This window comes from Diaminobutyricimonas aerilata (assembly GCF_002797715.1).
Lineage (GTDB): Bacteria > Actinomycetota > Actinomycetes > Actinomycetales > Microbacteriaceae > Diaminobutyricimonas > Diaminobutyricimonas aerilata.
The window spans coordinates 2,202,166-2,257,015 of record NZ_PGFF01000001.1; the positions used below are offsets into that span (position 1 = coordinate 2,202,166).

The 54,850-nt window shown below is 71.2% G+C and carries 58 protein-coding genes (2 of these 58 running past the window's edge); 31 read left to right on the forward strand and 27 right to left on the reverse strand.

Features of this window, described 5'->3' with window-relative positions; translation table 11 throughout:
* Positions 1 to 316, reverse strand: partial view of an FAD-binding oxidoreductase gene (locus tag CLV46_RS10635; protein WP_100364743.1) — the beginning only. 1,043 nt of this gene lie to the left of the window's left edge; 316 of the gene's 1,359 nt are visible here — the first part of the coding sequence; it begins with the start codon at positions 314 to 316; the stop codon falls past the left edge of the window.
* A gap of 92 nt (positions 317 to 408) precedes the next feature.
* On the opposite strand from CLV46_RS10635, the gene CLV46_RS10640 reads away from it, so the two are divergent.
* Positions 409 to 1,884, forward strand: coding sequence for an AlkA N-terminal domain-containing protein (locus tag CLV46_RS10640; protein ID WP_100364744.1), 1,476 nt, complete (start codon positions 409 to 411; stop codon positions 1,882 to 1,884).
* Positions 1,885 to 1,894: 10 nt separating this feature from the next.
* Here the strand turns inward: CLV46_RS10640 and CLV46_RS10645 are convergent, their stop codons facing one another.
* On the reverse strand, positions 1,895 to 2,368 hold the full coding sequence (locus CLV46_RS10645) for an SRPBCC family protein (protein WP_100364745.1): 474 nt from the start codon (positions 2,366 to 2,368) through the stop codon (positions 1,895 to 1,897).
* Between the two features lie 160 nt (positions 2,369 to 2,528).
* On the opposite strand from CLV46_RS10645, the gene CLV46_RS10650 reads away from it, so the two are divergent.
* From CLV46_RS10650 to CLV46_RS10665, 4 genes are all read left to right on the forward strand, one after another.
* Complete coding sequence (locus CLV46_RS10650) at positions 2,529 to 3,047, forward strand: DUF6328 family protein (RefSeq protein ID WP_100366015.1); 519 nt, start codon at positions 2,529 to 2,531, stop codon at positions 3,045 to 3,047.
* The gene (locus tag CLV46_RS10655; protein ID WP_100364746.1) at positions 3,044 to 4,042 is read left to right on the forward strand and encodes a YihY/virulence factor BrkB family protein; all 999 of its coding nucleotides are present in this window, start codon (positions 3,044 to 3,046) and stop codon (positions 4,040 to 4,042) included. The genes CLV46_RS10650 and CLV46_RS10655 overlap by 4 nt, the downstream gene beginning before the upstream one ends.
* 76 nt (positions 4,043 to 4,118) lie before the next feature.
* A complete protein-coding gene (locus CLV46_RS10660) occupies positions 4,119 to 5,003 on the forward strand; it encodes an SDR family oxidoreductase (protein ID WP_100364747.1) in 885 nt (294 codons plus the stop codon).
* On the forward strand, positions 5,000 to 5,851 hold the full coding sequence (locus CLV46_RS10665) for an SDR family oxidoreductase (RefSeq protein WP_100364748.1): 852 nt from the start codon (positions 5,000 to 5,002) through the stop codon (positions 5,849 to 5,851). The genes CLV46_RS10660 and CLV46_RS10665 overlap by 4 nt, the downstream gene beginning before the upstream one ends.
* Positions 5,852 to 5,908: 57 nt before the next feature.
* Here the strand turns inward: CLV46_RS10665 and ku are convergent, their stop codons facing one another.
* Complete coding sequence (ku, locus tag CLV46_RS10670) at positions 5,909 to 6,757, reverse strand: non-homologous end joining protein Ku (RefSeq protein ID WP_100364749.1); 849 nt, start codon at positions 6,755 to 6,757, stop codon at positions 5,909 to 5,911.
* Positions 6,758 to 6,876: 119 nt separating this feature from the next.
* Here ku and CLV46_RS10675 point away from each other — a divergent pair, with 119 nt between their 5' ends.
* Genes CLV46_RS10675 through CLV46_RS10685 form a run of 3 tightly spaced genes read left to right on the forward strand, consistent with a single transcriptional unit; the run spans position 6,877 to position 10,375 of the window.
* On the forward strand, positions 6,877 to 9,390 hold the full coding sequence (locus CLV46_RS10675) for an ATP-dependent DNA ligase (protein WP_100364750.1): 2,514 nt from the start codon (positions 6,877 to 6,879) through the stop codon (positions 9,388 to 9,390).
* Positions 9,387 to 10,190, forward strand: coding sequence for a glycosyltransferase family 2 protein (locus tag CLV46_RS10680; RefSeq protein WP_100364751.1), 804 nt, complete (start codon positions 9,387 to 9,389; stop codon positions 10,188 to 10,190). Before CLV46_RS10675 ends, CLV46_RS10680 begins: the two co-directional genes overlap by 4 nt.
* A complete protein-coding gene (locus CLV46_RS10685; RefSeq protein ID WP_100364752.1) occupies positions 10,187 to 10,375 on the forward strand; it encodes a hypothetical protein in 189 nt (62 codons plus the stop codon). The genes CLV46_RS10680 and CLV46_RS10685 overlap by 4 nt, the downstream gene beginning before the upstream one ends.
* Before the next feature lie 6 nt (positions 10,376 to 10,381).
* Here the strand turns inward: CLV46_RS10685 and CLV46_RS10690 are convergent, their stop codons facing one another.
* Entirely contained in the window at positions 10,382 to 12,424 is a 2,043-nt protein-coding gene (locus CLV46_RS10690) for an MMPL family transporter (protein WP_245866740.1), read from the reverse strand.
* Positions 12,425 to 12,481: 57 nt separating this feature from the next.
* Here CLV46_RS10690 and CLV46_RS10695 point away from each other — a divergent pair, with 57 nt between their 5' ends.
* Complete coding sequence (locus CLV46_RS10695; protein ID WP_100364754.1) at positions 12,482 to 12,922, forward strand: MarR family winged helix-turn-helix transcriptional regulator; 441 nt, start codon at positions 12,482 to 12,484, stop codon at positions 12,920 to 12,922.
* 1 nt (position 12,923) lies between these two features.
* Here the strand turns inward: CLV46_RS10695 and CLV46_RS10700 are convergent, their stop codons facing one another.
* A complete protein-coding gene (locus CLV46_RS10700; protein WP_100364755.1) occupies positions 12,924 to 14,507 on the reverse strand; it encodes an aspartate ammonia-lyase in 1,584 nt (527 codons plus the stop codon).
* A gap of 59 nt (positions 14,508 to 14,566) precedes the next feature.
* Here CLV46_RS10700 and CLV46_RS10705 point away from each other — a divergent pair, with 59 nt between their 5' ends.
* Positions 14,567 to 15,031, forward strand: a complete 465-nt coding sequence (locus tag CLV46_RS10705) for a nucleoside deaminase (protein ID WP_100364756.1) — start codon at positions 14,567 to 14,569, stop codon at positions 15,029 to 15,031.
* A 9-nt stretch (positions 15,032 to 15,040) separates the two neighbouring features.
* On the opposite strand, the gene CLV46_RS10710 is transcribed toward CLV46_RS10705, so the two are convergent.
* Positions 15,041 to 15,232 carry a hypothetical protein gene (locus CLV46_RS10710; protein WP_100364757.1) on the reverse strand — a complete coding sequence of 64 codons (192 nt, stop codon included), beginning with the start codon at positions 15,230 to 15,232 and terminating at the stop codon, positions 15,041 to 15,043.
* Positions 15,229 to 16,374: an inorganic phosphate transporter gene (locus tag CLV46_RS10715; RefSeq protein ID WP_100364758.1), complete on the reverse strand. Its 1,146-nt coding sequence runs from the start codon at positions 16,372 to 16,374 to the stop codon at positions 15,229 to 15,231. The genes CLV46_RS10710 and CLV46_RS10715 overlap by 4 nt, the downstream gene beginning before the upstream one ends.
* 92 nt (positions 16,375 to 16,466) lie before the next feature.
* Here CLV46_RS10715 and CLV46_RS10720 point away from each other — a divergent pair, with 92 nt between their 5' ends.
* The 3 genes from CLV46_RS10720 to CLV46_RS10730 all read left to right on the forward strand — a co-directional run bounded on the left by CLV46_RS10720 (position 16,467) and on the right by CLV46_RS10730 (position 17,818).
* Positions 16,467 to 17,126, forward strand: a complete 660-nt coding sequence (locus tag CLV46_RS10720) for a DedA family protein (RefSeq protein ID WP_100364759.1) — start codon at positions 16,467 to 16,469, stop codon at positions 17,124 to 17,126.
* 33 nt (positions 17,127 to 17,159) lie between these two features.
* Positions 17,160 to 17,561, forward strand: coding sequence for a Rho termination factor N-terminal domain-containing protein (locus CLV46_RS16985; protein WP_100364760.1), 402 nt, complete (start codon positions 17,160 to 17,162; stop codon positions 17,559 to 17,561).
* A 77-nt stretch (positions 17,562 to 17,638) separates the two neighbouring features.
* The gene (locus CLV46_RS10730) at positions 17,639 to 17,818 is read left to right on the forward strand and encodes a hypothetical protein (protein ID WP_157802300.1); all 180 of its coding nucleotides are present in this window, start codon (positions 17,639 to 17,641) and stop codon (positions 17,816 to 17,818) included.
* 4 nt (positions 17,819 to 17,822) lie between these two features.
* Here CLV46_RS10730 and CLV46_RS10735 read toward each other — a convergent pair whose 3' ends face one another.
* From CLV46_RS10735 to CLV46_RS10745, 3 genes are all read right to left on the reverse strand, one after another.
* On the reverse strand, positions 17,823 to 21,326 hold the full coding sequence (locus CLV46_RS10735; protein WP_100364762.1) for a TM0106 family RecB-like putative nuclease: 3,504 nt from the start codon (positions 21,324 to 21,326) through the stop codon (positions 17,823 to 17,825).
* Between the two features lie 105 nt (positions 21,327 to 21,431).
* Positions 21,432 to 21,635, reverse strand: a complete 204-nt coding sequence (locus CLV46_RS10740; protein WP_100364763.1) for a YozE family protein — start codon at positions 21,633 to 21,635, stop codon at positions 21,432 to 21,434.
* Positions 21,636 to 21,720: 85 nt separating this feature from the next.
* Entirely contained in the window at positions 21,721 to 22,113 is a 393-nt protein-coding gene (locus tag CLV46_RS10745; protein WP_100364764.1) for a PPOX class F420-dependent oxidoreductase, read from the reverse strand.
* Between the two features lie 168 nt (positions 22,114 to 22,281).
* On the opposite strand from CLV46_RS10745, the gene CLV46_RS10750 reads away from it, so the two are divergent.
* From CLV46_RS10750 to CLV46_RS10760, 3 genes are all read left to right on the forward strand, one after another.
* Entirely contained in the window at positions 22,282 to 22,527 is a 246-nt protein-coding gene (locus CLV46_RS10750; protein ID WP_157802301.1) for a DUF2510 domain-containing protein, read from the forward strand.
* 67 nt (positions 22,528 to 22,594) lie between these two features.
* Positions 22,595 to 22,777: a hypothetical protein gene (locus CLV46_RS10755; protein WP_100364766.1), complete on the forward strand. Its 183-nt coding sequence runs from the start codon at positions 22,595 to 22,597 to the stop codon at positions 22,775 to 22,777.
* Complete coding sequence (locus CLV46_RS10760) at positions 22,774 to 22,983, forward strand: hypothetical protein (protein WP_100364767.1); 210 nt, start codon at positions 22,774 to 22,776, stop codon at positions 22,981 to 22,983. The genes CLV46_RS10755 and CLV46_RS10760 overlap by 4 nt, the downstream gene beginning before the upstream one ends.
* A gap of 74 nt (positions 22,984 to 23,057) precedes the next feature.
* Here the strand turns inward: CLV46_RS10760 and CLV46_RS10765 are convergent, their stop codons facing one another.
* From CLV46_RS10765 to CLV46_RS10780, 4 genes are read right to left on the reverse strand one after another with little or no spacing between them, the layout of a single operon-like run.
* A complete protein-coding gene (locus tag CLV46_RS10765) occupies positions 23,058 to 23,801 on the reverse strand; it encodes a ThuA domain-containing protein (protein ID WP_100364768.1) in 744 nt (247 codons plus the stop codon).
* 4 nt (positions 23,802 to 23,805) lie between these two features.
* Entirely contained in the window at positions 23,806 to 25,074 is a 1,269-nt protein-coding gene (locus tag CLV46_RS10770; RefSeq protein ID WP_100364769.1) for an MGH1-like glycoside hydrolase domain-containing protein, read from the reverse strand.
* The gene (locus CLV46_RS10775; protein ID WP_211282181.1) at positions 25,071 to 25,871 is read right to left on the reverse strand and encodes a sugar phosphate isomerase/epimerase family protein; all 801 of its coding nucleotides are present in this window, start codon (positions 25,869 to 25,871) and stop codon (positions 25,071 to 25,073) included. The genes CLV46_RS10770 and CLV46_RS10775 overlap by 4 nt, the downstream gene beginning before the upstream one ends.
* On the reverse strand, positions 25,868 to 26,917 hold the full coding sequence (locus tag CLV46_RS10780) for a zinc-dependent alcohol dehydrogenase (protein ID WP_100364770.1): 1,050 nt from the start codon (positions 26,915 to 26,917) through the stop codon (positions 25,868 to 25,870). Before CLV46_RS10780 ends, CLV46_RS10775 begins: the two co-directional genes overlap by 4 nt.
* 260 nt (positions 26,918 to 27,177) lie before the next feature.
* On the opposite strand from CLV46_RS10780, the gene CLV46_RS10785 reads away from it, so the two are divergent.
* The 6 genes from CLV46_RS10785 to CLV46_RS10810 are packed head-to-tail and all read left to right on the forward strand — an operon-like array spanning position 27,178 to position 32,930.
* On the forward strand, positions 27,178 to 28,572 hold the full coding sequence (locus tag CLV46_RS10785; protein ID WP_100364771.1) for an ABC transporter substrate-binding protein: 1,395 nt from the start codon (positions 27,178 to 27,180) through the stop codon (positions 28,570 to 28,572).
* A 52-nt stretch (positions 28,573 to 28,624) separates the two neighbouring features.
* Positions 28,625 to 29,587, forward strand: coding sequence for a carbohydrate ABC transporter permease (locus CLV46_RS10790; protein ID WP_211282182.1), 963 nt, complete (start codon positions 28,625 to 28,627; stop codon positions 29,585 to 29,587).
* Positions 29,584 to 30,498: a carbohydrate ABC transporter permease gene (locus CLV46_RS10795; RefSeq protein WP_211282183.1), complete on the forward strand. Its 915-nt coding sequence runs from the start codon at positions 29,584 to 29,586 to the stop codon at positions 30,496 to 30,498. Before CLV46_RS10790 ends, CLV46_RS10795 begins: the two co-directional genes overlap by 4 nt.
* Before the next feature lie 4 nt (positions 30,499 to 30,502).
* Positions 30,503 to 31,681 (forward strand): ROK family transcriptional regulator, encoded by a 1,179-nt coding sequence (locus CLV46_RS10800; RefSeq protein WP_100364773.1) that lies wholly within the window; start codon positions 30,503 to 30,505, stop codon positions 31,679 to 31,681.
* 22 nt (positions 31,682 to 31,703) lie between these two features.
* Entirely contained in the window at positions 31,704 to 32,483 is a 780-nt protein-coding gene (locus tag CLV46_RS10805; protein ID WP_100364774.1) for an AraC family transcriptional regulator, read from the forward strand.
* A gap of 60 nt (positions 32,484 to 32,543) precedes the next feature.
* On the forward strand, positions 32,544 to 32,930 hold the full coding sequence (locus CLV46_RS10810) for a DUF3224 domain-containing protein (RefSeq protein ID WP_100364775.1): 387 nt from the start codon (positions 32,544 to 32,546) through the stop codon (positions 32,928 to 32,930).
* Between the two features lie 5 nt (positions 32,931 to 32,935).
* Here CLV46_RS10810 and CLV46_RS10815 read toward each other — a convergent pair whose 3' ends face one another.
* Positions 32,936 to 33,853: a J domain-containing protein gene (locus CLV46_RS10815; RefSeq protein ID WP_100364776.1), complete on the reverse strand. Its 918-nt coding sequence runs from the start codon at positions 33,851 to 33,853 to the stop codon at positions 32,936 to 32,938.
* Positions 33,854 to 34,013: 160 nt separating this feature from the next.
* On the opposite strand from CLV46_RS10815, the gene CLV46_RS10820 reads away from it, so the two are divergent.
* Entirely contained in the window at positions 34,014 to 34,667 is a 654-nt protein-coding gene (locus CLV46_RS10820) for a histidine phosphatase family protein (RefSeq protein ID WP_100364777.1), read from the forward strand.
* Between the two features lie 152 nt (positions 34,668 to 34,819).
* Here the strand turns inward: CLV46_RS10820 and CLV46_RS10825 are convergent, their stop codons facing one another.
* The 4 genes from CLV46_RS10825 to CLV46_RS10840 all read right to left on the reverse strand — a co-directional run bounded on the left by CLV46_RS10825 (position 34,820) and on the right by CLV46_RS10840 (position 38,925).
* Positions 34,820 to 36,355 carry a glycosyltransferase family 2 protein gene (locus CLV46_RS10825; protein ID WP_100364778.1) on the reverse strand — a complete coding sequence of 512 codons (1,536 nt, stop codon included), beginning with the start codon at positions 36,353 to 36,355 and terminating at the stop codon, positions 34,820 to 34,822.
* A 107-nt stretch (positions 36,356 to 36,462) separates the two neighbouring features.
* On the reverse strand, positions 36,463 to 37,215 hold the full coding sequence (locus CLV46_RS10830; RefSeq protein WP_100364779.1) for an MBL fold metallo-hydrolase: 753 nt from the start codon (positions 37,213 to 37,215) through the stop codon (positions 36,463 to 36,465).
* A gap of 213 nt (positions 37,216 to 37,428) precedes the next feature.
* Positions 37,429 to 38,124 carry an endonuclease/exonuclease/phosphatase family protein gene (locus tag CLV46_RS10835; RefSeq protein WP_100364780.1) on the reverse strand — a complete coding sequence of 232 codons (696 nt, stop codon included), beginning with the start codon at positions 38,122 to 38,124 and terminating at the stop codon, positions 37,429 to 37,431.
* Positions 38,125 to 38,184: 60 nt separating this feature from the next.
* Complete coding sequence (locus tag CLV46_RS10840; protein ID WP_100364781.1) at positions 38,185 to 38,925, reverse strand: ZIP family metal transporter; 741 nt, start codon at positions 38,923 to 38,925, stop codon at positions 38,185 to 38,187.
* Here CLV46_RS10840 and CLV46_RS10845 point away from each other — a divergent pair.
* Positions 38,924 to 39,796: an EI24 domain-containing protein gene (locus CLV46_RS10845; RefSeq protein WP_100364782.1), complete on the forward strand. Its 873-nt coding sequence runs from the start codon at positions 38,924 to 38,926 to the stop codon at positions 39,794 to 39,796. The two genes, CLV46_RS10840 and CLV46_RS10845, sit on opposite strands and share 2 nt — an antisense overlap.
* On the opposite strand, the gene CLV46_RS10850 is transcribed toward CLV46_RS10845, so the two are convergent.
* Positions 39,786 to 40,394: a LysE/ArgO family amino acid transporter gene (locus tag CLV46_RS10850; RefSeq protein ID WP_100364783.1), complete on the reverse strand. Its 609-nt coding sequence runs from the start codon at positions 40,392 to 40,394 to the stop codon at positions 39,786 to 39,788. The two genes, CLV46_RS10845 and CLV46_RS10850, sit on opposite strands and share 11 nt — an antisense overlap.
* A gap of 68 nt (positions 40,395 to 40,462) precedes the next feature.
* Here CLV46_RS10850 and CLV46_RS10855 point away from each other — a divergent pair, with 68 nt between their 5' ends.
* Positions 40,463 to 41,341, forward strand: coding sequence for an ArgP/LysG family DNA-binding transcriptional regulator (locus CLV46_RS10855; protein ID WP_100364784.1), 879 nt, complete (start codon positions 40,463 to 40,465; stop codon positions 41,339 to 41,341).
* Between the two features lie 111 nt (positions 41,342 to 41,452).
* Entirely contained in the window at positions 41,453 to 42,592 is a 1,140-nt protein-coding gene (locus tag CLV46_RS10860) for an L-dopachrome tautomerase-related protein (RefSeq protein ID WP_100364785.1), read from the forward strand.
* On the opposite strand, the gene CLV46_RS10865 is transcribed toward CLV46_RS10860, so the two are convergent.
* Positions 42,541 to 43,269, reverse strand: a complete 729-nt coding sequence (locus tag CLV46_RS10865) for a protein-L-isoaspartate(D-aspartate) O-methyltransferase (RefSeq protein ID WP_245866743.1) — start codon at positions 43,267 to 43,269, stop codon at positions 42,541 to 42,543. The two genes, CLV46_RS10860 and CLV46_RS10865, sit on opposite strands and share 52 nt — an antisense overlap.
* Before the next feature lie 94 nt (positions 43,270 to 43,363).
* Between CLV46_RS10865 and CLV46_RS10870 the strand changes: the two genes are divergently transcribed.
* Positions 43,364 to 45,496, forward strand: a complete 2,133-nt coding sequence (locus tag CLV46_RS10870) for a S9 family peptidase (RefSeq protein ID WP_100364786.1) — start codon at positions 43,364 to 43,366, stop codon at positions 45,494 to 45,496.
* 139 nt (positions 45,497 to 45,635) lie between these two features.
* The gene (locus CLV46_RS10875) at positions 45,636 to 46,157 is read left to right on the forward strand and encodes a GNAT family N-acetyltransferase (RefSeq protein WP_245866745.1); all 522 of its coding nucleotides are present in this window, start codon (positions 45,636 to 45,638) and stop codon (positions 46,155 to 46,157) included.
* Between the two features lie 9 nt (positions 46,158 to 46,166).
* Here the strand turns inward: CLV46_RS10875 and CLV46_RS10880 are convergent, their stop codons facing one another.
* From CLV46_RS10880 to CLV46_RS10895, 4 genes are all read right to left on the reverse strand, one after another.
* The gene (locus CLV46_RS10880) at positions 46,167 to 46,472 is read right to left on the reverse strand and encodes an AzlD domain-containing protein (protein ID WP_100364787.1); all 306 of its coding nucleotides are present in this window, start codon (positions 46,470 to 46,472) and stop codon (positions 46,167 to 46,169) included.
* Positions 46,469 to 47,161 carry an AzlC family ABC transporter permease gene (locus tag CLV46_RS10885; RefSeq protein ID WP_100366020.1) on the reverse strand — a complete coding sequence of 231 codons (693 nt, stop codon included), beginning with the start codon at positions 47,159 to 47,161 and terminating at the stop codon, positions 46,469 to 46,471. Before CLV46_RS10885 ends, CLV46_RS10880 begins: the two co-directional genes overlap by 4 nt.
* 58 nt (positions 47,162 to 47,219) lie before the next feature.
* Positions 47,220 to 47,780: a histidine phosphatase family protein gene (locus CLV46_RS10890; protein WP_100364788.1), complete on the reverse strand. Its 561-nt coding sequence runs from the start codon at positions 47,778 to 47,780 to the stop codon at positions 47,220 to 47,222.
* Between the two features lie 132 nt (positions 47,781 to 47,912).
* Entirely contained in the window at positions 47,913 to 50,363 is a 2,451-nt protein-coding gene (locus tag CLV46_RS10895) for a DEAD/DEAH box helicase (protein WP_100366021.1), read from the reverse strand.
* Positions 50,364 to 50,465: 102 nt separating this feature from the next.
* Between CLV46_RS10895 and CLV46_RS10900 the strand changes: the two genes are divergently transcribed.
* From CLV46_RS10900 to CLV46_RS10910, 3 genes are all read left to right on the forward strand, one after another.
* Complete coding sequence (locus CLV46_RS10900; RefSeq protein ID WP_100364789.1) at positions 50,466 to 51,062, forward strand: class I SAM-dependent methyltransferase; 597 nt, start codon at positions 50,466 to 50,468, stop codon at positions 51,060 to 51,062.
* Between the two features lie 112 nt (positions 51,063 to 51,174).
* Positions 51,175 to 52,455, forward strand: a complete 1,281-nt coding sequence (locus tag CLV46_RS10905) for a uracil-xanthine permease family protein (RefSeq protein ID WP_100364790.1) — start codon at positions 51,175 to 51,177, stop codon at positions 52,453 to 52,455.
* A 26-nt stretch (positions 52,456 to 52,481) separates the two neighbouring features.
* Positions 52,482 to 53,954 carry an NCS2 family permease gene (locus CLV46_RS10910; protein WP_100364791.1) on the forward strand — a complete coding sequence of 491 codons (1,473 nt, stop codon included), beginning with the start codon at positions 52,482 to 52,484 and terminating at the stop codon, positions 53,952 to 53,954.
* Between the two features lie 30 nt (positions 53,955 to 53,984).
* On the opposite strand, the gene CLV46_RS10915 is transcribed toward CLV46_RS10910, so the two are convergent.
* Together CLV46_RS10915 and CLV46_RS10920 are read right to left on the reverse strand one after the other, a co-directional pair.
* On the reverse strand, positions 53,985 to 54,824 hold the full coding sequence (locus CLV46_RS10915; protein WP_100364792.1) for an EamA family transporter: 840 nt from the start codon (positions 54,822 to 54,824) through the stop codon (positions 53,985 to 53,987).
* A 3-nt stretch (positions 54,825 to 54,827) separates the two neighbouring features.
* Positions 54,828 to 54,850, reverse strand: partial view of a DUF5997 family protein gene (locus tag CLV46_RS10920; RefSeq protein WP_100364793.1) — the 3' portion only. The gene runs 352 nt beyond the window's last position; the window shows 23 of its 375 coding nt (coding positions 353–375); the start codon falls outside the window, past its right edge; it ends in the stop codon at positions 54,828 to 54,830.

Consider the following 54,850-nt stretch of genomic DNA (forward strand, 5'->3'; position numbering starts at 1 on the left):
CGAGTTCATCGTCGACGTTGATCTCGAGCACGCGGTTCATCGCGAGGGTCGACAGCACGATCTCGCCCGGCCCGGCGATGGCTCCCCCGGCGAGCCCCGTGCCGGCACCGCGCGTGACGACGGGCACCCGGTGGGCGTTCGCGATCCTCAGGGTGTGCTGCACGTCGGCCACGGATGCGGCGCTGACGTACGCGAGGGGCCGGCCGGCGGAGCGATGACCCGACTTGTCTGCCCGGGCGGGTTCGAGCAGTCGCGGATCGGTCGACACGGCGCTGCCGAGGGCGGCACTGAGCTCCTCGAGCACGGCGTCGGTCATCCCCTCAGCCTACGGCGGGCAACCCGCGGCCCACCGTCCGTAATGTCCGATTTCCGCTGGTGGGTGTCGGCGGGCGGTGCGAGGCTGGACCCATGCCCACCGCGCCGGTCACCTCCGATCCGCTGTTCGACCAGCGCTATCGCGCGATGTCCGCCCGGGACGCCCGGTTCGACGGCCAGTTCATCACCGGGGTCCACTCCACGGGCATCTACTGTCGTCCGAGTTGCCCAGCGGTGACCCCGCAGCAGCGGAACGTCGTGTTCTACCGCACCGCGGCGGCCGCGCACGAAGCGGGTCTGCGCGCGTGCAAGCGGTGCCAGCCCGACGCCGTGCCCGGTTCCCCCGAATGGAATCTGCGCGACGACCTCGCGTCGCGGGCGATGCGCCTCATCACCGACGGCGTCGTCGAGCGCGAAGGCGTGTCCGGGCTCGCCCGGCGGCTGGGATACACGACCCGACACCTCTCGCGCGTGCTCCAGACCGAACTCGGAGCCGGTCCCCTCGCCCTCGCGCGGGCGCATCGGGCGCAGAGCGCCCGCGAACTGCTCGTCTCGACCGACCTGCCGGTCGCCGACGTCGCCTTCGCGGCCGGATTCGCGAGCATCCGCCAGTTCAACGAGACGATCGCGGCCGTGTACCAGTTGACCCCGAGCGACATCCGACGTCGATGGGGCCGTGGGGCGGGCTCCTCGACCGCGCCCGACGGCGGCACGACCCTCACGCTGCGCCTGCCCGCCCGCGCTCCGTTCGACGGTCCGGGGCTCATGCGATTCTTCGCCGACCACGCCGTGCCGGGGCTCGAGACGGGAGACGACGCCGCCTTCTCGAGGCGGCTGCGCCTCCCCCACGGCGACGCGGAGGTCACCCTAACCCTCGACGGCGACGCGGCGGTGCGGTGTCGCGCGCGACTGGACTCCGTGGCCGACGTCGCGACGCTCGTCGCCCGGGTGAGACGGCTGTTCGACCTCGACGCCGACTCCGTCGCGATCGATGCGGCGCTCGCCGCCGACGCCCGGCTCGCCCCCCTCGTCGACGCCGTCCCCGGCATGCGTATCCCCGGCTCCGTGGACGTCGAGGAGACCCTCTTCCGCACCCTCGTCGGGCAGCAGATCTCCGTCGCGGCGGCGCGTACGGTGCTCGGCCGCATCGTGCGCGATCTCGGCGACGGCGTGCGGTTCCCCGATGCGGCCCGGATCGCGGAACACGGCACGGAGGTGCTGCGCGGCCCGGCGACCCGCGTCGCCTCGATCGTCGGGGTCGCCCGCGCGATCGCCGAGGGTGAACTCGTGCTCGATGTCGGTCTGCCGCTGCCCGAACTGACGGCGCGGCTGCTGGCCCAACCGGGGATCGGCCCCTGGACGGCGGGCTACGTCGCCCTGCGGGCCCTCGGCAACCCCGACGTGCTGCTCTCGAGCGACCTCGTCATGGTGCAGTCGGCCCGGGCGCTCGGCATCGCCGACACCGCGCGGGGTCTCGAGGCGGCGGGCCGTGCCTGGTCACCGTGGCGCAGCTACGCCGGAATGCACTTGTGGCGCGCCCGCCCGAAGGCGGACGCGCCACAGCGCTGAGATCGAGCGGTCAGCGACCGGTCGCGTCGGTCTCGCGATCCACGTCGCCGCGCCAGGCGCCGGTCTCGAAGCCCTGCGACTCGATGAGCTTCTTGAACTTCTTGAGGTCGTTGCCGATCTGCACGTCGTCGACCTGCAGGAGCGCGCCGGCCTGCTCGAGCACGCCCTGCGGCTTCCAGTCGAGCTGAACGGTCACGCGGGTCTGCGTGTCGCCGAGGCGGTGGAAGGTGACGACTCCGGCGTGGGTCTCGCCGTCCGTGCTCTTCCAGGCGACGCGCTCGTCGGGGTGCTGCTCGGTGATCTCGGCGTCGAACTCGCGCTCCACACCGGCGATCGAGACCTTCCAGTGGGTGCTCGTGTCCGTCACCTGGACGATCTCCTCGACGCCACCCATGAACTGCGGGAACGACTCGAACTGCGTCCACTGGTTGTAGGCGGTGGTGATGGGCACGTCGACATCGATGGACTTCTCAACGGTGGGCATGGGTTCCGATCTCCTTCGGTTGTCCTGTTCTTCGACGGTACGCCCGGCCTTTTCCTCCGCCCGACCGTTCGCAGTCGACGTCCAGCAACCACCCTGCGAAACCACATCCCCGCACCAGCGGGCGCTCCGGCGGGCGCTCCGGATCGATACCATGACCCGCATGAGTTCGAGGACGCCCGTCGATGACGCCGAGGCACGCGAAGACGACGGCCGCGACGAGACCGAGACGGAGCGCCTCGACCGCAACTGGAACGAGATGCTGCAGGAACTGCGCGTCACCCAAACCGGCACGCAGATCCTCACCGGCTTCCTCCTGACCCTCGCGTTCCAGCCGCGATTCGCCGATCTCGACCCGTTCCAGGTCGACGTGTACCTGTGCCTCGTCGTGCTCGCCTCGATCGCGACGGTGCTCGGGCTCGCGCCGGTGAGCCTGCATCGCGCCCTCTTCCGCAAGCGGGCGAAGCAGCAGATCGTCCGGGTCGCCGACGTGCTGCTCAAGTCCACGCTCGTGTGCGTCGCCCTGCTCGTCTCCGGCGTGGCCCTGCTCATCTTCGACGTCGTGATCGGCGGTGCCGCCGGTGTGATCGCCGGCTCGCTCGCCGCTCTGCTCATCATCGTGATCTGGCTCGTCGTGCCGTTCGGCGCGCATCCGCGGCGCGGCGCATCGGACCGGGAGTGAGCTCGCAGCTGCTGCGCGGCGCGGATCGCGGCGAGTGGGCCGTGCTCGTCCGCCGGGCATGGCACGGATTCCTGCGACACCGGGGCATCGACTCCGCGGCGGCGCTGACCTTCTTCGCCGCCCTGACGATGTTCCCCGGCGCGCTCACGCTCGTGTCCGCGACGGCACTGTTCGACGCCCGCGGCGACGCCGTGCGCGATCTGCTCGCCGTCGTGCAGGATGTCGCCCAGGATTCGACCGTCGCGACGCTCGCCGATCCCCTGCAAGAGCTGTTGAGCATCGACAACCCCGCCGTCGCCCTGGTCGCCGGGCTCGTGCTCACGGTGTGGTCCGCCTCCGCCTACGCGACCGCCTTCGGCCGCGCGATGAACACGGTGTACGAGGTGCAGGAGGGCCGCCGGCTGCTCAAGTTCCGCGGCCTCATGATCGCCCTGTCGGTGCTGCTGATGATCGTCTTCGCCGCCCTCGCGCTCATCCTGCTCATCACCCCGCGCGTCGCGGCGGCGATCGGACGCGGAGCAGGGATCGGCGAACCGTGGTTGAGCCTGTGGAACTTCGGCAAGTGGCCCGTGCTCGCCGTGCTGCTGCTGCTCGTGGTCGCCGTGCTCTTCTACGTCACCCCGAACGTCAAGCACGAACGGATGCGCTGGCTCGGGCTGGGCGCCGGCGTCGCCCTCGTCGTCGGCGGCTCCGCGACCGCCGGCTTCGCGCTGTACGTGTCGAGCATCGGTCAGTACGGCCGGGTGTACGGATGGCTCGGCGGCGGGGTGGTCGTGCTGCTGTGGCTCTACCTGGTGAACCTGAGTCTCGTCGCCGGCGCGGAAGCCGACGCCGAGGTGACCCGACTGGGGCTGCTGCGCAGCGGGATCGACGCGACGGAGACCATCCCGCTGCCCGCTCGCGACACCGCCCGCACCCTCATGCTGGCCCGGCAGCGGACGGCCGACGAAACCGATTCCCGGGCGATCCTTCAGCGTTCCCCGAAGGGTTCCTGAACGTCCGACTCCTGCGGTTGGGGCCTCCGGACGCCCGGCGTAGCGTCGCTGACGACCAACCCAGGAGGTAGATGACATGAGCGATCCCGCTCCCGATCCCCGCACCGAACACCACGACGAGGGTTTCGGAAAGCAGAAGCAGGACAGTCAGCCCGGTCACACGCAGGAGATGGATCCGGCTCCCGATCACGGCGAGGAGAGCTACGTCGGACACGGCCGCCTCGAGGGCCGCCGCGCGCTCATCACCGGAGGCGACTCCGGCATCGGCCGCGCCGTCGCGATCGCCTACGCCCGCGAGGGTGCCGACGTCGCGATCGTCTATCTGCCCGAAGAGCAGGAGGACGCCGAACAGGTCGGTCAGTGGATCGAGAAGGCCGGCCGCAAGGCGGTGCTCATCCCCGGCGACGTGCGCGACGAGCAGTTCTGCGCCGACTCGGTGCAGCGCACCGTCGACGAGCTCGGCGGACTCGACATCCTCGTGCTCAACGCCGGGTACCAGCAGGCGCGCGACGGGATCGACTCGATCGAGACCGAGGAGTTCGACCGCGTCTTCAAGACGAACCTGTACGGGCTCATCTGGACCGCGCGCGCCGCGGTGCCGCACCTGAGCGAGGGCTCCTCCATCATCACGACGTCGTCGATCCAGGCGACGAGCCCGTCGCCCGATCTGTTCGACTACGCGATGACGAAGGCCGCGCAGGTGTCGTTCACCCAGTCGATGGCGCAGGCCCTCGGCGAGAAGGGCATCCGGGTCAACGCCGTCGCCCCCGGACCGATCTGGACGCCGCTCATCCCGGCGACCGACTGGCCCGAGAAGACCGAGTCCTTCGGGCAGGACACCCCGCTCGGCCGGGCCGGGCAGCCCGCCGAACTGGCGTCCGCGTACGTGTTCCTCGCCGACGCCGCCTCGTCGTACGTCTCCGGCGCCGTCGTGCCCGTCACGGGAGGGAAGCCGTTTTGACCGTCCAGGATCCGAGGAACCTGTACCCGCGGCCGCCGTTCCGCATCGTCGACGGCAAGCCCGATCCCTCGCCCGATCACGGCGAGGAGCGCTACGTCGGTCACGGCCGGCTCGCCGGCCGGAAGGTGCTGCTCACGGGCGGCAACTCCGGCATCGGCCGCGCGGCGGCGATCGCCATGGCGCGCGAGGGAGCGGACGTCGCTCTGAGCTACCACTCCGATGAGGAGGGGGCTCGTGAGGCCGTCGCGACCATCGAGCAGGCGGGAGTCCGCGGTTTCGCGCACCAGGCCGACCTCGGCGAGGAGAGCGAGTGCGTGAAGCTCGTCGAGGACGCCGTGGCGGAGCTCGGGGGGCTCGACACGCTCGTCATGGTGGCCGGGTACCAGAACAACGTGCCCGACATCATGGACCTCGAGACCGAGCAGCTCGAGCGCACGTTCCGCACGAACGCGTTCTCGCTGTTCTGGCTGACGAAGGCGGCGCTGCCGCACCTGCCGAACGGTGCGAGCATCATCACCACCTCGAGCGTGCAGGCGACGAGTCCGAGCCCCGACAAGGTCGACTACGCGGCGACGAAGGCGGCGATCATCAACTTCACCAAGTCGATGGCGCTGCAGCTCGCCGACCGCGGCATCCGGGTCAACTCGGTCGCGCCGGGCCCGGTGTGGACGAACCTGCAGCCGGATGCCGCCGACGACGAGGACCTGTCGCAGTTCGGCGCCCAGTCGCCGTTGGGCCGGCCCGGTCAGCCCGCGGAACTCGCCGGCGCGTACGTGTACCTCGCGAGCGACGACGCGAGCTACACGAGCGGCGAGACGCTCCACGTGCTCGGCGGCGAATCCGTCTGAGGGGAGAACGAGAGGGGCCCGTCGGCGCATGCCGGCGGGCCCCTCTCGCATGAGCGCTCAGCCCGCCTTCTTGCCCTTCGACGCGGGCTTCTTCTTGGGAGCCTCTTCCTCGTCCTTGCCCCCGCGGCTGCGCTCGACGGAACGCCGCAGCGCCTCCATGAGGTCGAGCACCTCGCCGCCCTCCTCGGGTTCCTCGGGAGCGCCGAAGGTGGCCTCGGTGTCGAGCGCGTCACCCTTCTCGAGCTTCGCCTCGATGAGTTCGCGCAACTGCTCCTGGTACTCGTCCGTGAACTTCTCCGGCTCGAAGTCGGCCTCGAACTCCTTCACGAGCGCCGCCGACATCTTCAGCTCCCGGTCGCTGATCGTGACCTTCTCGTCGAGCGCGGGGAAGCTCGCCTCCCGCACCTCGTCGTCCCACAGCAGCGTCTGGATGACGAGCACGTCGTCGCGCACCCGCAGCGCGGCCAGCCGGGTCTTCTGCCGCAACGCGAACTTCACGATCGCCGTGCGGTCGGTCTGCTCGAGCGTGCGCCGCAACAGCACGTACGCCTTCGACGACTTCGAGTCCGGTTCGAGGAAGTACGGCTTGTCGAACATGATCGGATCGATCTGCTCGCTCGGCACGAACTCGACGACGTCGATCTCGCGGCTGCGCTCGGAGGGCAGCGCCTGCAGGTCGTCGTCGGTGATCACCACCGTGCGGTCGCCGTCGTCGTAGGCCTTGTCGATGTGCTCGAACGGGATGACCTTGCCGCAGATCTCGCACTTGCGCTGATACCGGATGCGCCCGCCGTCCTTGTCGTGCACCTGGTGCAGCTTCACGTCGTGATCCTCCGTCGCGCTGTACACCTTGACCGGCACGTTCACGAGGCCGAAGGTGATCGCGCCCTTCCAGATCGATCGCATCGCCGTCTCCTCACGGTCGTCCGATTTCGAACCATCATGGCCCCCGCCACGCCTGAACGTCACCCCCGTGTCTGCATCTTCGCTGGAACCTCCCTGGATGCGCTGGGCAGGATATGGGCATGGCACGCGCAGGATCGGGTGGGCGAGGCACCGAGCAGTACGTCTCCGTCGACCAGCACCGCATCCGGCTCACCAATCTCGAGAAGGTCGTCTACCCCGAGACCGGCACCACCAAGGCCGACGTGTTCGACTACTACGCCCGCGTCGCCGACGCGCTCATCCCGCACGCGCAGGACCGTCCGGCGACACGCAAGCGGTGGGTGGACGGCGTCGGCACGGCCGAGCACCCGGGTCAGGTGTTCTTCCAGAAGAACCTCGACGAAGGCACGCCGGAGTGGGTGCAGCGGCGCGACATCCAGCACTCCGAGGGCCCCAAGTCGTACCCCCTGGTGAACGACCGGGCGACGCTCATCTGGCTCGCCCAGATCGCCTCGCTCGAGATCCACGTGCCCCAGTGGCGCTTCGGGCGCACCGGGGTGCGCAAGAACCCCGACCGGTTGGTGCTCGACCTCGACCCGGGCGAGGGGACCGGGCTCGCCGAGTGCGCCGAGGTCGCCCGGCTCGCGCGGCGCATCCTCACCGGCATGGGTCTCGACCCGTATCCGGTGACGAGCGGCAGCAAGGGGATCCACCTCTACGCCGCGATCGACGGCTCGCAGACGAGCGACGAGATCTCGGCGGTCGCCCACGAGCTCGCGCGCGCACTCGAGGCGGACCACCCCGACCTCGTCGTGAGCGACATGAAGAAGACCCTGCGCACCGGCAAGGTGCTCGTGGACTGGAGCCAGAACAACGGCAGCAAGACCACGATCGTGCCGTACTCCCTGCGCGGCCGGCCGCATCCGACCGTCGCCGCCCCCCGCACCTGGGAGGAGCTCGACGACCCGGAGCTCGAGCACCTGGACTACCGCGAGGTGCTCGCCCGGCTCGAGGCCGCGCCGGACCCGCTCGCTCCGCTCTCGGCGGGGCACCTCGCCTCGCTCGAACCGACGCGTGAGCACATGGCGAGCTTCGACTCGACGCCCGCCGCCCGCGACCGGCTCGCCACGTACCGCAGCATGCGCGACGCCGCGAAGACGCCGGAACCCGTGCCCGAGGCACCGCCCGGGCCCGGCGGCGGCAACAGCTTCGTCATCCAGGAACACCACGCGAGCCGACTGCACTGGGATTTCCGGCTCGAGCACGACGGTGTGCTCGTGAGCTGGGCGCTCCCCCGCGGCGTGCCGACCGACCCGAAGAAGAACCATCTCGCCGTGCAGACCGAGGATCATCCCCTCGAATACGGCACGTTCGAAGGCACCATCCCCGAGGCCGAGTACGGGGGCGGCGTCGTCACGATCTGGGACGCGGGCACGTACGAGCTGGAGAAGTGGCGCGAGGGCGAGGAGGTCATCGCGACGCTGCACGGCGAGAAGCACGGCTCGCACAAGTACGCCCTCATCCGCACCCGTGGTCGCGACGGCCGGGACGAGAACAACTGGCTCATCCACCTCATGCGCTCCGAACACGATCCCGGCGAGGAACCGGCGGCGGAGGAGGGCGCCGAACGCACCGCGGGGTCGAGCCTCCGCCGAGAGCGGGGACGCCGGGTGGTCGGCGGTCGCACCTCGTCACCGGCGCCGGTCAAGCCGATGCTCGCGACCCTCGGCGAGGAGGACGGACTCGACGACTCCACCGAGTGGGCGTTCGAGATGAAGTGGGACGGCATCCGGGCGATCGCCCAGGTCACCCCGCGCGGCCTCTCGCTGCACACGCGCAACGGCAACGAGGTGACCACCGCGTATCCCGAGCTCGTCGAGCTGCTCGACGCCGTCACGGGACCCGTCGTGCTCGACGGCGAGATCGTCGCCCTCGACGCGCGGGGACGCCCGAGCTTCTCCAAGCTGCAGAACCGCATGAACCTCACGAAGACGCCGGACATCGAGCGGGCGATGCGCGATCATCCGGTGCACTACTTCGTGTTCGACGTGCTCGAACTCGACGGCGGGAGCCTCGCGCGGCGGCCCTACACGGAGCGGCGCCAGGCGCTCGAACGTGCTTTGCACGAGACCGAGCGCGTGCGGGTCCCCCCGGCCTTCGACGGCGACCTCGCCTCGGCGCTGCGGGCGAGCCGCGAACTCGGCCTCGAGGGCGTGATGGCGAAGGACGTCGACAGCACCTATACACTCGGGCGCCGCTCGTCGCGGTGGGTGAAGATCAAGCACCACCTCACCCAGGAGGTCGTGATCGCCGGGTGGCGTCCCGGCGAGGGACGACGCACCGGGGCAGTCGGGGCGCTGCTCATGGGTGTACCCGACGGCGACGGGCTGCGCTACGTCGGGAAGGTGGGCACGGGATTCCGCGAGCGCGAGCTCGACGAACTCGTCACCCGTTTCGCACGCATGGAACGCAAGACCACCCCGTTCATCGACGTGCCGGCGGCGGATGCGCGCGGGGCGCACTGGATCACGCCGCGTCTGGTCGGCGAGGTGGAGTTCGGGGAGTGGACCCCGACCGGCCGCCTCCGCCAACCGAGCTGGCGCGGGTGGCGCCCCGACAAGTCGCCGGAGGACGTCGTGGTGGAGAGCCCGTGACCCGCGTCACGCTCGTCATCCCGGTGAGGGACGACGCCGAGCTGCTGCGCCGCTGTCTCGCCGACGTGGCCCGGCAGTCCCGGCCGATCGACGAACTCATCGTCGTCGACAACGCGAGCGACGACGACTCGGCCGACGTCGCGCGTGCGGCCGGTGCCACCGTGCTCACCGAGCGGGTCGCCGGCATCTGGCCCGCGGCGGCGCGGGGGTTCGACGCCGCGACGGGCGATGTCATCGCACGCTGCGATGCCGACTGCCGGTTGCCGTCGGACTGGGTCGAGCGCCTCGTCGCGGCGCTCGACGCCCGCCCGGACGCCGTCGCGGTCACCGGGCCCGGGGTGTTCTACGACCTCGCCGGCGTGCCGCGGCTGCTCGCCGACGTGTTCTACATGCGGGCCTACTTCTGGTCGATGCACGGCGCGCTCGCCGGCACGCCCCTGTTCGGTTCGAACATGGGCATCCGGCGGGCCACCTGGCGGGCGGTGCGCGATCGCGTGCACCGCGACGACCCGGAGGTGCACGACGACATGGACCTCAGCCTGTGCCTCGATCCACGATGGAGGGTCGTCTACGACCGTCGGCTGCGCACCGGCATCTCGGGTCGGCCCTTCCGGTCGCTGCCGGCGATGATCCGGCGCGGACGCCGGGCCGTGCACACCCTCGCACGCAACTGGCCTGAGCAGTCGCCGTGGAGGCGGTGGAGGATCCGCGTCGAGGATCGCCTCGACCGGCGTCGCGGCCTACGCTCGGACGTGCGGCCCACCGCCGCGCTCCGACGACCACGGGAGGATGGCGCATGAGCATCGACCGCGCGCGCGACGACGCACCCCGCGAGTACGAACCGAACCTCGAGGACGAGCGGGTGGTGCCGCTGCTCGACGACGACGACGAACCGTTGCCACCGCCGACGATCGATCCCGACGAGCGGGTCGAGACCGACATCGAGGACGGCGACGTGTCCCTCGACGACGAGCGGCGCGACTGACCGGAGTCAGCCCCGCGCGGCCGGCACCGACGGCCGCCGCGGCCACCAAAACCGGTCGCCCGTGAGGAACGCGAGTGCGGGCACGACGACCGTGCGCACGAGCAGGGTGTCGAGCAGCACACCGACGCACACGATGATGCCGATCTGCGTGAGCGTGATGAGCGGCAGCACCCCGAGCACGGCGAACACGGCCGCGAGCAGCACGCCCGCGCTCGTGATCACCCCGCCGGTCGCGGCGAGGGCACGCACCATCCCCTCCCGGGTACCGGCGCGGGCCGCCTCCTCCTTCGCGCGGGTCACGAGGAAGATGTTGTAGTCCACCCCGAGCGCCACGAGGAACAAGAAGCTCAGCAGCAGCACGTTGTCGTCGAGCGCCGGGAAGCCGAACACCGTCTCGAAGAGGTACCAGCTCGCCCCCACGCTCGCGAAGAAACTCGCGACCACGGTGAACAGCAACAGCACCGGGGCGACGAGCGCGCGCAACAGCACGACGAGCACGAGGAACACGAGCGCGAGGATGACCGGGATCACGAGCGCCTGATCGGCGGCGGTCGCGGCGCGCAGGTCGAGAGCGCGGGCGTCCGCTCCGCCGACGATCGCCTCCCCGCTCCCGATCCCGTCGAGTGCGTCGCGCATCCGCTCGACCGTCGCGAGGGCGGAGCCGCTCTCCCCCTCGGCGTCGAGCACCACCTGGATGCGCGTCGAGCCGTCGGCGGAATCGCCGGGGGCGACGGAGTCGACGCCGCGCACGTCTTCGAGTCCGCGGACCACGTCGGCGACCTCGGCGTCGTCCGCGATGACGATCGTCGGCGAACTGCTGCCCGCCGGGAACGCGCGCTCGAGCACCGCCTGACCCGCCACCGCCTCCGGTTCGCGGACGAACTGCTCGCTCTGCGCGAGTCCGGTGCGCACCGTCACCATGCCGCTCGCAGCGGCGGCGAGCACGACCGCTCCCGCGACCGCAACGAGGATCGGCCGACGCTGGACTCCACGGCCGAGTCGCGCCCACGGGCTGCGCTCGGCGGTGTCCGCGGTGCCGACCCGCGGCACGTACGGCCAGAAGAGCCCGCGGCCGAAGAGCAGAAGAGCGGCGGGGAGCACGATGAGCGCGAAGACCATCGCCACCACGACACCGATGGCGCACGCGAGTCCGAGGGCGCGGTTCCCCGCGAGCTGCGCGACGAGGAGGGTGAGCAGGCTGAGCGCGACCGTGCTGCCGCTCGCGATGACGGCGGGTCCGGCCCCGCGCAGGGCGGCCGCCATGGCCTGCCGACGGTCGTCGACGTGCCGCAGTTCGTCGCGGTAGCGGGCGATGAGCAGCAGGGCGTAGTTGGTCCCCGCGCCGAACACGAGCACGGAGAGGATGCCGGTCACCGAGGCGTCGAGCTCGTAGCCGAGCGCGCCGGCGACGCGTCGCGCCACGATCCCGGCGAGCGCGTCGGCGAGACCGATGACAGTGAGCGGGACGAGCCACAACCACGGGCTGCGGTAGGTGATGAGCAGCAGCACCGCGACGACGATGACGGTGACGAGCAGGAGCCGGAAGTCGGCGCCGTCGAACACGGCCGCGACGTCGACCTCGAATCCCTCCGGACCGGAGAGGTAGACCCGCGCACCGTCGATCGCGTCCGCGACGGCCGCACGCAGCTCGTCGGCACGTCCGGCTTGCGCGTCCACGTCGTCCTCGACCTCGAGCGGCACGACGAGAAGCGCCACGTCGCCGTCGTCGGAGAGCGTCGGGGGCGGCACGGCGCCGTCCGCGGCGATCGACTGCAGCTCGGTCTGCGCCTCTCGCAGCTGCGCGAGCTGGCCATCGGAGAGGGGCCCGTCCTCGGCCTCGACCACGAGGAGCGCGGAGGTGGTCTCCTCCCCTGCGATCCGCTCCGCGACGGCATCCGCCCGCACCGACTCCGCGCTGTCGGGCAGACCGACCGGTGGAGCGGTGCTGCCGGTCGAGCCGGAACCGAGCGCGAACAGGGCGGCGCCGGCCGCGAGGGCGAGCAGCAGCACGATCCAGGAGGTGCGGCGGGCGGTGAGGAAGCGGATCACGATGTCTTTCGATCGTCGAAATATCTGACGATCACACTAACTGGCTAGGATCGGAACATGCAAGCGGACAGGATGCGCGCGCCGACCGTGCTGCTCCGCGAGATCCTCGAGATCTCGGAGGAATTCGAACGCCGGCTCGGTCGTCACCTGGCCGTCAATCCGACCGATCTCTCCGCCATGGAGCACCTCATCGCGAGCGGACCGCTGAGCCCGGGGGAACTCGCCCGCCGGCTGGGCATCTCCCCCGCCGCCGTCACCACCGTGATCGACCGGCTGACCGCCGCCGGCCACGCCGCGCGCACTCCCAACCCCGACGACCGCCGGGGCGTGCTCGTCGCGGCCGCGCCCGATTCCGTCGCGGCGGCGATGGCGCAGCTGATGCCGATGATCGGCGACATCGATCGAGTCATCGACGAGTTCGACGAGCAGGAGTCCGCCGCGATCGAGCGGTACCTGCGTCGGGTGGTCGAGCGCTACCGCGCCCACGTCGACGACTAGATCAGGCGCGGTCCTCGTCGAGGGCCGTCGCGGTCGGCAGCGTGATGGCGCCGGTCGACGGGGCGATGCCGCTCAGCCGCTCCGGGGCGAGCACCCGCTGCACGTCCTCCGCCCGCATCAGCCCGGCGTCCACGACGAGGTCCGCGATCGACGCGTTCGTCGTGAGGGCCTCGTGGGCGAGCGTCGCGGCCGCGGAGTAGCCGATGTACGGCGTCAGCGCGGTCACGACGCCCACACTCGACTCGACCTGCCTGCTCAAGCGCTCGGTGTTGGCGGTGATGCCGTCGATGCAGTTGACGCGCAGCGTGCGGCACGCGTTCGTGAGCCAGGCGAGCGACTGCAGGATGCTGTGGGCGATGACCGGTTCGAAGGCGTTCAGCTGCAGCTGACCCGCCTCGGCCGCGGCCGTGACCGTCGCATCCGCCCCGATCACGCTGAAGGCGACCTGATTGACGACCTCGGGGATGACCGGGTTGACCTTGCCCGGCATGATGCTCGAGCCCGCCTGCCGCGGCGGGAGGTTGATCTCGCCGATGCCGGCCTGCGGTCCGCTCGAGAGCAGGCGCAGATCGTTGCAGATCTTCGACAGCTTCACGGCACCGCGCTTGAGGATCCCGGAGAGGGTCATGAAGATCCCGGCATCGCTCGTGGCCTCGATCAGGTCGGGAGCGGTCTCGAACGCAAGGCCCGTGACCTCTTCGAGCCGTCGGCGCACGGCCTCGGCGTAGCGGGGATCCGCCGTGATGCCCGTGCCGATCGCCGTCGCGCCCATGTTGATCTCGTTGAGCCACTTGATCGACTCGGTGAGCCGGTCGTAGTCCTCGCGCAGCGTGTGCGCGAAGCCGGAGAACTCCTGACCGAGCGTCATCGGCACGGCGTCCTGCAGCTGCGTGCGGCCGACCTTGAGCACGTGGGCGAACTCGCGCCCCTTCGCCGCGAAGGCGTCCTGCAGGCGAGCGTGCTCGGCCAGCAGACGCTGGAGCGACAGCACCATCGCGAGCTTGATGGCCGTCGGGTAGACGTCGTTCGTGCTCTGGCTGCGGTTGACGTCGTCGATCGGATGCAGGTGCCGGTAGTCGCCCTTCTCGTGCCCGAGGAGTTCGAGCCCGCGGTTGGCGATCACCTCGTTCGTGTTCATGTTGGTGCTCGTGCCGGCGCCGCCCTGGATGACGCCGACGACGAACTGGTCGTGCAGCCCGCCCGCGACGATCTCCTCGCACACGCGGTCGATGACGTCGGCCTTCTCGGGCTCGAGCACCCCGATCTCGCGGTTCGCCCGCGCCGAGGCCTGCTTCACGCGCGCGAGGGCGCGCACGAGGTCGGGGTAGTTGTAGATGGCCCGTCGCGTGATCGGGAAGTTGGTGAGTGCCCGCGCGGTGTGGATGCCCCAGTAGGCGTCGGCGGGCACTTCGAGACGGCCGAGCGAGTCGCTCTCGACTCGTGTCGCCCGTCCCCGGTGGCCCACGGAGTCCTCCCCCACGGCCGGTCCGTTCGTGCCCGTCAGGGGTGCGTTCTCATCGCCGTCGATGCGCTGTTCGTCCCGCACGATGAGGTCGGTGTCGTCGTCGAACGCTTGTGGCGTCATCCGCTCGAGCTCCTTCGATCAGTGGATGACGCCACTCTACGCGGCACTAGCCTGCCGGTATGGATGCCGATGCCACCGACCACCTCGACCGCGCGATCGCCCTGGCGGTCGACAACGTGACCGCCGGGGGCGGACCGTTCGGTGCGATCGTGGTGATCGACGGCACCGCGTACGAAGGGGTGAACCGGGTGACCCTCGACTCGGATCCGACCGCGCACGCCGAGGTCGTCGCGATCCGCCGGGCGTGTGCGGACCGCGGCACGTTCGAGCTCGCCGGGGCGGTGCTCTACTCGAGCTGCGAGCCGTGCCCGCTGTGCCTCAGCGCGGCGATGTGGGCGCGGATCGACGAAGTGGTGTTCGCCGCCGACCGGCATCAGGCGGCCGCGGCGGGCTTCGACGATGCCGTGTTCTACGAGGCGTTCGAAGACGGCGGGCGCAGCCCGTTGCGGGTCAGCCGTGCGGGTACCGACGGCGCCGCGCCGTTCCAGGCGTGGCTCGAGCACGAAGCGCGCGTCGACTACTGAACCGCCCGCTCACACGTGCAGGGCCGGCACGATGAGGTAGATGCCGTAGAGCACGGCGGCGACGCACAAGGCGAAGCACACCCATTGCCAGCGCGAGCGGGCGGCTCGCAGCCGGATGCCCGTGGCGAAGAGCGCCACGATGACGGATGCGGCGACGAGCGACGCGACGGCGACGACGGCGAAGGCCGCCCAGTCGATCACGGGGCGTCCACGCGCGAGCGTCGCGCCGAGACGGGCACCGGGTGGCGGGTGACGTTGTGATGGCCCACCCGCGAGCGGCGGGACCAGAGGAACATCCCGGCGATCGCGAGGGCGGCGATCCCCGCGTCGAGCAGGATTCCGACGAGACCCAGCCGGGCGAGGAGTTCCGCGAGGGCCGCCATCGCGGCGGCGGCGGGCAACGTGATGAGCCAGGCGATCCCGATGCGGCCGGCGATGCCCCACCGCACGCCGCGCGGGTCGCGGCCGAGCCCGGAGCCGATGATCGATCCGCTCGCCACCTGTGTCGTCGACAGGGCGAATCCGAGGTGCGACGAGGCGAGGATGGTCGCCATCGTCGACGCCTCGGCGGCGAGCCCCTGTGGCGGGGTGACCTCGGTGATCCCGGTGCCGAGGGTGCGGATGATGCGCCACCCGCCCATGTAGGTGCCGAGGGCGATGGCGAGCGCGCACACGACGATGACCCACAGCTCGGGGTCGGTGCCCGGCTCCTGCGACCCCGCGGCGATGAGGGTCAGGGTGATGACGCCCATCGTCTTCTGCGCGTCGTTCGTGCCGTGCGCGAGCGCGACGAGCGACGACGTCGCGATCTGGCCGTAACGGAAGTTGTCGCGGGACTCGACCGCTCGGCGGGTGATGCCGAGCGCGATCTTCGTCGCCGTGAACGCGACGATCGCCGCGATGGTGGGCGCGAGTACGGCCGGCAGCACGACCTTCGACAACAGCACACCCGGGTCGATCGAGTCGACGCCCGCACCGACCACCGCGGCGCCGATGAGCCCGCCGAAGAGCGCATGGCTCGACGAGCTCGGCAGGCCGAGCAGCCAGGTGGCCATGTTCCACACGATCGCCCCGATGAGCGCCGCGAAGATCATCTGCGGCGAGATCACCACGCCGTCGTCGCCTTCGCGGATGAGTCCGCCCGAGATCGTGCGGGCGACCTCCGTGCTGAGGAAGGCGCCGACGAGGTTCAGTACGGCGGCGATGGCGACGGCCGTGCGCGGCTTGAGCGCGCGGGTCGCGATGGGGGTCGCCATGGCGTTCGCCGTGTCGTGGAATCCGTTCGTGAAGTCGAAGAAGAGCGCCAACACGATGACGAGCGCGACGACGAGCGAGATGTCCACCGCGGTCGAGTCTTACAGCCCGGTGAACGTCGCGCAAACGGGATCTGAATCGGGCGCCCCGGGCGTTCACCGTGGTCCGCTAACGATGGGGTGTGGATCAGGTCACGGACGCGGTGCTCACCCTGCTGGGGTCGCCGTGGCTCTATCCCGTGCTCTTCGCCATCACCGCGCTCGACGCGCTGCTCATCGTGGTGCCCAGCGAGACGGTCGTGGTCGCGCTCGGCGCGACGGCGGCGTCGTCGGGCGTCCCGGATCTGCGCATCGTCGTGCCGGTCGCCGCCGCCGCCGCGATGCTCGGCGACAACCTCGGATACCTCGTGGGGCGCAGCGTCGGCATCGACCGGGCGCGTTGGATGCGGCGCGCCGCGATCGCACGGGCGTTCGCGTGGGCACGACGCGCCCTCGACCGCCGCGCCGCCGTGGTGATCCTCACGGCCCGGTTCGTGCCGTTCGGACGCCTCGCGGTGAACCTCACCGCGGGGGCGACGGGATTCCCGGTGCGGCGCTTCGTGCCGCTCACGATCATCGCCGGCTCGGCGTGGGCGCTCTACAACGTCGCCGTCGGGGCGTTCTTCGGCGCCTGGCTGCAGGGTCAGCCGGTGCTGGCCGTCGTCGTCTCGGTGGTCGTCGCGGTCTCGCTCGGGATCGCCGTGGACGCCATCTCGTCGCGCTTGACGAGACGGACCGACGGCGCGGCTCCCGGCCCTCCGGCGCGTACGGACGGCCCGTCGGCCGCGAATGCGCCAGACTGAAGGTTCCCCCGACGATCTCTGAGGAGTCCCCGCATGGGTTGGTTGAGCCGCTTGTTCTCCCGTTCCCCCAAGCCGCGCGCCGGCGCGTCCACCGCGCCCGTGACGGCCATGGACACCGCCGCCGAGACGGCGGCGGCGAAGGCGTCGACGCGGTCGGCGACAAAGCCGGTGGACGCCGTGCCCGCTCAGCCGGCCGCGACGGAGCCGGCGGATCGGATCGCGGCGACCCCGGCTCCGACGGAGTCGGAGCTCATGACCCCGGCCGACACGGTCGCCGCCGAGACGCCCCTGTCGGTTCCGGTCGACACCGACGGCGTGCCGACCGCCTCGCTCACCGTGCCGCAGCTGCGGGAACGCGCGAAGGCGCTCGGGCTCACCGGATACTCGCGCCTGGGCAAGGCTGACCTGATCGCGCTCATCGAGAACGCCCGCTGACCTCGCCACTCTGCCAGCCGGCTGAGCGTCGGCTGCACCGTTCGATGGCGAAGGACCGGCGGACGTACCGTGACGCCATGAGTGATTCGAACGACGCGAACAGCATCGACGCAGCCGGGACGCCGGAGGCCGAAGACACCGAACAGGGTCACGCGCACGAGAAGGAGCACGGCGACGACGAGGCCATGGCCATGCCGGAGGAGCTCCGTGATCTCGGCCAGGGCACCTCGTCCGAAGGCGGCGCCCCGCTCCCCTGAGCGCTCACGCGTGCAGGTGCGGCACCGCCTCCACCGGTTCGGTGAGTCGCAGGAAGCCGCTCAGCTGTGCGAGAGCCTGCGGCGTGCGCGGCAGATGGTCGCTGAGCGCCGGCGAGTGCACGACGAACGCGGCCCACTGCGCCCGTGACACGGCGACGTTGAGACGGTTCGGCAGCAGCAGGAACGAGATGCCCCGCGGCACGTCGGCGGCCGACGACGCGGCGAGCGTGACGATCGCCACCACCGCCTCCTGCCCCTGGAACCGGTCGACCGTGCCCACGCGCACGCCGTCGATGCCCGCCTCCTCGAGCCGGGCCTGTACGAGGTCGACGTGCGCGTTGTACGGCGCGACGACGATGAGGTCCTCCACCCCGAGGGGGTCGCCGTCGCTATGCTGATCGGGTGCCGTCCACGGGCGGCCGAGCAGGTCGCGCACGATCGCGACGACGGCCGCGGCCTCCTCTTCGGATGACGTGGCGTTGCCCACGTGATCGACCCGTACCGGATGCACGCCGGGCGCCACTCCGCCGAGCAGGCGGGCCGCGGTGCGTTCATCGCGGGCCCGGAGCTTGCCGTCGTACGAGAGGTCGGAGACCCGCGCGGCGACGGCCGGGTGCATCCGCCAGCTCTCGGCGAGGAAGTAGCCGCGGTCAGCGGGGAGCACCTCGTTGCCCGCAGCGACCCAGCCGAGCGCGGAGCGGTCCACCGGCTCGGGGTGCAGGCCCTGACTGACCTGCGGCAGTTGCTGCGGATCGCCGAGCAGCAGCAGCCGGCGCGCGCCGGACGCGACCGCGATCGTGTCGGCGAGCGAGAACTGACCCGCCTCGTCGATGACGAGCAGGTCGAGCGACCGCCGCGGCACCCGCGCGGCGTTGGCGAAATCCCACGCCGTCCCGCCGAGCACGTAGCCCTGCGGCCGCTCCCCCGTGAACTCGAGCACCTCGTCGTCGCCGACCGCCGTGAACCGCACCGACAGCTCGCCCGAGCGCACGCGGTCGCGATCCTGCCGCTTGACCTTCTTGCCCACGAGCGGCTGCGGAACGCCCGCATCCAGAACGCAGTCGAGCATGTGCTCGATGACCTGGTGCGACTGGGCGACGATGCCGACGCGCCAGCCGTGGTCGCGCACGAGCCGGGCGATCACCCGGGAGCCGACGTGCGTCTTGCCCGTTCCCGGAGGTCCTTGCACGGCGAGGTAGGAGTCCTCGAGCCGCAGCAGGCTCTCGACGATCGCGTCGATCCGGTCGCCGTCGACGACGGGGACGATCCCCTCGCCGCGCGGGGTCACCCTCCGCAGCAGGTCGGTCGCGGCGTCGTGCGGCCAGCGCGGGGGTTCCGCGGCGCGCTCGGCGAGGATGCGGTCGGCCCATTCGGCGATCGCCGACTCCTGATTGTTGTGCGGGATGGGTCGACCTGGGGCGATGGCGAAGGGCAGGTGGGGGTATTCCTCCACGTCGCGCGGCAGCGTCTCGGTGACGAGCACCGTGTTCTCGTCGATGACCTCGACGATGCGCGCGCTCATGTTCGAGGGCCGCACGCCCCGTTCGGCTCCGCGTACCGTGAACGGGCCGGGTCGTTCGTAGACGAGGGTGCAGCCCTCCTCGCGCAGGCGGCTGCCCGGCGCGAGCCGACCGTGGAGCCGCAGTGTGCGCTTCATCGCCCGCGGGTCGGGTGCCCACTCGCGCACGACCTCGGTGCGTTCGACGACGAGCACGTCGCGGGAGTCCTGCCAGTCCTCGACCGGGGCGAGCAGCCGGTTGAAGTGCTCCCACCAGAAGGTCTTGCGTTCCCGCCGATGGAAGTCGAGCGCGGCGGCGGCGAGGGCGAGCGCGGAGCTGTCGTCGTCGCGGTCGGGGTCGAGCGGATCGCCGGCGAGTTCACGCAGACGGTCGCGGGCGGGGTTCGGGGCCTCGTCCCGACCCTCCTCCGGCAACTCGATCGCGCCGAGCGACGGTACGCCGTTCTCGGCCGCCCGTTCGAGCAGCCAGTCGCGCAATCCACGGGTCGATCGGCAGTCGTAGTGGTTGTAGTCGGCGATGTCGGCGAGCTGCCGCGCCGCGGCTTCGGCGTCGCCGTTGTCGCGCAGGCGCGTGTACTCGACGTAGGCGTCGACGGACTGCCCGCCGGTCTGCACGTCGCTCGTGCGCAGTTCGTCGCCCATGTACAGCGGCTCGAGCTTCTTGAGCGAGTACGAGCGCGAGGCGACACGCACGGCGCGTTTCACGATCGGGTACAGGTCGACGAAGACGTTCTCGCGCAGCAGCGTGTCGAGCACCGCCTCGCCGACACCGTGCCGGGCGCACAGCGACTGCAGGTGCGCCCGTTCGTAGTCGGCGTAGTGAAAGATGTGCATGTCGGGGTACCGCTCGCGCCGCTCGGCCACGTAGTCGAGGAAGGCGATGAGCGCCACGCGCTCCTGCGCGAAATCGTGCGCCCAGAACGGGCGGAATTCGCCCGTGTCGCCCTCGACCACGCCGAAGAGGTAGTCGAGGTTCCACTGCACGCGACCGCCGAGCTCCTCGCTGTAGAGCGGGTCGCCCTCGAAGTCGAAGAAGATGTCTCCGGCGTCGGGAGCGGGGATGACCTCGAGCGAGCGAGCGTCGACCACGCGGTAGCGCAGTCCGTCGCCGGGTTCGATCTGCAGGCGCGCCTGCTCGCGCAGGTTCGCCAGAGTCGCCTCGGGGATGCCGTCGACGGGTCCATCGAGGGCGGCGACGGCCTCGATCGTGTCGATCCCCGCCGTCACCAGCCGGTCGCGCTGGGTGCGACGGATCCCGCCGATGAGCAGCGGGTCGCGGTGGGCGTCGACCTCGGCCTCGCACCAGGCGCACCGTCCGCAGCGGGCGTAGCGCGGGTCGTGCCAGTCGACCGGTGCCTCGGCCGACATCCGCTCGTCGAGCATGGCCAGCAGGCGATCCCTGCGCAGGGCGAAGACGGGCGCGATGTCGTCGAGCCGGTGGGTCGACCGGGTGCCGTCGCCGAGCAGCAGGTGCACGTCGCGTCCCACGGGGATGCCCGCGCGCTGCAGCTGCTCGGCGTAGGCCGCGAGCTGCATGAGGGCGGTGACGCGTGCGGAGCGGGCGAGCTTCGTGTCGTACACCTCGATGCGCTCGCCCTCGCGGACGAGGAAGTCGGCGTAGCCGACGAACGATCCGTCGAAGAACGTGCCCTGGAAGACGACGTCGGCGCGTCCGCGCAGGGCCTCGAGCGTGCGTTCCGCGGCGGCCTGCACCGACGCGCGATCCCGATCCGGACGGTCGATCTCGACGACACCCGGTCCGGCGAGGCCCTCCGCTACACCGAACTCCCGCCGATAGGCGGCCAGTTGGCGTAGCTCGTGGGCATCACCGAGGCGGGCCGCGCGTTCGAGCATCGTGTCGACCTCTTCGACGACCGGGTCGATCCGCCCGAGCTTCGCATCGAGCGTGCGCAGCATGGCGAACTCGCATTCGGATGCCGCCTTGAGGTCGCTCGCGCTGTACACGAGCCGGCCGTCCAGTAGATACACGCCTTCTCCATCCGATCCGGGATCAGGCTAACCGCGACCTCCGACGCGGCAGCACTGCAGGCCCGGCCCGGGGAGTCGGTCGCCCCTGGGGAGAGGAGGCGGGGCTCAGTTGCCCGTCTCGAACTCCTCCCAGGCGCGCGCGAAACGGGCCTGGGTGGCGTCGTCCATCGTCTCGAAGTAGCCCTCGAAGATCGCCCGGTTGCCATGCTCGGGGAACTGCTCGTCGTCCTCCACCGAGCGGGCGAGCTCGCCCACCTCGTCTTCGCGCTCCAGCTGGTCGAACAGCCAGGTCGAGAACGTGTCGGTCATGGACGCCTCCGCAGATGGGTCGGGTCCGGCACTCGCGCCGGGTGGGTGGGTGTCTCAGCATCCTGGCAGCACGGCCGCCGGCGCGTCACTGCTTCGTGAAGGACTCCACGCTCATCCGCAGGATGACGCGGTCGGCACGGTCGGCGGGGGGCCGCGTGTCGGCGATGCCGTAGCGGCGCCCGAGCCGCACGTAGAACTCCCCTTCGGGGTCCCGCGTCTCTCCCACCAGGGTTCCGCGCACCTCGAGGTAGCGGAACGGTTCACGCGGATCGAGCAACGACAGGCTCATCCGGGGATCGTTCTTCAGGTTGCGGTACTTCGCCCGCTTCGTCGTGTGGGTGAACAGGATGTGCTCGCCGTCGAATTCGAACCACATCGGGTTCACCTGCGGCCGCCCATCCGGACGCACCGTGCCGAGATGGGCATAGATCGGAAGCTCGAGGAGGTGGCCGTAGCCCTCGGGGATGGTCGCGCTCATATCCGGGGTCAACGCGGCAGCTCGCGAGCGTCTTCCCGACGGCGCGGGGTACAGTTTCGGGGTACATGGGGGGTCCCCCGCACTGGGGACGAGGACTTGCGCGGGGGGGGTACGCGGGTCCCCTAGAGTGAGGACGCCCTGTCACCCGAAGACTGGAACCCGAACCCCGTGAGTGCCCCCGAACTCACCGGGCAGCCTCGTGCTGCCTGGTATCCCGACCCCGCCGACCGCCTGCGCCTGCGCTGGTGGGACGGCTCCCGATGGACGCCCCACACCGCGCGTCGCGCGACCTCCGCTCCGCTCCCCCGCCGTCGCGAGCTCCGCGCGCCCGCGCCGGTGCTGCGCCGGGAGGAGCCCTACGACTGGGCGTGGGAGACGCGTCGCGACGAGGTCGCGTTCGTCGCGGCAGGCTGAGGGCCGGATTCCTCCGAGTTCCCCCGGTTCCGGCATCGTCACAGTTCCGCACGCCTACCGTGGCGCCATGGACAACGAACACGACGAGCAGCCCCAGAATCCCCCGCTGCCGGACTGGGGTCCCCAGGACGGCGAGCACGTCGAGTCTGAGCGCGAATTCGATCAGGGCAACCGCGACGCCCTCGTCGAAGGCAACCGCGTCTCCGACGGACACGAGCTCGACCAGACCGACGAGGAGGCGACCTCATGACCGACCGTGAGAACGACCTCACCGACGGAACCATCCCCGCCGACGCCGACTTCGCCGCGCCCGACGACGCGACGAACACCGGTGGCGGCGAGTCCGCCGCGGCCGCATCGGGCGACGCCGAGACCGACGCCAGCGGCGACGACGCCGGCGTGGACGTGCCGGAGCTCACCGACGACGAACGCGATCGGGAACTGCGCCACTACTGAGGCAGCAACCCCACCACGCGAACAGCGGGGCGCCGGATCGATCCGGCGCCCCGCTGTCGTGTGTGCGGCGTCACTCAGACGCGCTCGTACCGGCGCTCGTTGGTCGCGTGGACGACCTCGGGAGTCACGCGTTCACCCGTCGGCGCCGCCCAGCGCACGCCGTTCGCGAGCACGCGGTGCACCTGCGGGTGGTGGTACACCGGGTAGCGCTGGTCGCCCGGGCTGAAGTAGAACACCTTGCCGCGGCCGCGGCGCCAGGTCGCGCCCGAACGGAACACCTCGCCGCCCGCGAACGAGGAGATGAAGACGAGCTCGTCGGGGGCGGGCACGTCGAAGAACTCGCCGTAGGTCTCCTGCTCGTCGATGACGATGGGCACCTCGACGCCGTCGGTGATCGGATGCCCGGGGGCGACGTTCCACACGAGTTCGCGGTCGCCGTCGTCCCGCCACTGCAGCGAGCACGTGGTGCCCATGAGCTCGATGAAGATCTTCGAGAAGTGGCCCGAATGCAACACGATGATGCCCATCCCGCCGAGCACGTGCCGCTTCACGCGCTCCACCACCTCGTCGGCCACGTCACCGTGGGCGGCGTGGCCCCACCAGAGCAGCACGTCCGTGTCGGCCAGCACCTCCTCCGTCAACCCGTGCTCCGGTTCTGCGAGCGTCGCGGTGCGGATCTCGGCCCCGTCGAGCAGCGGTGCGATGCCGGCGGCGATGGCGCCGTGCATCCCCTCGGGGTAGACGGCGGCGATGTGGTCTTCGGTCGTCTCGTGCACGTTCTCGTTCCACACGGTGACGCGCAGTCGTTGATGAGTCATGTCCTCAGGCTTTCGGGAATCGGTGGTGCAGGTCAAGCGCGAGGGCGGCCGTCCAGCTGAACGCCCGGGTACCCCGCGCGGCGGCGGTGAACGGATGCAGGTACTCCGCGAACCCGCTCGCCTCGGCGTGGGTGATCACGTCACGCGCGAGCGATCGCGCCTCGTGCTCCGCCCCGTGCCGTTCGAGCGCCTCGACCATGAGCCACGCGGTGTTGAACCAGGACGGACCCCGCCAGTACCTCGACGTGTCGAACGTGGGCGCCTGCACATCGGCGCTCGGCACGAGCACGCTCGTGCCCAGTCTGAAGGACGGGCCGCGCAAGGTCTCCAGCAGTTCGGGGGCACGGGGCACGCCGGACAGGATGAGCGGCACGAGGCCCGAGACGGTGCGATGCTCCTGCAGCCGCCCCGTGCGGGCGTCCCGCGCGACGTAGCAGCCGAGTCCTGGATGCCACAGCCGCTCGAGCGCGTCGGCGATCCGTTGCGCTCGCTCGTCGTGGTCGGCGCGTTCGCCCAGTTCGCCGGCGATCTCGCCGAGGGCTAGCTCGGAGCGAGCCCACAACGCGTTGACCGCCGGATCGTGTACGCGGAACTGTTCGGATCCGTCGTCGGCGACACCCGCGTCACGGTAGGCAGCGGCGAGGTGCAGGTACTTCCGGTACTCGGTGTCCGAGGGGCGGTCGGTCGCGGCCGCGTGCTCGAGGTCCGGTCGGGGCACGCGGTCGAGCCCTGCTTCGGGAACGGCGGACAGGGGTTCGTCCCAGAACGGCGAGTTGTCCATGCCGCTCTCCCACGGGTGCACCACGTGAGCCAGACCCGAGGCGTCCGTGCGCCGATCGCGCAGGTACGTGTGCCACGCCACGAGGGCGGGGTAGGCGCGCTCGAGGAACCCGCGTCGGCGCGATTCGCGCGGATCCGCCCGGTGTACGAGGAGTGCGGCCCAGGCGTGGTTCGGGGGCTGGACGAGACCCGCGGTCGGAACCGGTGGCGAGCCCGGCAGCTCCGCGCTGCGCCAGAAGGCCGCACCGGGCGAGTAGTCGTCGTCCCGACTCGGGTCGAACACGATCTGTGGGAGACGGCCGTCGGACCACTGGGCTGAGAACAGCGACTCGAGCTCCTGCTGGGCGCGTCGCGCCGACAGGTGCCGCCAACCGATGGCGATGAACGCCGAATCCCAGCTCCACTGGTGGGGATAGAGGCCCCCGGCCGGCACGGTGTAGCGCCCGCGCCAGTTGCGCACGAGCAGCCGGATGGCCGCGGCTTCGAGCGTCACAGATACCGCCGGAGCAGCGGCGGCACCGCCGGCAGCACGTCGGCGGCCTCGCCGGAGAGTCGGCTCTCGATCGCCACCGGTCCGTCGTACCCGATCCCGCGCAACGCGGCACCGAGCAGCGACCAGTCGATGTGCCCCGCACCCGGTTCCAACCGGTTTGAGTCGCTCGCCTGTACGTGGCCGATGTAGGGTCCGGCGGCGACGAGCGCCGCCGCGGGATCGGCCTCCTCGATGTTCATGTGGTAGGTGTCTGCGCCGATCCGCACATGGCCAGAGCCGATGGCCTCGATGAGGGCCACGGCGTCGGCGAGCCGGTTGACCATGTGGTCCTCGTAGCGGTTCAGCGGTTCCAGGTAGAGGGTGACGCCGAACTCGCGCGCCCGCTCCCCGAGCTCGCCGAGGGCGTCTTCGAGCACGGCCCGATCCTCCTCCGGGGTGCGCGGCGGCTCGAACGGGGGAAGCCGTCGCGAGAACATGCCCCACGACGCCGGGGTCATCGCGCCGCGGCCGCCGATCTCGGCGATGACGCGCAGCTGATCGGTCATCTGCGCGCGCGCGTCGGCGCCGCGGTCGGCGTCGAAGTCGCCGATGAAGTGGGTCATCTCGACGCAGACGGTGGGCATCGGGATGCCCGCGGCGGCTGCGCGGCGCAACTCGGGGAGCCGGGCGAGGAAGGCGCCGTCTCCTCGTCCGCGCAATTCGATGCCGTCGAAGCCCCATTGCTGGGCGGTGTCCCACTTCTCCTGCACGGTGTCCCCCGGCAGATACTGCTCCTGCACGAGCACCTGGCGGATCATCGCGCGCCGCCGGTGAAATCGAGCACGACCTGCAGCGCCTGCGCCGGTGTCTCATCGAGCAGCCGGTACGCCTCGGCGGCGTCCTGCCACGGCACCTCGTGGCTGATGAGCGGCAGCACACGGAGGCGCTCGCGGGAGGCGAGCTCGATGGCGGTGGACCAGAGCCGGTAGCGGTCCCAGCGGTGCTGGAGAGCGGCCCCGACGCCCGAGATCTGCGAGGAGATCAGCTGCACGCGGTTGTGGTGGAACTCCTCGCCGAGCGCGAGTCCGGTCCCCTCGCCCTGGAAGAATCCGCCGACGCACACGCGGGATCCGTACGCGACGGAACGGATCGCCTCGTGCAGCGCACGGTAGTTGCCTGTGATCTCGAGCGCCGCATCCGCGCCCCGCCCTCCGGTGAGCTCACGGATGCGTTCGGCCACCTCGCCGTCCGCGGGGTCGAGCGCGAGATCGGCGCCGAGTTCGAGAGCGAGCTCGCGGCGTGAGGCGATGCCGTCGACGGCGATCACCCGCGCCCCGTTGAGCCGCGCGAGCTGGGCGACGAGCTGGCCGGGGACCCCGAGCCCGAAGACCGCCACGGTCTCCCCGACATGCAGATCGGCGTCGAGCACGACGTTGAGCGCGACCGCCCCGATGTGGGAGAAGATCCCGATGCGGGGGTCGACGCCGGTCTCGAGCCGCCGTGCGGCGGCGAAGGCGCCGTCGAGCACCGCGTTCGTGCGATGACCCCAGGTGCCCCAGATGCGGTCTCCGACGGCGACTCCGGCGACGTCGTCGCCGACTTCGACGACCTCACCGACCTCCTCGTAGCCGAGCGCCGTCACCGGGTAGACGAGCTGGTCGCCCCCGGCGCGGAACAGGCGACGGTCACCGTCCCAGTGCTTGGTGAGGTGCGGGCTGCTCCCGCGGTACGACGTGAGCTCCGTGCCCGCGGAGATGCCTGAATACAGCGTGCGGACCCTCACCTGCTGCGCCGTCATCCGCTCGTCGTCCTCCTTCAGCACGGCGACGGAGCCCGGGGCCGTCAGCCCCACCATCGAGACCATGTGTCTCCCCTCGATCTTGTGCTCGACACCCTACGCAGGTGCGCGAGCGATCGGCAAGCCGTTATGTACGGTGGTCGGACGTATACCTGAGCATGAACGAGCAGGAATTGGGTCGAGTCCGCGAAGTTCGGACTTGTGATCGGACATAACGGCATGGTCCAATGAGTCCGGCGCCAGCGGTTCGTGGGTCAACGACGACGACGGCGCCCCGCACTACAGCGGGCTCGACCGAGCACACCCTGCGACCGAAAAGAGACGACATGCGCACGACGCGTGCAGGCATCGCCGCACTCGCCGTCACCTCGGTGCTGGCCCTCGCGGCCTGTACCGGGGGTGACGGCGGCGGCGACGGCGGCGGAGACGACCGCCTGACCATCTGGACCATCGAGGACGTGGCCGACCGGGTGGCCACCCAGGAGGATCTCATGGCCCGCTTCACCGAGGAGACCGGCGTGGAGGTGGAGCTCGTCGCCGTTGCGGAGGACCAGCTCACGACCGTGCTGACGTCCGCCGCGGCATCCGGCGAACTGCCCGACGCGATCGCGGCGGTGCCGCTCAACTCGGTGCAGCAGTTCGCCACCGACGACCTGCTCGACCCGGACGCCGCCGGCGAGGTGGTCGAGGCTCTCGGCCGCGACACCTTCTCTGAGCAGGCGCTCGAGCTCACGAGCGACGGCGACACGCAGCTCGCAGTGCCGAGCGACGGCTGGGCGCAGCTGCTGTACTACCGCACCGACCTGTTCGAGGCGGCGGGCCTGGAGGCGCCGACGAGCCTGGACGCGATCGCCGAGGCGGCGGCCGCCCTCGACTCCGAGCAGATCGCCGGAATCACGGCCGCGACGGCCCCGGGAGACGGATTCACCCAGCAGACGTTCGAGCACTTCGCCCTGGCCAACGGTTGCGACCTCGTCGACGACGAGGGCGGGATCGCGCTCGACAGCGAGGAGTGCGTCGACACCCTCGACTGGTTCACGTCGCTCGTGCGGGACTCGTCGGTCGCCGGCAACCAGGACGTCGACACCACCCGGGCGACCTACTTCTCGGGCGGCGCCGCCATGGTGGTCTGGTCGTCGTTCCTGCTCGACGAGCTCGCCGGGCTGCGCAGCGACGCCCTCCCGACGTGCGCCGAGTGCGGGGCCCATCCGACGTGGCTCGCGAAGAACACGGGCATCGTGAGCGGCATCGAGGGCCGCAACGGCGGAGAGCCCGCCTCCTACGGCGAGATCGTCTCGTGGGCGATCCTCGACGGAGCGTCCCCGAGCACGGCGGACCTCGTGGAGTGGGCCATGGACGACGCGTACCCGGACTGGCTCGCGCTCGCCCCCGAGGGCAAGGTGCCCGTGCGCCTGGGCACCGAGGGGAACCAGACCGAGTTCACCGACGCGTGGCAGTCGCTCGAGGCCGGCGTCGACACCAAGGCGCTGCTCTCCTCCGTCTACGCACCCGAGGTGCTGCAGGCGGTCGCCGACGCCCCCGACAGCTTCGACCGCTGGGGCCTGCCGCAGGGTCAGGGGCCGCTCTCCGGAGCCGTGAGCGGACAGCTCGTGCTGCCCAAGGCGATCTCCGACATGCTCAACTCCGGTCTCTCCGCCGAGGAGGCCGCGAGCCGGGCCGCCGAGGAGGCCGCCACCATCCAGGAGGAGCTCGACTTCTAGTCGGGCCGACGGGTGCCCGGTCGACGCGCCGGGCACCCCTACGGAGGTAATCGTGACCGCAGCAACCGCCCCACCGCGCCGACGGCGCACCCTGGCCCAGCGCGACGCGCGCACCGGGCTCGCCCTCGTCGCCCCGACCCTGGTGATCGTGCTGGCCGTCGTGGTGGTGCCGCTCGTCTGGTCGGTGCTCATCGCATTCCAGCGCCTCAAGCTCATCAACGTGGGTCGGCAGGGGATCTTCGAAGACCTGTCGGTCGACAACTTCGCGCGCGTCCTGACCTCGCCCTCGCTCTGGTCGAGCCTCGGAATCACCCTCGGCTACACGGCCGGGTCGGTCGTGCTCTCGATCGGGCTCGGTCTGCTCGCCGCGATGGTCGTGCGCCGCCCCTTCCGCGGACGCACGCTCGTGCGGGCGTCCCTGCTGCTGCCCTACGTCGCCCCGGTCGTCGCCGTGACCTTCGTGTGGCGCACGATGCTCAACCCGGAGTTCGGCGCGATCAACGAGATCGGCCAGAACCTGCTCGGCTGGACGGAACCCATCCCGTTCCTGTCCCAGGCGCGATCGATGGTCGACTTCCTCGGTGCGGAGATCCCCGTGCCGACCGCGCTGCTGACCGCGATCGTGTTCGAGGGGTGGCGGTACTTACCGTTCGCCTTCCTGTTCCTGATGGCACGGCTCGAGGCGATGTCGACCGAACCGGAAGAGGCGGCGTACGTCGACGGAGCGACGCCGCTGCAGTCGTTCCGGCACATCATCCTGCCTCAGCTGCTTCCGGTGATCGCGCTGCTCGCGGTGTTGCGCACCATCTGGACCTTCAACGAGTTCGACGACATCTTCCTGCTCACCGGAGGTGCCGCGGGCACGGGCGTCGCGAGCGTTCGGGTGTACGAACTGCTCACCGTGCAACGCAACGTCGGCGCCGCGGCCGCGCAATCCGTCGTGCTCGCCCTCGTTCTGGTGCTGCTGCTGACCGTCTACGTGCTGCTCATGCGCCGCAGAGGAGAACGACTGTGACCGCTCCCGCCATACGCACCACCCCGCGGCCCGCCGCCCGCCGGTGGACCCGGGACCGTATCGAACGCCGCGCGCTCAAGGTGCTGCGCTGGGTCGTGCTCGCGCTGTTCCTCATCGCGACGCTGTTCCCCTTCTACCTGATGCTCCTGCTGTCGGTGAAGCCGATCGAAGCGCTCCTGCGGGATCCGGCGTCGCTCATCGTGGCCTTCGAGGACTTCACGCTCGACACCTACGTCGAGGTGCTGTCCCCGCAATCCGCGGGTGGGCAGGGGTTCTTGTCGTTCCTGCTCAACAGTGCGCTCGTCGCGGTGTCGTCGGTCGTGATCGCGTTGCTCGTCGCCATCCCGGGCGCGTACGCGATCTCGCGGCTGCCGTTCTGGGGGCACCGCAAGATCAGCGCGCTGTTCATCGCCTCCTATCTCTTCCCCGCGATCGTCATCGCCATCCCGCTGTTCGTGCTCTTCACCCGCATCGGCCTGCGCGGCTCCCTCGTGGGGCTCGTGCTCGTGTACACCGCTCAGACCATCCCCGTCGCGATCTACATGATGCGCAACTACTTCGAGACCGTGCCGGTGTCGATCGAGGAGGCGGCTCTCGTCGACGGACTCGGTCGCATCGGCGTGCTGCGCCGGATCAGCATCCCCCTCGCGCTACCGTCGATCATGGCCACGGGCCTGTTCGTGTTCATGATCGCGTGGAACGAGTTCCTCTTCGCTCTGCTGTTCCTCGTGGACAAGCGCGAGCAGTGGACGGTGTCGCTCGGGCTCTCGCAGCTCTCGGGCAGCATCGAGGTGCCGACGACGGTGCTCATGGCCGGATCGGTCGTGCTCACACTGCCGATCATCATCGTGTTCTTCGCCACCGAGCGCCTGCTCACCGGCGGACTGACGGCCGGCGCGGAGAAGGGGTGAGCGTGTGACGACGGGGAGTAGCGCGTCAGCCGGCCGCATCCTCGAGCTGGTGCGCTCCGGGCAGGTGCGCACGCGCCGCGAGCTGCAGGAGGTCACCGGGCTGTCCCGCTCCACTCTCTCGCTGCGGATGTCGCAACTCGCCGCCGCCGGCTACGTGCGCGAGACGGGTCAGGTCTCGGGCTCGACCGGCCGGCCCGCGAAAGTGCTCTCGTTCGACGCCTCCGGTCAGCTCGTCGTCGCGGTCGACCTCGGCGCGCATCACGCCCACCTCGCCCTCATCGATGGGGCGGGGCGGATGCTGCTCGAGGCATCCGGCGAACTGAAGATCGACGCCGGCCCCGATGACGTGCTGCGCTACGTCACCCGGCGGATCACCGAACTGATCGCCCGTTCGGGCAGGTCGATCGACGAGGTCGCCGGAGTCGGGGTCGGCATCCCCGGCCCGGTACGGTTCGCGACCCAGCGGCCCAACACGCCACCGCTCATGCCCGGATGGCATGACTATCCCGTCGCCGAGCGGTTGCGTGAGGCGCTCGGCGTGCCGGTGTTCGTCGACAACGACGCCAATCTCATGGCGCTCGGCGAGGCGCGCGCCCGGTACGCCGACGTCCCGAGCGTGCTGTTCGTGAAGGTCGGCACCGGCATCGGCGCCGGCGTGATCCTGCACGGTCAGCCCGAGCGGGGCATCGCGGGCGGCGCCGGGGACATCGGTCACATCCGGATCGCCCCACCCGGCGAGGGCCGGCCGTGCACGTGCGGCGCGACCGGCTGCCTGGCGACGGAGGCGAGCGGCGGAGCGCTCGCGCGCCAACTGACGGAGGCGGGCACGCCGGCGGATACCGCACAGGATGTCGCCACCCTCATCGCCGCGGGCGACCCGCTCGCCCTCCGTCTCTCCGAGCGCGCCGGCCACCTGCTCGGGGAGGTGCTCGCCACCTCCGTCGCTCTTCTCAACCCCGCGGTGCTCGTTCTCGGCGGTCTGCTCCCGTCTGCGGGACCGGTGCTGCTCGAGGCTGTGCGCGAGAGCGTGTTCCAACGCACTGTGCCCTTGGCGACCCGGGAGCTCACGATCGCCACGACGACGCTCGGTGCCGATGCCGCCGTGCAGGGCGCACGGCACCTCGTGATCGACCAGACCTTCTCCGCCGCGGCGGTTGACGCGCGCCTGGCCGCATCCAGCTGACGTCTGCGGGCAGAATCGACGCGTGGACGACGAGGAGCCGAAGAGCATCGGGATGCTCGCGCCCGTCGCCCCCGTCAGCCTGCGCCGCTATCCTCCCTCGCCGGCGACCGAACACCTCGTCCGGCACTACTGGATCCCGCGCTGGGATCTGCCGCCGGGCCGCACCGTCGTGCAAGAGGTACTCGAGTACCCCACCGCGAACCTCGTCGTCGAGCCGTCGGGCACCGCCATCCATCCGATGTCCACTGGGCGCGGCCGGCGTGAGTTGAGCGGTCGCGGGTGGGCCGTCGGCGTGCTCCTGCGGCCGGCGACCGCGCGACTGCTCACCCCGGCGGACATCCGGCCCGGCGCACCCATCCCACTGCCCGACGCCCCCACGACGCTCGTCGCCGACGCCGTCGACGGCCCGCCCGACTCGTCGGACGCCGCGGCCGTCGCCGTGCTGGAGCACTGGTTCGCGGCGCTCGATCTGCGACTGGACGACGCGGCTCGACTCGTCGACCGCGCGGTCGACGCCGTCGAGTCGGATCCCGCCCTGGTGCGCGTCGACGAGTTGATCCGGCGCCTCGACACCACCTACCGCGATCTCAACCGCGCCGTGCGCCGGCACCTCGGGGTGACGCCGCGGTGGATCATCGCGCGGCATCGGCTTCAGGAGGCCGCCGCGGCGTTGCAGAGCGACGACCCGCCGGCACTCGCCGACCTCGCCGCTCGCCTCGGCTACGCCGACCAGCCGCACTTCAGCCGCGACTTCGCCCGTTTCATCGGCATGACGCCGTCGCGGTACCGCGCACTGCGCTGAGGCCGCCGGGCGCGAAAATCTTCACGACGGGCACGGGCGGCCGCCGCTAGCGTGCCGGTCATGACCCGCACGCTCCACGCCCGCTTCACCGTCACCTCCGCCGACCCCGTGCCCCTGCCGCACGAGGACTGGGTCGGCGCGTTCCTCATGCGCAAGAGCTTCACCGCCGGCATCGTGGGCGAGAGCGAGCTGCACTTCGTCTTCAGCGGCGACGAGGCCACCGGCCGCGGGTACGTCGCCATCGAGCGCATCACCGGCCGCCTCGACGACGGATCGGAGGGATCCGTCGTGGTGCAGCACATGGGCTCGGACGGGCCGAACCCCTTCCCCTTCGCCGGCCACATCATCCCCGGCTCGGGCACGAGCGGCTGGTCGCACCTCGGGGGCGCCGCCGTCATCGAACACGACGACGAGGGCGCCTACTTCCGTTTCGACCTCGACGACTGAACCGGCTAGACGAAGCGGATGGCCGACTGCAGCTTCGTCCGCACGTCGAAGATGTCGACTCCGCCGACCTGTCGCGTGCCCGGCAGCCCGGCACGCAGCACGCTCGGCAGCACCGAATGCCGCACGGCGGCCGTGAGGGCGCCCCGCACGCTGCCCACCTCGAGCAGCGGTTCGGCGAGCGCATCGTCGGGCAGCACGACGAGCAGCGCGGAGAACTTCACCCGCGTCGCCCTCGTCAGCGCCTTCGCGCGCACGGCGAGACTGCGGATCGGCTCCTCGCCCGCAAGCGACTCGCCGATGAGTTCACCGCGTCGTGTGCGCACCTCGCCGCCGAAGTCCTCGGAGAGGATCGCGAACAGTCCGGTGGGCCCGAGCACCACGTGGTCGATCTTCTCCCCGGCGCGCCCGGAGTCGACGTCGTGCCACACCGTGTATCCGATGCCGAGGGTCGCCAGCTGCCGGGCGGTCGCCTCCTCGGCGAGCGCGTCGGCGAGTGTGTGGCGGATCTCCCACGGCGCCGTGCGCACGAGCGCCGGGTCGTAGGGATCGTCGAGCTCCACGCCACGGCCGACCCATTCCCGCATGAGCTGCAGGTAGCGTTCGCGTCGCCATCCGCCCGGGTGTCCGTAGCTGCGGGCGGTGGGACGGCTGTCGCGCCGCGGCGCTCCCCCGGCCGGCTGTGCCCACGCTTCGCGCTGGTCGGACTCCCTCGACGACCCACGGTCGTATGCGGCCCGGTCCTCGGGGGTGGCGACCCGCTCCCACGCCTGCTGCACGGCGATGAACCGCCCGGCGTCTCCCCCGACATCCGGATGCGTGGTGCGCAGCAGCCGCTTGTAGGCGCGACGCAGCTCGTCGTGACTCGCGGTCGCCGGCACGCCGAGCACCTCGTAGGGCGTGGCGGAGGTCGGACTGTCGGTCATGTGTTCCTCGGAAGGCGGAGCGGGCGGCGGACGGCGTCCGTGTGGACGGACGCGACGCCCGGTCGACCGGCGTTTATGCACCAGCACAGGAACGATACCGGGCGACCCGTGAATGGGCGCCCGGCGTCGTGTCAGCCGCGCCGAATAGGGTGGCGGCATCATGCGCCTGCTGCTCATCCGTCATGGTCAGACCCCCTCGAACGTCCGCGGACTGCTCGACACCGCCGTACCCGGACCGGGACTGACCGAGCTCGGCCGGCAGCAGGCGGCGGCGCTGCCCGAGGCCCTCGGGCACGAATCGATCGACGCGATCCAGGTCTCGGTGCTGCAGCGCACGCACGAGACGGCCGCGCCGCTCGCCGCCGCGCTCGGGCTCGAGCCCGTGGTGAGCGACGGTGTGCACGAGATCTCGGCCGGCGACCTCGAGATGCGGTCGGATCACGCGGCCATCCGCACCTACCTCGAGACGGTCTTCTCGTGGTCGCATGATCTCTCGCGCCGCATGCCGGGCGGCGAGAGCGGCGAGGAGTTCTTCGCGCGCTTCGACGGGTCGATCGCCGACATCGCCGCCGAGCACTCCGGCACGGTGGCGATCGTGAGCCACGGCGCGGCGATCCGGGTGTGGGCGGGGGGACGCGCCCGCAACATCGATCCCGACTACGCCGCACGGAACACCCTCGACAACACCGGCGTCGTGGTGGTTGAGGGCGATCCCGACTCCGGCTGGTTCGTCGACACCTGGGCCGGTGCGCCCGTCGGCGGCGCGCGCCTCGAGGACGCGTCGGCCGACGATCCCACCGGCGAACCGGTCTGAACCTCTCCCCGACTGCCTGAGCGCCGCCTTCGAACCGGTGCGGCACCCGCCCATCCAGCGGGCGTGACCCCTAACGTCGATCCACCGGGTCGGAGCGGCCCGGTCCGGGGACTCCGGCCCGTCGAACGGGCGATGACCGCGAGGCGGTCGGGTCAGACGACGCGGGCGAGTTCGGGTCGTCGAGCGGCCCGGCTCGCTCGCGTCTCCATGATCGCGAGCGCGGGACCGGCGATCGCGGGCACGAGCAACGGCATGACGGGCGCGATCGTGCCGGTCAGGAACAGACCCACCGCGATGCCGCCGGCCGCAACGCCGAACTCGGCGCGCGCACCGCGCAGCGCCCCCTGCCAGCCGGTGCGGCTGCGCTCCTTCGGCGTCACCTGGAACACCGCGGGGCGACCGGCGAGCACGACGCCCGTCGCCCGCAGCGTGAGCACCATCGTCGACCCGTAGAGGGCCAGCCCCGCCGCGAGGAAGACGGCTCCGTGGATGAGCCCCTCCCCGCGCACCCGGCGCGCCGTCTCGGGCAGCAGGGGTGCGGCGACGGAGACACCCACGAGCGTCGCCGCCCAGGCCGGCGGGTACTCGGAGTAGGTGGCGAGCACCACCCCGGCCACGAGCAGCACCACTCCGGCGAGCGCCGACAGCGGCACGAGCGAGGTCTCGATGAACACATCGACGCGTTCCCGCAGGGGCATATCGGCCCGCAGCATCCGCCGTCCTCGACCGATCACGAGCTCCGTCGCGCCCTCCACGAGCTTGCGGTGCTGGGTGCGGAACGCCGCATAGTCGACCGGGTAGTCCTCGGTCGAGACCAGCTCCGGGGCGTAGACGATCCGGTATCCGGCGGCGCGCGCCTCGACACTGAAGGCGACGTCCTCGGTCACGACCTCCGGGATGCCGCCGGTGGCGCGCAGACACGCGGTGCTGATCATCGCGCCGCGGCCCATGAACATCGAGAACCCCGCGGTCGCGCGCGCCGCTTGGGTGACCGAGACGTGCGTCTCGAACAGACCGGCGAACAAGCGGGCGAACGCGGTCTCGCCGCCTCGGGCACGATGCCGGCCCTGCACGACGCCGATCGACGGATCGGCGGCGAAGAGTTCGAGCGCCTGCCGCACGAACCCCGGGGGCAGCTCTTCGTCGGAGTCGAGCACGACGACGTAGTCGTACTCGGCGTGGATGCGGCGCAGTCCTGCGTTGAGGTTGCCGGCCTTGTACCCGCGTCGTCCCGTGCGCCGGAGCACCCGTGCCCCGGTCGCCGCCGCGTACGCGTCGACCCGTCGCTGCGCCCGGCCCGACACGGAGTCGTCGAGCACGACCACGTCGACCGGATGGCTCTGCCGGGCGCTCCTGGCCAGCGGCTCGGGGTCGAAGTCGTCGGCGGTGCACAGCACGAGTGCGACGCGCGCGGTCGAGTCGGCGATTGCGCGCGCGGCCCGGTCCGTCCACCACGCCCGGGTGGCCCACATGGCCAGTGAGCGGGCGCCGCTGAACCACAGCACGGCCGCGCCGACGCCAAAGACGACGAACGCGACGCCGACCGGCCCGCCCCGGCTCACCGAGGGGGCGACGGCGGCGGCGTATCCGGCGACGACGAGCAGCCAACTCGTGATCACGATCGTCCAGAACGCGCGGATGCGGACGGTGACGGGATCGGCGGTGCGGGCGCTCGTCGAAAGGGTCATCACCCCATCCCACTAGAGCGCTCGGGGCGGGTCGTCCTGCCGAAGAAGGATTCCCGGGTGTTCCCCGGAAGGATCTCGGGAGTTTCCCGGGGAGTTGCGAACGGGCGTCAGGAGGGTCCCGCGACGAGCGCCTCCCGCACGGCGCGGCGGATGCCGGTACGCAGGATCTCGCCGTGTCCCGGCAGCACGCGGGCCGCATCCGTCTCGGCGAGCGCCTCGAGCGACAGGAGCGCCATCGCGCTGTCCGCCGTCGCCGCTCCCGCGACGATCTGCGGTCCGATCTCCGCGGTGTACGGGTCGAGGGTGACGAGCGCGTCGCCGGTCATCACGGCGTCGCGGTCGGCGAAGTGCAAGCCGCAGTGCCCGAAGGTGTGCCCGGGCGAGTGGATCACCCGCGGGCGCCCGGGCAGGTCGAGCGTCTGTCCGTCGGTGATGAAGGCGACCTCGTGCACGCCGCGCACGGCGAGGGCGCCGGCGAGCGCCATCCGGGTGAGCACGGGCACCGCGGCCGGATACTGCACCGGGTAGAGCAGTCGCGGAGTCTCGTGCGCGTAGCTGTACGGATGCGCGGCGAGGTGCTCGTCGTCGGCGTGCACGTGGACGGTGAGCCCGAGCTCCTGCTGCAGCCGGCGGGCCATGCCCACGTGGTCGAAGTGGGCATGGGTGAGCACGACGGCGCGCAGATCGCTCAGCGGGCGCTCGATCGCCTCCATCGCGGAGATGAGGTGCAGCCAGGTGCGCGGCAGTGCCGTGTCGACGAGGAGCACCCCGTCGGAGTCCTCGACGAGGTAGCAGTTGACGTGCGCGTGCTCGAGCTTGTGGATGCCGGGGGCGACGTTGCGGGTGAGTACGGCGGTCACGGGGTCCTCCTGTCGGTGCCGCCGACCCTATGCGTCGCCCGCTGCCGTCGTGCCGACGGTCGCGGTGTTATCGGGCATCCCTCAGCCGCGCCTGCGCGATCCGCCGCCGCCTCTCGCCGAGTGTGCCTCCATCCGACGTCGAAGGCCCGTTGCCGCCCCGGAAACGTCGGATGGGGGCACGCTCGACGGCGAGCGGGCTGCGGGGTGCGATCGTCAGGCGGCGTTCTCGGCGCGCGCCTCGCGGTAGGAGGCCGTCACGACGATCGGCATGTGATCCGAGTAGCCCTGCGGGAGGGTCTCGATGCGCTCGATGGTGAGCCCGCTCGAGGTGGCGAAGTCGAAGTGGCCGCGGAAGAACTTGTAGCGCGTGTAGGTGCGGTTGTCGCTCAGCGTGAGGTCGTATCCGGTGCGGACGACCTTCTCGGTGAGTCGGTTCTGGAACCAGGGGTAGTTGAAGTCGCCGACCATGAGGGTCGGGAGGTCCGGTCCGAGCGTGCGCAGCTGGGCGTGCGCGGAGCGGATCTGGTGACGCCGCAGCGAGTTGAGGGCCGTGAGCGGCGCCGCGTGGAACGAGGCGACGACGAGTTCGCGGTCCGCCTCCCGATCGAGCAGCCGGGTGGCGATCAGTCGCTCGTGCGCCGGGGAGGCGACCCGGTCGTGCAGCGACTTCTTGAGCGCGAAGGCCTGCGTCTGCAGCGCCTCGTACCGGTCGCGCCGGTAGTAGACGGCGAGGCCGAGGCGGTTGCGCCGGGTCGCGTCGGCGAGGTGCAACGGCCCGATCTCGCTCGGCAGGGCGAGCGTGTCGCACTCCTGCAGGCAGAGCATGTCGGGCGCGAGGCGCTCCGTGAGCTCCAGCAGTTCACCGCTCGCGCGGTTCTTCTGCAGGTTGTAACTGATGACCTTCGTCATTCGCGCCCTCCCACTCGACGGCATCCCAGCCTAGGCATCGCGTCTTAACGCCACCCGAACTCAACCACCCATTTCATGCAACACGAAGGCGGTGAGGAACCCGAGCGCCGTGATGATGCCGGTGAGCACCCGGTCGCGCTGGAACGCCTCCGGGATCATCGTGTTCGCGACCATGGCGAGGATGCCGCCCGCGGCGACGGTCTCGACGAACGCGATCGCCGGGGCGGGAGCACTCGCGAGGAGCAGGAATCCCACGAGTGCCGCGAGTCCGGACGCGGCCGCGATACCGCCCCACATCCCGAACACGTACTTGGCGCTCCGACCGTCGGCCTTGAGGCCGGCCGTGCTCGAGAGTCCCTCCGGCACGTTGGAGATCGCGATCGCCACCAGCACGGGCAGGCTCAACGAGCCGCCGCCCGCCACGGTGAGTCCGAGCGCCACGGACTCCGGCACCCCGTCGATGAGCGCGCCGATGGCGAGGGCGGTGCCGCTCGAGCCGGCGTTGCCGCCCGCGGACCGGTGCCGGGAGGACGCCCCACGACGCGACACGAGCCAGTCGGCGACCGTGTACAGGGTCGCCCCGGCGAGGAAACCGGCGCCGGTGGCGACCAGTCCGCCCGAGTCGTTGGCCTCCTCGACGAGCGAGTAGGCGAGGGTCGCGATGAGCACCCCCGCGCCGAACGCCATGATCGCGGCGATCACGGTCGCCGGCACGCGGAGGAACCAGGCGACGAGAGCGCCCACCAGCAGGGTGGCGGCGGCGACGAGACCCCCCGCTCCCGCGACGACCCATTCCGGCATGGGCCCATCCAAGCCCACCTCGACCGCCGCATCCGTGAGCCGGCTGGGAGCGGCGCGCCCGCACCGGTACTGTGGGCGCGTGCGGGCGGGAGTGGTGCAGCGGATCCTGCTGGGGAGCGGATATCTGGGTCGCGGTCTCCGGATGTGGATCACCTCGCCGCGGCTGATGTTCCTCGGCGCCTTGCCCGCCCTGCTCGTCGGCATCGTCTACGTCGCGCTGCTCGTCGCGCTCGCCTTCCAGCTCGACACGATCGCGACCGCCCTCACCGGGTTCGCGGAGCGGTGGGATGAGCCGTGGCGGCTCTCGGTGCGCGTCGCGGTCGGGGCCGCCGTGGCCGCGCTCGCGCTCCTGATCGCGGTGTTCACCTACACCGCCCTCACCCTCGCCCTCGGCGACCCGTTCTACGAGCGCATCTCCCGCCGGGTGGAGGAACGTCTCGGCGGCGCGCCTGCCGAACTCGAGGAGCCGTGGTGGCGAGGTCTCGCGCGCGGGATCGGCAACGCCCTGCGACTGCTCGCCGCGACGGCGTTCATCGGACTGCTGCTGTTCGCGCTCGGGCTCATCCCGCTCGTCGGCACACCGCTCGCGGCCGTGCTCGGTGCGGTGACCGGCGGCTGGTTCCTCGCCGTGGAACTCGCCGGGTATCCGTTCGACGCCCGCGGGCTCCCGCTGGCCGCGCGACGCCGGATGCTCGCGACGGGCCGGGCGACGACGCTCGGCTTCGGGGTGCTCACCTACCTGCTGTTCCTCGTGCCGTTGGGTGCGGTCGTCGTGATGCCCGCCGCCGTCGCCGGGGCGACGCTCATGAGCCGGGACGCGCTCGCCGCGGCGGGCGAGCAGCCCGCCGTCGGCCCTGGCCTCACCGGTTGAGCAGCAGCGACACGGCGAGCGCGATCATCACGACGGCGATCGCGGCATCGAGCACGCGCCAGGCCGCGGGGCGCCGGAACACGGGAGCGAGCAGCCGCGCCCCGAACCCGAGCGCGGTGAACCACACCACGCTGCCTGTCGCCGCTCCCCCGGCGAACGCCCACCGTTCGACGTCTCCGTAGCCGTTCGCCACCGACCCGAGCAGCAGCACCGTGTCGAGATACACGTGCGGGTTGAGCCAGGTGAGGGCGACGCAGGTGGCCACCGCGGCCGTCAGCGTGGTGCGCAATCCGGCAGGGTCGGCGGCGAGCACCTTCGGCCGCACCGCACGTCGAGCGGCGAGCAGCCCGTAGCCGATGAGGAACGCGGCCCCCGCGTACCGGATGACCTCGAGCACGAGCGGAGCGGCCGTCACGATCGCGCCGATGCCGGCGACTCCGGCGACGATGAGCACCGCATCCGACAGTGCGCACACGAGCACGACCGGCAGCACGTGCTCCCGCCGCAACCCTTGCCGCAACACGAACGCGTTCTGCGCCCCGATGGCGACGATGAGCGAGAGACCGGTGCCGAATCCGGCGAGGGCGGCGAGGAGCATCCGGCCAGCGTAGGCGGCGGATCGCCTTCGTCGCGCTGAATGTTCCTACGGTTCGATAAGGTGCGCTCATGCAACTGCATCCCGAGCAGCTCCGCGCGCTCGCCGCGATCGCGGACGAGGGCAGCTTCGAGGCGGCAGCGGCGCGGCTGGGCGTCACACCGTCGGCGGTGAGCCAGCGGATGCGCGCGCTCGAGACGGAGGTCGGCCGCGTCGTCGTGCGCCGCAGCCGGCCGGTGCAGCTCACCGACGCGGGCCGGTTGCTCGTGCGGCACGCGCGTCAGCTGGCCCTGCTGGATGCGGAACTCGCGGCCGCGATCGGTCCGAGTGGTGCGCGACCCCGGGTGACCGTCGTCGTCAACGCCGACTCGCTCGCCACCTGGGCCCTCGACGCGTTCACCCCCCTCGACGGAGTCTCGGTCGAGCTGCTCAGGGAGGACCAGGCCCATTCCCTCGAACCCCTCCGCGACGGCACGGCGATGGCGGCGATCACGTCGGAGGCGACCCCGGTCGCCGGATGCACGTCGGAGCCGCTCGGGGTGATGCGGTACCGCCCCCTGGCGACGCCCGCGTTCGCCGAGCGGTGGTTCGCGGACGGGCGTGGGCTCGCCGACGCGCCGATCGTCGTGTTCGACCGCAAAGACGACCTGCAGGATCTGCACCTGCGGCGGCGACGCGTCGATCCCGCTCTCCCGCCGCGCTCGTACGTGCCCTCCTCCCACGACTTCCTCCGCGCCGTGGAACTGGGCATGGGATGGGGCATGCTGCCCGACGAGCAGAGCGCCGAGGCCCTCGCCGCCGGCCGTCTCGTGCGCATCGACGGTGACCGGCACCTCGACGTCGCGCTGCACTGGCAGCAGTGGCGGCTGCGGTCCGCACCGCTCGACGCGGTGGCTGCGGCCGTGCGCGCCGCATCCTCGGTGCTGCGCGACTCGCCCGTCGCCGGCTGAACCGGCGCCGTGGCGGAGTGCGCGCTGACCGGTCGCTGATTCTTCGCCGCACGACGGGCGCCCCGCACGGCGACCCGGGTTGACTGGACGGACACCGGCGAGGAGGACGACATGAGCAACCCGTTCCTGGGACCGAACGCTGCCGACCGCGACCTGAGCGCCGAGGACGAACCCCTCGGCGAGCTCGACCTCGTGCACACCTTCGACGACGGGCCGATGCCCACCGGAGTGAGCGTCTCGAGCACCGGACGCATCTTCGTGAACTTCCCCAAATGGGGTGACGACGTGCCGGCGACCGTGGTCGAGCTCGTCGACGGGGCACCGCGGCCCTACCCCGACGCCGCCTGGAACTCCCCCACCTCAGACGCCGACCCGAACGCACTCGTGTCGGTGCAGAGCATCGTCGTGGACCCGCGCGACCGGCTGTGGATCCTCGACACCGGCAGCCCCCTGTTCCAGCCGACCCAACCCGGCGGGCCCAAGCTCGTCTGCGTCGACCTGGCGAACGACATGGTCGAGAAGACGATCGTCTTCGAGCCGGATGTGGCGCTCCCGACCACCTATCTCAACGACATCCGATTCGACCTGCGCCGCGGAGACGGCGGCATGGCGTTCATCACCGACTCGTCGGACCAGGGCGAGAACGGCATCATCGTCGTCGACCTCGCCACCGGGGAGGCCTGGCGCCGGTTGCGCGACCACCCCAGCACGAAGGCGCTCACCCCGCCCGGGTTCGTGCCGCTGGCGGAGGGACGGGTGTTCATGGAACGTCCCGAGGAGGGCCCGCCGCAGCCGGTGAGGATGGGCGCCGACGGCATCGCGATCGCCGCGGACGGCGAGCGCCTCTGGTACTGCCCGCTCGCGTCACGGCACTGGTACAGCGTGTCCATCGACGCGCTCGTCGACCAGACGGTGAGCGCCGAGGAGGTCGCCGCGACGGTCCGCGACGAAGGCGACAAGGGCGGTGGATCCGACGGGCTCGAGACCGACGACGCCGGACGGTTCTACGCCACCAACTACGAGCACAACGCGATCGTGCGCCGCCTGCCGGACGGGGAGCTGCAGACCCTCGTGCACGATCCGCGCCTGTTGTGGCCCGACACGATGTCCGTCGCGGCCGACGGGCACCTGTACGTCACGGCGAATCAGCTGCACCGCCAGGCGAAGTACCAGAACGGCACGGACCTGCGGGTGTACCCCTACTCGTTGTTCCGGGTGCCCATCGATGCCGGACCGGTGCGGCTCGTCTGAGCCCGGCGTGCGGGCGGATCCGGGAACCCGTCCGCCCCGATGAGCGGCACGAAGGCGACCGGCAAGGCGACCTCCTCGCGCACGGTTCCGGCGGAGACCACGGCGCGCACGAGCTCCTGATGGCCGTCGTCGCGTTCGACGGGGGCGACGATGCGCCCGCCCTGCACGAGTTGCTCCGCCCACGATGACGGGATGCGAGGGCCGGCCGCGGTGGCGATGATGGCATCGAAGGGGGCGCGGTCGGGAAATCCGCGCGTGCCGTCGCCCACGAACACGGCGACGTTCCGCACGCCGGTGGCCTCGAGGGCCGCCCGTGCGGCGGCAGCGAGGCCGGGGTGCCGCTCGATCGAGACGACCTCGCCGGCCACAGCGGCGAGCACGGCGGCCGCGTACCCGGATCCCGTACCGATCTCGAGCACGCGTGAGCGTGACGTGACCCCCGCGAGCTCGATCATGACCGCGACGATGTAGGGCTGGGAGATCGTCTGCCCGTCGGCGATCGGCAGCGGCCGGTCGTCGTACGCGACGTGACGCACCGCCTCCGGCACGAACAGGTGGCGCGGCACCCGTCCCATCGCCTCGAGCACACGCCGATCGCGCAGTCCGCGTCGACGCAACTGGTGTTCCACCATCCCGGCGCGGGCCACCGCGTACTCGTCCGTCGCGTCGTCGCCCACGCCGGGCATCCTCTCTCCGACTCGGCACCGCCGTCGAGCATGGTGCGAGCCGGCTGGGAGCGACCGCGGAGGTGTCGCCACGTACGCTGAACCCATGCCGTCCACGCCGCCGACCGCCGACCGCCGACCGATCGAACGCCATCACCACGGTGACGTCTTCGCCGATCCCTACGAGTGGCTGCGTGACAAGGACGACCCGGCCACGATCGCGTACCTCGAGGCGGAGAACGCCTTCACCGCCGAGCAGACCGATCACCTCACCGCGCTGCGGGAGCAGCTCTTCGAGGAGATCCGTTCCCGCACCCAGGAGACCGACCTCACCGTGCCGGTCCGTGAGGGCGACTGGTGGTACTACACGCGCACCGTGGAGGGCCGCGAGTACGGCATCCACTGCCGCGCCCCGATCGCCGGCCCCGACGACTGGACGCCGCCCGCGCTGCCCGCCGACGGGTCGGGACTCGAGGGCGAGCAGGTGCTGCTCGACGACAACGTCGAGGCGGAGGGCCACGAGTTCTACTCCCTGGGCAGCTTCGACGTGTCGAGCGACGGCCGCCTGCTGCTGTTCGCGACCGACACGGTCGGCGACGAGCGCTACACCCTGCGCATCCGCGATCTGAAGACCGGCGCGGCGCTCGGTGACGAGATCCCCGACACCGCCGGGGGCGCGCTGTTCGATCCATCCGGTCGCTTCGTGTTCTACCTCACGGTCGATGAGGCGTGGCGACCGGACACCGTCTGGCGCCACGAGGTGGGCACCCCCGCCGCCGACGACGTGACCGTCTACACGGAGCCGGACGAGCGGTACTGGCTCGGCGTCGGACTCACCCGCAGCCGCAGATACCTCGTGATCGAGCAGGAGTCGAAGATCACGAGCGAGACGCGCCTGCTCGACGCGTCCGATCCGACCGGCGAGTTCCGCGTGGTGTGGCCGCGCCGGGAAGGCGTCGAGTACAGCGTCGAGCACGCCGTCATCGACGGGCACGATCGGCTGCTCATCGTGCACAACGACGGGGCGCTCGACTTCGAGGTGACGGATGTCGCGGCGGACGACCCGCAGGGACCGCGGCGGACCCTCGTGCCGCACCGGCCCGGCATGCGCATCGAAGGCATCGACGCGTTCGCCCGGCATCTCGTGCTCGAGTACCGGCGGGACGCTCTCCCGCGCCTCGCGGTGGCGCGCCTCGACACCGACCCGGAGCGCTCGTTCACCTGGCACGAGCTCGAGTTCGGTGAGGAACTCTTCTCCGCCGGAGCGGGCGGCAACCCGGAGTGGCAGCAGCCGACGGTGCGGCTCGGGTACACCTCGTTCGTGACGCCGTCGACGGTGTACGACTACGACGTCGCCTCCGGCGAGCTGCGACTGCTCAAACGCAAGGCCGTGCTCGGCGACTACCACCCGGAGCGGTACGCGCAGCGCCGCGAGTGGGCCACGGCCTCCGACGGCACCCGGGTGCCGATCTCCCTCGTCTACCGCAGCGACCTCGTCACCGCCGGCGACCCGGCGCCGCTGCTGCTGTACGGCTACGGCTCCTACGAGCACAGCATCGACCCGGGGTTCTCGATCCCCCGGTTGAGCCTCCTCGACCGCGGTGTGGTCTTCGCGGTCGCGCACGTGCGCGGCGGCGGCGAGCTCGGCCGCAGCTGGTACGAGCAGGGCAAGACGCACACCAAGAAGAACACCTTCACCGACTTCGTCGCGTGCGCGCGTCACCTCGTCGACACCGGATGGACCGAGGTGTCACGTCTCGTCGCAGAAGGCGGCAGCGCGGGCGGGCTGTTGATGGGCGCCGTCGCCAACCTCGCCCCGAAGGACTTCGCCGGCATCCTCGCGAGCGTGCCGTTCGTCGACCCGCTCACGAGCATCCTCGACCCCTCGCTGCCGCTCACGGTGATCGAGTGGGACGAGTGGGGCGACCCGCTGCACGACCCGGAGATCTACGCGCTCATGCGCTCGTACTCGCCGTACGAGAACGTGCACGAGCACGGATACCCGCGCATCCTCGCCGTCACGAGTCTCAACGACACGCGTGTGCTCTACGTGGAGCCGGCGAAGTGGGTCGCGCGACTGCGCGAGGTGGGCGCGCCGGTGCTGCTCAAGACCGAGATGAGCGCCGGTCACGGCGGCGTCAGCGGACGGTACGAGTCGTGGCGCGAGCGCGCCTTCGAGCTCGCCTGGATGCTCGACGTGCTCGGAGTGCACGGTCAGGCCGAGCACGCGCACGCCTGACGGAGCACCTCGCGCCACGCGCACGCCTGACGGAGCACCTCGCGCCACGCTCTCGCCGAGTGGCGCCGAACGCCCCGCATTGCCGCCTCGTACGGGGCTTTCGGCGCCACTTGACGCCTCGACACGGTATGAACGAGGCGTGCACGACCCTGCTGCACTCTCGCGACCGTCCTTCACGGTGCGCGCCGCGCGGATCACCGATGCGCTGCCGATGGCGAGGGTGCACGTGGAGTCGTGGCGGGAGACGTACCGCGGCCTCATGACCGACGAGTTACTCGACGACCCGGAGTTCGTCGATCATCGTGAGCGGTTCTGGCGGGGAGCGTTGACTGACGCGCGTTACGCTGCGAACCGCGTGGCCGTCGCGGTGCACGACGATGCGATCGTGGGGATCGCGATGGCGGGACCTTCGACGGAGCCGGACGCCGCGGCGGGGTGGCATCTGCATGTGCTCTACGTGCTCGCATCGCACCATGGAATCGGCGTCGGCGAAGGGCTGCTGGATGCCGTGCTCGATGCGGGTCAGGAATCCTCACTTTGGGTGGCGGATCCGAACCCGCGTGCGCAGGCGTTCTACCGTCGACACGGCTTCGTCGCGGAGGGCGCGAGCAGGGCCGGGTCGGGGGTCCGTGAGATCCGCATGCTCCGCTCGCCGACCTGAGCTCCGGTCTCAGAGCAGGCGCACCGCGATGGTGACCACGACGGCGATGGCGACGCAGCCGAGCTGGGGCATCCGGGCCCACCACGCCACACCGGCTGCGGCGAGTCCGGGCACGACCGTGACGTCCGCGTTCTGCCAACGCTCGCCGAGGAGGTTGACGACCAGGAGCCCGGCCAGCAGCGCCACGGGAAGAGCGTCGATCATCGCCTGCACGCGTGGCGCGAACCGGCGGTCGCCGAGCACTGCGGGACCCACGCCCTTGTAGACGAAGTTGATCAGGGCGAGCGCGACGACCGCCAGCACCATTCCGGTCATCGCTCGGACCCCTTTGCTGTGCGCACCGCGGCCAGCACTGCGGAGAGCGCGCAGAGGAGCAGCGCAACCCCGCTCGGCAGCACGAACGCGGCGACCGCCCCGATCCCGGCCGCCGCGAGCGCGATCGGGACGAACCGGGGCCGAGCACGCAGCGCGTCGAGAAGCAGCACGAGGAAGAACGCCGGGAAGATCACGTCGAGCCCGAAATCGCGCATGAAGGCGGTGGACGGCGCGAACAGCGCGCCGATCGCGGTGCCGAGCGTCCAGGCCGGCCACTGCACGAGCGTCGCGCCGAACATCTTCCGGCGATCGAGGCTCCCGTCGCCGTTCTGCGCCGCCACCCATGAACCGTCGACGACTGCTTGACCCTCGAAGGCTCGACGCACCGGTCCGCCGTGCAGCCACCGGGCGGAGGCCGCCGCCATCGGGATGAACCGCGCATTGATCAGCGCCGCCGCGCCGATCCCGGCGACGAGGCCGCCTCCGCTCGCCGCGGTGACGAGAGCGAACTGCGCCGACCCCGAGAAGGTCACCGCCGACATGACGATGGCCAGCCAGGCGGGCCAGCCGTTCGTCACCGCGAACGCGCCGAAGCTCACCGCCAGCGCGAACGCTCCGATGGCGAGTCCGATGCCGACGCGGAACCCGGCTCGCCACCCGCTCAGCGGGGTGGAGGCGTCCGACGGCATGCCCACCAACCTACGGGCGACCCCCGACGCGCATCGGTGACGTCACCGACCGACCGCCCTACTCGATCCGTCGCCAGCTGCCGAGAGCGCGCCAGGCGCGGGCGTCGAACCTGAAGCAGCTGCCGAGCCCGGGTTGGTCGAGGCTCCGGCTGATCGGCGCCGACGTGAGGCTCGCCAGCAGCAGGGCGCCGACGCCACCGTGCGCGACGAAGGCCACACGGTCGTCGTCGCCGGCTCGCGCGTGAGCGCGCACGGCGCCTTCGATGCGGCGCTGGGCGTCGAGGGCGCGTTCCCACCCCCGCACCGAGAGCTCCGGATGCGCGAAGAAGGCGTCGACGGTCGGCTCGAACTCCTCCGGCGGCAGATACCCGGTCGCGCTCCGGTCCATCTCACCGAGCGCCGGGTCGACGGATGCGGTCAGTCCGAGCGAGTCGGCGAGGATCGCCGCGGTCTCGGTGGCCTTCCGCTCCGCGCTGCTGATGATCGTGTCGACCCGGCCGTGCAGCACCTCCGGCAGATGTCCGGCCCGGGCCCGACCGGCATCCGACAGTCCCCACCGCTCGACCGGGACGGCAGGGTCGATGACGACCTCGGGGTGCGTCACGAAGAAGCAGACCATCCCCTGACGCTAGCGCCGCCTGAAGTACGCACCGCCGTGGTCATTCGGCGCGCGTCGGAGAATTCCAGCGGCGCGAAGGACTCCGACGGCCACAACGGGCGCGCATCGCGGCGCGCCGGCCGACACCTCGGCTCAGAGCCGCCGCACCGCCGTCACGCGGACGACCGCGACACCCTCCTCGTCGCTCGCCGCGAGATCGACCGTCGCGTCGATGCCCCAGTCGTGATCTCCGGCCGGGTCGTCGAGGATCTGCCGCACGGCCCACTCCCCCGGTTTGCGGTCGATGAGCAGCATCGACGCGGATCGCGCCGCCGGACCGGTGCCGAGCGAATCGTGGTCGGCGTAGTACCCGTCGAGCGCCGCGGGCCAGTCGACGTCGGGGTCGAGGGCCGAGAGCTCGTCGTCGCGCTGCAGCGCCGCGAGCTGCACGCGTCGGAACAGCTCGTTGCGCACGAGCACGAGGAACGCCCGCGGGTTCGAGACGACACTCGGCGGCGCGGGCGGCACGACCGGCGCGTCGGGGTCGGCGGCCGGGTTGACGAGCGCCTCCCACTCGTCGACGAGGCTCGAGTCCACCTGCCGCACGAGTTCGCCGAGCCACTCGATGAGGTCGAGCAGTTCTTCGGTGCGCGCCTCATCCGGAACCGTCTGCGACAACGCGCGGTACGCGTCGCCGAGGTAACGCAGCACGAGCCCCTCGCTGCGGCCGAGCTGGTAGGCCGAGACGAACTCGCCGAACGTCATCGCCCGTTCGAACATGTCCCGCACGACCGACTTCGGCTTGAGGGCGAAGTCGCGCACCCACGGCTGGCTCGTGGCGAAGGTCTCGAACGCCTGCTCGAGCAGCTCGGCGAGGGGCCGCGGATGGGTGATGTCCTCGAGCAGCGCCATGCGCTCCTCGTACTCGATGCCCTCGGCCTTCATCGCGGCGACCGCCTCGCCGCGGGCGCGGAACTCCTGCTGCGAGAGCACCGGACGGGGGTCGTCGAGGGTCGCCTCGATGACGCTCACGACGTCGAGCGCGTAGTCCGGCGCGTCGCGGTCGAGCAGTTCGAGGGCGGCGAGCGCGAAGGGCGAGAGCGGCTGGTTGAGGGCGAAGTGCGGCGGCAGGTCGACGGTCAGCCGGATGGACCTGTCGACCACCTCGACCACGCCCGCGGCGACGAGGGTGCGGTAGATGGCGATCGCCCGGCGTGCGAGCGCGTACTTGCGCGGTCGAGGCTCGTGGTTGTCGAACACGAGCGCACGCACGTTGCCGAGCACGTCGCCGCCGCGGGCGATGACGTTGATGAGCATCGCGGCGGTGAGCTGCATGCTGCTCGTGAGCGGCTCCGGTTCCGCCTCCACGAGCTTGCGGAAGCTCGGCTCCCCCCACGAGACGAACCCCTCGGGCGCCTTCTTGCGGATGATCTTGCGCCGCTTCTTCGGGTCGTCGCCGGCCTTCTCGATCGCGCGCGCGTTCTCGACCTCGTGCTCGGGCGCCTGCACCATGACGGTGCCGGCCGTGTCGAACCCGGCGCGCCCGGCCCGCCCCGCGATCTGGTGGAATTCGCGCGCGGTCAGCTGCCGCATCCGCTGCCCGTCGTACTTGGTGAGCGCCGTCAGCAACACCGTGCGGATCGGCACGTTGATGCCGACACCGAGCGTGTCGGTGCCGCAGATCACGCGCAGCAGTCCGCGCTGCGCGAGCTGTTCCACCAGTCGCCGGTACTTCGGCAGCATCCCCGCGTGGTGCACGCCGATGCCCGAACGCACCAGGCGGCTGAGCGACCGGCCGAACCCGGTGGTGAAGCGGAAGCCGCCGATCTGCTCGGCGATCTCGTCGCGTTGCGCGCGCTCGATGATCCGGATGCTCATGAGGGCCTGAGCGCGTTCCATCGCCGCCGCTTGCGAGAAGTGCACGACGTACACCGGCGCCTGCCCTCCGTGCAGCAGCTCCTCGACCGTCTCGTGCACGGGCGTCATCGCGTAGTAGTGGTGCAGCGGCACCGGACGGTCGACGCTCGTCACGCGTGCCGTGGGTCGCCCGGTGCGCCGCGAGAGGTCGTCGGCGATGCCGGTCACGTCGCCCAGAGTCGCCGACATGAGCAGGAACTGCGCGTTCGGCAGCATCAGCAGCGGCACCTGCCACGCCCAGCCGCGGTCGGGGTCGGCGTAGTAGTGGAACTCGTCCATCACGACCTGGTCGACGCCCGCGTCGGGGCCGCGCCGCAGCGCCAGGTTGGCGAGGATCTCGGCGGTGCAGCAGATGATGGGCGCGTCGGCGTTGACGGAGCTGTCGCCGGTGATCATGCCGACGTTCGCCGCCCCGAACACCTCGACGAGGGCGAAGAACTTCTCGCTCACGAGGGCCTTGATCGGCGCGGTGTACCAGGTGCGACCGCCGCGGGCGACGCAACTCGCGTGCGCGGCGACCGCGACGAGCGACTTGCCGCTTCCGGTCGGCGTCGCGAGGATCACGTTCGCGCCGGTCACGAGTTCGACCACCGCTTCGTCCTGCGCCGGGTAGAGGGTCAGTCCGCGACCCTCCGCCCACTCGACGAACGCCGCGTACGCCGCATCCGGGTCGTCGTCGGTCGGCATCGTCTCGAGCAGGCTCACCCCCTGATCCTCGCAGCCGCGGTGACGAGCGTTCGACGGGGCGGGCTCGGGCGCCGCGTCGGCAGCCTCTCCTAGTGTCGTCCCATGGCTGCCGAGGATCCGATCGTGTCGTGGGACGCGGAAGCCGACGCCTTCGATGAGGCCGCGGACCACGGTCTGAGCGACCCGGCCGTGCGGCACGCGTGGCGTCGGCTGCTCCTCGAGCGTCTCCCTGAGCCGCCGGCCACGATCGCCGACCTCGGATGCGGAACGGGCACCCTGTCGGTCCTGCTGGCCGAGGCCGGGTTCCGCGTCGACGGACTGGACTTCTCACCGCGGATGATCGAGTCGGCCCGGCGGAAAGCGGACGGCATCCGCGGCGTCCGCTTCCTCCTGGCCGACGCCTTCGACCCGCCACTCGCGGAGGAGGGCTACGACGTGGTCCTCAGCCGCCACGTGCTGTGGGCGATGCCGGATCCGGCCGTGGCGCTGGACCGATGGCTCCGGCTGCTCACCCCGACCGGCCGCCTGCTGTTGATCGAGGGTCACTGGTCGAACGGGGTGGGTCTGTCCGCCGAACAGACCGTTCGGCTCGTGGAGGACGCGGGCCGATCGGCGTCGCTCACGCGCCTCACCGATCCGGGGTACTGGGGTCGCTCCATCGACGATGACCGCTACCTCGTGGTGAGCCCCGGCGGCTGACGCGACGTCGACATCCCGACGGCGCTCAGTCCGCCGTGCCCGCGCCGCGAGCGCCGGTTGCCGCCGGACCGCTACTCTCGCTCAGGCACTTCACACTCGGGAGAGGACGACCATGGCGCTGCCCTGGAAACTGCACGGCGACGGCAAGGACGTGCGTTCGGATGCGATCGTGCTCCCCGAGGAGCGGCTCAGCTGGGCGCGCACCATCGGGTTCGGCGGTCAGCACGTCGTCGCGATGTTCGGCGCAACCTTCCTCGTGCCGCTCATCACCGGATTCCCGCCCTCGACGACGCTGCTGTTCTCGGGCATCGGCACGCTGCTCTTCCTGATCATCACCGGCAACCGGCTGCCCAGCTACCTCGGCTCGTCGTTCGCGTTCCTCGCCCCGATCGGCGCGGCCACCGCGGCGGACGGCCGCGGGGTCGCGCTCGGCGGAGTCATCATCGTCGGCGCGCTGCTCGCCCTCGTCGGCGTGATCGTGCACCTCACGGGCACGCGCTGGGTCGACGCACTCATGCCGCCCGTCGTGAGCGGCGCGATCGTCGCGCTCATCGGGTTCAATCTCGCGCCGGCTGCGCGCGACAACTTCGCGCAGTCGCCGCTCATCGCCGCGATCACGCTGCTCGCGATCGTGCTCGCGGCGGTCGTGTTCCGCGGCTTCCTCGGCCGGCTCTCGATCGTGCTCGGCGTCGTGGTCGGCTACATCGCCTCGGTGATCGCGGGCGAGGTCGACTTCTCCGCGATCGGCGACGCGCCGTGGGTCGGGCTGCCCGAGTTCACCGGACCCGCTTTCGACGGGCGCTTCCTCGGCACCTACCTGATGTTCCTGCCGGTCGTGCTCGCGCTCGTCGCCGAGAACGTGGGCCACATCAAGGGCGTCGGACAGCTCACCGGGCGCAACCTCGACCCGCTGACCGGGCGTGCGCTCTTCGCCGACGGCCTCGCGACGGTGCTCTCGGGCATCGGCGGCGGATCCCCGACGACGACCTACGGCGAGAACATCGGCGTCATGGCCGCCACCCGCGTCTTCTCGACCGCGGCCTACTGGGTCGCCGGGATCGTCGCGATCCTGCTCGGCCTCTCGCCGAAGATCGGCGCCGTCATCAACACCATCCCCGCCGGAGTGCTCGGCGGCGTGACGACCGCCCTGTACGGGCTCATCGGCATCATCGGTGTGCGCATCTGGGTCGAGAACCGCGTGGACTTCAGCAAGCCGAAGAACCAGCTCACCGCCGGCATCGCGCTCATCATGGGCATCGCCGACTTCACGATCAACGCCGGTGAACTGACCTTCACCGGCATCATCCTCGGCACCGTCGCGGCGATCGTCGTCTACCACCTGATGAACACGATCGCGCGGCTCCGCGGCACCGACCGCGAGCGGCTCAGCTGACCTGCGCGGATCGGTACGCTCGGAGCGTGACGGACACCTCGACCCAGCCCTCCGCGCCGGCCGACAAGGGCTTCGCCGGCCGACTCGACCGCTACTTCCACATCCGCGAGCGCGGATCCACGATCCCGCGCGAGGTGCGGGGCGGACTGGTCACGTTCTTCGCGATGGCGTACATCGTCATCCTCAATCCGCTCATCATCGGCGGCTTCGCACCGGATCAGGCGGCGCTGGATGTGACCGACGGCTACCTGCCGAACGCGCAGGTCGCCGCGGCGACGGGCCTCACCGCCGGCGTCATGACGATCGCGTTCGGAGTCATCGCGCGCCTGCCGTTCGCGCTCGCCGCCGGTCTCGGGATGAACTCGTTCCTCGCGGTCAACGTGGTCGGCGACGTCACCTGGCCCGAGGCGATGGGGCTCGTCGTCATCAACGGCGTGCTCATCGTCATCCTCGCCGCCACCGGCCTGCGCACGATGATCTTCGCCGCGGTTCCCGCCCAGCTGAAGACCGCGATCACCGTCGGCATCGGCCTCTTCATCGCCTTCATCGGGCTCGTCGACTCCGGATTCGTGCGTTCGAGCGGCGCCAACTCCCCGCCCGTGCAGCTGGGTCAGGCCGGGTCGATCGCCACCGTGCCGACCGCGATCTTCGTGCTCGGTCTCGTCGTGATGGGCGTGCTGATGGCGCGCAAGGTGAAGGGCGCGCTGCTCATCGGCATCATCGGCACGACGATCGTCGCCGTGATCGTCGAGGCGATCCTGCGACTCGGGTCGTCCGTCGACAACCCCGGCGGATGGAGCCTCAACGTGCCGGCGCTGCCGTCGGCGTTCCTCGCACTGCCCGACTTCTCGCTCGTCGGCCAGTTCAATCTCGGCGCGTTCGAGCGCATCGGACCGCTCGCGGCGGTCATGTTCGTGTTCACCCTGTTCTTCCTCAACTTCTTCGACGCGATGGGCACCATGACGGGCCTCGCGAAGGGCGCCGACCTGGCGGACCCGAAGGGCGACTTCCCGCGCCTGAAGTCCGCGCTGATCGTCGAAGGTGTCGGCGCGATCGCCGGTGGCGCCACGAGCACCTCATCGAACACGGTCTTCGTCGACTCCGCCGCGGGGATCGGCGAGGGCGCCCGCACCGGTCTCGCGTCGGTCGTGACCGGCGTGCTGTTCCTCGCCGCGATGTTCCTCACCCCGCTGACGCAGGTGGTGCCGCTCGAGGTCGCGGCCGCCGCGCTCGTCGTGGTCGGCACGCTCATGGTCGCTCAGATCCGCGACATCGACTGGAGCGACTTCTCCTCGTCGCTCCCGGTGTTCCTCACGATCATCGTGATGCCGCTCACCTACTCGATCGCGAACGGCATCGGCGTGGGCTTCCTGAGCTGGGTGCTCGTGCGCTCGCTGAGCGGCAAGGCGCGCGAGATCTCGCCGCTGCTGTGGGTCGTCGCCGCCGGGTTCGTGCTCTTCTTCGTGCGCGGGCCCATCGAGCAGCTGCTCGGGGCGTGACCGCCCGTCCGCGGATCGGCCGCGGCCGGCTCAGGCGTCGGTGAGCGCGAGGAGCGCGACGGCGGCTCCGGCGAGCACGAGACCGGCGATCTGCAGGGGACGCAGCCGCTCCTTCAGCACGCCGCGCGCCAGTGCGATGGTCATCGCCGGGTAGAGCGCGACGATCACCGCCGCGATGGTCAGCAGACCGGCTCGGGCGCTGAGCAGGAACAGCAGGTTCGCGAGCGAGTCGAGCACACCCGCCGACACGGCGAGGGCGAGCGACGGCGCCTCGCTCCCCCGCAGCGAGGCGCGACGCATCCCGACCGCGATGAGCACGACCGCGGCGGCCACACCGCGCCCGACGAGCAGGGGCACGAGGCCCGAGTCGTCCGGGGAAGCGTCGAGGAAGACGAGCTGGAGGGCGACGGCGACACCGGCACCCAGTCCGAGCAGCAGCGCGCGGATGCTCGGCCGGTGCTCGGCCGGGCCTCCGGCGACCAGCGGGATCGCGGCGACGGCCACGACGACCCCGAGCACGCCGAGCGGAGAGAGCCGCTCCCCCGACCCGAACGCGATCGCCACCGGGATGACGGCGGACACGACGGCGGTGATCGGTGAGAGCACGCTCATCGGCCCGCGGGCGAGCGCCGCGTAGAGCAGCGCGAAGACGAGCACGGCGGCGATCCCGGATCCGGCGCCCCACAGCACCGCCTCGATCGACCAACGGCCGCCGACGAACGGCGCGACGAGGAGCACCGGCGCGAGGCTCGCCGGCGCGGAGATCGCCACCACCCGCAGCGCCGAGCTCCGCCGAGACGACAGTCCGCCGAAGAAGTCTGCCGCGCCGTAGGCGACGCTGCCCGCGAGGGCGAGCAGGATGGGCAGCATGCGTCAGTCGCGGGCGCGGCGCTGCT

Excerpts from the sequence above, each read along its gene's own strand:
- CLV46_RS10845 (WP_100364782.1), top strand. The coding sequence starts at position 38,924 with ATGGGCCCATCCAAGCCCACCTCGACCGCCGCATCCGTGAGCCGGCTG.
- CLV46_RS10885 (WP_100366020.1), bottom strand. The coding sequence starts at position 47,161 with ATGCCGTCGGACGCCTCCACCCCGCTGAGCGGGTGGCGAGCCGGGTTC.
- CLV46_RS10775 (WP_211282181.1), bottom strand. The coding sequence starts at position 25,871 with ATGATCCGCCAGGTGCTCGTGCAGGAGCAGTATCTGCCGGGGGACACC.
- CLV46_RS10850 (WP_100364783.1), bottom strand. The coding sequence starts at position 40,394 with ATGCTCCTCGCCGCCCTCGCCGGATTCGGCACCGGTCTCTCGCTCATC.
- CLV46_RS10695 (WP_100364754.1), top strand. The coding sequence starts at position 12,482 with ATGCAAGCGGACAGGATGCGCGCGCCGACCGTGCTGCTCCGCGAGATC.
- CLV46_RS10700 (WP_100364755.1), bottom strand. The coding sequence starts at position 14,507 with ATGACGCCACAAGCGTTCGACGACGACACCGACCTCATCGTGCGGGAC.
- CLV46_RS10740 (WP_100364763.1), bottom strand. The coding sequence starts at position 21,635 with ATGACCGACACGTTCTCGACCTGGCTGTTCGACCAGCTGGAGCGCGAA.
- CLV46_RS10860 (WP_100364785.1), top strand. The coding sequence starts at position 41,453 with ATGAGCAACCCGTTCCTGGGACCGAACGCTGCCGACCGCGACCTGAGC.
- CLV46_RS10785 (WP_100364771.1), top strand. The coding sequence starts at position 27,178 with ATGCGCACGACGCGTGCAGGCATCGCCGCACTCGCCGTCACCTCGGTG.
- CLV46_RS10705 (WP_100364756.1), top strand. The coding sequence starts at position 14,567 with ATGGATGCCGATGCCACCGACCACCTCGACCGCGCGATCGCCCTGGCG.
- CLV46_RS10650 (WP_100366015.1), top strand. The coding sequence starts at position 2,529 with ATGAGTTCGAGGACGCCCGTCGATGACGCCGAGGCACGCGAAGACGAC.
- CLV46_RS10780 (WP_100364770.1), bottom strand. The coding sequence starts at position 26,917 with ATGGTCTCGATGGTGGGGCTGACGGCCCCGGGCTCCGTCGCCGTGCTG.
- CLV46_RS10640 (WP_100364744.1), top strand. The coding sequence starts at position 409 with ATGCCCACCGCGCCGGTCACCTCCGATCCGCTGTTCGACCAGCGCTAT.
- ku (WP_100364749.1), bottom strand. The coding sequence starts at position 6,757 with ATGCGATCGATCTGGAAGGGCGCGATCACCTTCGGCCTCGTGAACGTG.
- CLV46_RS10840 (WP_100364781.1), bottom strand. The coding sequence starts at position 38,925 with ATGCCGGAATGGGTCGTCGCGGGAGCGGGGGGTCTCGTCGCCGCCGCC.
- CLV46_RS10880 (WP_100364787.1), bottom strand. The coding sequence starts at position 46,472 with ATGACCGGAATGGTGCTGGCGGTCGTCGCGCTCGCCCTGATCAACTTC.
- CLV46_RS10730 (WP_157802300.1), top strand. The coding sequence starts at position 17,639 with ATGAGTGATTCGAACGACGCGAACAGCATCGACGCAGCCGGGACGCCG.
- CLV46_RS10900 (WP_100364789.1), top strand. The coding sequence starts at position 50,466 with ATGGCTGCCGAGGATCCGATCGTGTCGTGGGACGCGGAAGCCGACGCC.
- CLV46_RS10825 (WP_100364778.1), bottom strand. The coding sequence starts at position 36,355 with ATGACCCTTTCGACGAGCGCCCGCACCGCCGATCCCGTCACCGTCCGC.
- CLV46_RS10815 (WP_100364776.1), bottom strand. The coding sequence starts at position 33,853 with ATGACCGACAGTCCGACCTCCGCCACGCCCTACGAGGTGCTCGGCGTG.
- CLV46_RS10765 (WP_100364768.1), bottom strand. The coding sequence starts at position 23,801 with ATGACTCATCAACGACTGCGCGTCACCGTGTGGAACGAGAACGTGCAC.
- CLV46_RS10660 (WP_100364747.1), top strand. The coding sequence starts at position 4,119 with ATGAGCGATCCCGCTCCCGATCCCCGCACCGAACACCACGACGAGGGT.
- CLV46_RS10890 (WP_100364788.1), bottom strand. The coding sequence starts at position 47,780 with ATGGTCTGCTTCTTCGTGACGCACCCCGAGGTCGTCATCGACCCTGCC.
- CLV46_RS10870 (WP_100364786.1), top strand. The coding sequence starts at position 43,364 with ATGCCGTCCACGCCGCCGACCGCCGACCGCCGACCGATCGAACGCCAT.
- CLV46_RS10645 (WP_100364745.1), bottom strand. The coding sequence starts at position 2,368 with ATGCCCACCGTTGAGAAGTCCATCGATGTCGACGTGCCCATCACCACC.
- CLV46_RS10855 (WP_100364784.1), top strand. The coding sequence starts at position 40,463 with ATGCAACTGCATCCCGAGCAGCTCCGCGCGCTCGCCGCGATCGCGGAC.
- CLV46_RS10895 (WP_100366021.1), bottom strand. The coding sequence starts at position 50,363 with ATGCCGACCGACGACGACCCGGATGCGGCGTACGCGGCGTTCGTCGAG.
- CLV46_RS10835 (WP_100364780.1), bottom strand. The coding sequence starts at position 38,124 with ATGACGAAGGTCATCAGTTACAACCTGCAGAAGAACCGCGCGAGCGGT.
- CLV46_RS16985 (WP_100364760.1), top strand. The coding sequence starts at position 17,160 with ATGGGTTGGTTGAGCCGCTTGTTCTCCCGTTCCCCCAAGCCGCGCGCC.
- CLV46_RS10745 (WP_100364764.1), bottom strand. The coding sequence starts at position 22,113 with ATGAGCGCGACCATCCCCGAGGGCTACGGCCACCTCCTCGAGCTTCCG.
- CLV46_RS10685 (WP_100364752.1), top strand. The coding sequence starts at position 10,187 with ATGAGCATCGACCGCGCGCGCGACGACGCACCCCGCGAGTACGAACCG.
- CLV46_RS10760 (WP_100364767.1), top strand. The coding sequence starts at position 22,774 with ATGACCGACCGTGAGAACGACCTCACCGACGGAACCATCCCCGCCGAC.
- CLV46_RS10810 (WP_100364775.1), top strand. The coding sequence starts at position 32,544 with ATGACCCGCACGCTCCACGCCCGCTTCACCGTCACCTCCGCCGACCCC.
- CLV46_RS10675 (WP_100364750.1), top strand. The coding sequence starts at position 6,877 with ATGGCACGCGCAGGATCGGGTGGGCGAGGCACCGAGCAGTACGTCTCC.
- CLV46_RS10905 (WP_100364790.1), top strand. The coding sequence starts at position 51,175 with ATGGCGCTGCCCTGGAAACTGCACGGCGACGGCAAGGACGTGCGTTCG.
- CLV46_RS10820 (WP_100364777.1), top strand. The coding sequence starts at position 34,014 with ATGCGCCTGCTGCTCATCCGTCATGGTCAGACCCCCTCGAACGTCCGC.
- CLV46_RS10755 (WP_100364766.1), top strand. The coding sequence starts at position 22,595 with ATGGACAACGAACACGACGAGCAGCCCCAGAATCCCCCGCTGCCGGAC.
- CLV46_RS10915 (WP_100364792.1), bottom strand. The coding sequence starts at position 54,824 with ATGCTGCCCATCCTGCTCGCCCTCGCGGGCAGCGTCGCCTACGGCGCG.